Source organism: Microvirgula curvata, assembly GCF_054781615.1.
The window spans coordinates 1-49,137 of sequence record NZ_BAAGUB010000025.1 but is presented as its reverse complement, the minus strand read 5'-3'; the positions used below and the strand labels follow the sequence as shown (position 1 = coordinate 49,137).

The window sequence follows — 49,137 nt, the reverse complement described above, 5'->3', positions numbered from 1 at the left end:
TCCGTTCGCCGTTGACCGTGCGCCAGGCTTCGACGTAGCGCGGCTGGCCCTTGCGCGGCGAGAATGCATCGGCTTCCGGCATCACCGAGCGACAGTCCAGCCAGCGGCACATGTCGGCGTCGGTGCTCAGTTCGTGTGGCAGCGGTGCTTCGTAAGATGACGCCTGGGCACAGGCCATCAGGACCAGTGCCGCCAATCCCAGCAGACGGGCAATCATGCAGGTCCCTCGCAGCGGTAATTCAGATGGCCTCAGGGTAATGCACTTGCCATGTCTGAAGCTTTGACCCGCATCAGACAGCCTTAGGACGCCGATTTTTTCGCTCGGGATTCTGCTGAGAATGGAAACTGATAGCGCTTGCCGCCGACCTCGATCGTCATCAGCCAGGCGCTGGAGCCGCTGACGCACACCGGCAGACCGACCTGCGCCTGCCAGTGGCCATCGGCGCGCCGGGTCGGGGTGAAGCGGGCGACGCCCATGGCCATGTCGGCCATTTCGAACAGCAGTACCGGTTGCGACGGCGCAACGATATCGACCACGAACGGCTGGTTGGCGCTGGGGGCCGACAGGGTGGCGATGCGCATGCCGTCGACGGTACAGCCCTGGCGCAGGCTGGCGCAGGACACCAGCACGTCTTCAACGGCGGCCGCAGCCGGCTGGCGCAGCATCAGCCAGCCAAACCAGGCCAGCGCTGTCGCGGCGGCAGCGAGCAGGGCAAGGCGCAACGGGAGGGCAGAGATCTTCATGCCGCTAGACTAGGGCAAAAGGCACAGGGAGCGGTGGCTTCCTTGCATTTTCTTGATCTTACTTAGTTGATCTCCTGTCGCCTAGACGTAGGTAAAGTCGGCCACCCATCTCAGGTTCGGTGCACTGGCAGTAAAGTCGCGATTTAGCACATTGGCGGCAATGGCATGGGCTGACCTGGGTCCCGCGTCGGACGGATGGCGACGACACTTGGCCCTGGCAACGATGTTTGCGTGGCGCATGAGATGCGCTACGCGATGCCTGCCGCCGTGCTTGCCCCAAGCGCGCAGATCCCACCATACCCGAGGACGATCGTACGTCCGGTCGCTGGTCAGAAAGCTCTCGTGGATACTCACTCATTGGCCCGCTGACGACCGTTGAGTGAGCGACCATACCACTAATAGAGGCCACTGCGCGCCACGCCCAGCGCTCGGCATAGCTCGCTGACCGACCAGACAGCCCGATGTCGGGCGATGAACGGATACTTCATGTCTGGTCCTTGGCAAAGTATCCGACCGCTTTTTTTAGTATGTCCCACTCGGTCTTGACCTTGGCGCAACTGCGCGATCTCCTGCTGCTGCGCGCTCTTGAGTGGCTTGGCCTCCACACATTTGTCCCAGCCATCGCTGTAAAACGCCTAGGTCCAGGCCCAAGTCCTGCCCAGATGCGATACGTTGATGCCGCACTGCTCAACCAGCCACGCCGCCTCGCGCTTGAGTTCGTTCTGTTTCGTGTCATCGCTTCGCTCTCCAAGCATGATCATGCTATCAGATCTGTCCGGAGGGATGGGGCAAGCCCAAGGTTGACTTAGCGCTTACTTCCATATGACTAACAAAGATACTATATCTTCTTAGCCAAGGTGGTTTAATCGAAGAAAAGGCTGAGCGCATAAATGTCCTGCGATCGTATAAAAAATGCCTTTCACGAGGTTGTCTATGTCCGCACTAGCCAATATTCAGGACGACTCTTCCCATTAGTCATTCTTGAAAATGGCCAGCCCGGTTATGTGATTAACACTTATATCCATTATCTTTTGATGCAAGGTGAGCAAGAGTCCACCCTGCAACAGAAAATTCAGGCTGTATGCCAACTCTATGAGTTCTGTAGAAGAAAATATGGAGATCATGAGCTTACAGAGAAGCAAATCAGGGCCCTGATCTATGATTTTGGTTCTGCCAAATTGCATGGTACGATCCAATCTGATGGGGGCGATCCGTTAAATCTATGGTGGCGCCCAGTCTTACCCCGTACATTAAAAAACACTCTTCGGCATATTGAAGATTTTGACTCATTTCAGGCCACCTTCTTCAAGGCAACCAGACTCAACCCTGCTGAGGTCACGTTCCAGTCTGCCTTTGAAAGATACATCGAGTTTAAAGCCCGCTCAATGTACGATCCATTTATTCATCTATTCCCTTCGCGTTCATCCGAGCAGTCTGTACACGCTTATCAGGTTCGCGAACACCGCCGCCAATCATTCCGACGCAGGCCAGAAAAGGTATTTCCGGCAGATTTCATTATCGACCTGATCGAACACACGGAAGAACCTCGTGACAAGATGCTGCTTCTACTGATGGCCTTTGGAGGGCTACGACGCAGCGAACCCCTACATCTATTCCATCAGGATGTAGTCGGCAGGTTCCGGGATACCGGTTCAGCCTGGATCGTCCTTGCTGATCCGGTATGTGGTACCACGACCTGGGAGGGTAAAGACGGGAACCCACACGTAGGAAGTCGAAGCGACTTCCTACGGCAAGAGCATGCCAACCTGCATTTACCTGTTGGTCACCCCTTACGGAACCTTCAACCACGGTGCCTGTACGGAAGGGGAGACCGTGGTCTGTATGTTGGATTTAAGGGGATGACTTTTAGCGGTCATGATAAGAACAATTTTGTGCATTGGCTCCATGAAGCAGCGGGAGTCATGTTCTGGCGAGTCTATGAAGAGTACGTAGAGCGACATTTCTACAGCAAGCCAATGCACTGGCCTTACCACCCCTTCCTATTCATCCGCCTTGATGCCGATGGTTATGGCATGCCTTTGACCTTGCCGGCAATCGATAAAATGTTTGCTCGTGCTACTGAACGAGTCGGTATCAATGGATATAGCTCCCACTCTCTGCGACACTTTTACGGGTATTACCTAGCGAGCGTATTGCGTAGACCTATCGAGGAAGCACAAGCATGTCTTCATCATGCTTCGATTCAGTCTACACAAGTTTATTATCGAACAGCACCAGAGACTATCCGTAAGGAAATATTAATGGCTGCCTATAATGTCATGAAGAAACCCATCCCTCTCTCGATCAATGAAGAAGGAATTTCTCCCTTGACAATTCCGACATCCTGGAATTGCAGCCAACATGAATTATTACTCCTTTCAACTTTGGTAATTAAGAAACGCCAACAATGACCGTCGAAATAAAAAAACCGCGTTCCTACCAATATCCGCAGCGGAGATCCATGAAGGATTTTGGTCAAAATCAAAAATTTTAGTTAATATGTCGAACCTCCCTATCTGGACTGGAGATAAAAACACCGATCAACTTGCCCATATATTGCAGTTCGAGGCAAATAGCGCATTTGATGATTTTTTCACCTCGATGGCAACACTTCTACTATCTCAGGATAATAAAAAAAAGCATAGTGCTGCCGTTGGGCATTCGCTAAAATCATATGGGGTTCGGACAAAACCTTTAGCAGAGTGGGCTAATGCAATGGTACCCATGCACCTAAATCGGTACCCTGATTATGCAAGAGCTTTTGAGGCGCTCCAGCGCAAAGTTGGAACCAAAAAAGAAGCTGTCAGTATTATCACTGAAATTTATAGAGATGCACTGAATAGCAAAGGGCATCAAGCAGTCCTGACTAGCGAATTTAGTTGCAGGATGGATTCACCTAGCGCGATGGTCAGAGTTGACTGGCCAGCTTGGTTCCAAGCATCCACAATTGAGGATATCATCAGTTGCTTACGATCCATCGTGGAATTTTCAGAACCTCAGTTTGTTGCCGGCAAAAGTGTCGAGCTTAAAAGAAAAACCATTCATCAATTGAGCTCAATATGTGAGCCAATACCTGTGACGCAATTGGAGTTTTCTATCGATCATGGCAATAGCCTAAATGCTAATTATTGTAATATAAAAGGCCTCCGTATTGCCGCAAAATGGGCGCTCACAACTCTAATACGTGAAGGCTATTTATTGTATCCCGTCGCATGGTATTCGATCAATCACAGCCAAATTTTGTATGAGCGAAAATGGTGGGGGAGCTTGGCGAAGTACCTACCTTTCGATCACAGCTGGTCTCGCAAATTGTTTTTTAGATTAATTTGCTCATCCAGCATAAAAAGCCCAAGAGATTTTTCAATTTCATTATGCCGTCAGTACAGCCCAAGCACAACAAGGCTTTCTGGGTCGATGGTTAAGGGTTTCTCCATAGCCATTCAGCGCTATCAAACAGAGCACCCTAGTAGTGATGTGTTTCCTCTCGGTGAAATTAATAATCGCAGAAAGATTCACCTCAAAGAAGAGGCTGATTTATTGCGCACACCTGATAACCTTCGCCAGGAGGGCCTACCAGATTGGGCTTTCGCAATGGAGGTCTTCAGTAAACATGCGAAGCTAACCCGAAGTGGCATACGCGAAGCAACTAAGTACTTGTTTGACTGGGCCAAGGAACAGGGGTTTGCCAATCCATGGATTATCGAGACTCGTCACCTTATTAACCCACTCAATTCTGAAGACGAAACTACATTTCATGCATACGTGCAGAGGCAAACTGCGACTGGCAAGCGAACTGGTTGGAACGGTGCGGGCCGATTCTACAAGGTCGTGATTAATGCCCTCCGCCCTTTGCCAGAATTTGATATGGTTATTCAAAGCAATCCTTTTTTTGGCATCTCTAATCCTTTTCGAAATGTAAAGAGAAAGACACCACTTGGAAAAACATTTCGGCGGCTCATCCCGCCATATCTCCTGGCCTCGATGCTTGAAACTTTACTGGACTGCGATGAGCACGGTGTCCCACAGTACACTTGGGTAAAAGAGCGATTTCCAGTCGATACTGCTGAACGGTACAACTGCGCTACCAAGCAGTACGAGATGGTCTGGCACCCCGCCCGTGCAAGATGTATGGCTATTCTTCTTTTGATTCCTTTGCGAAGTAAGCAAGCTCGTTGGCTAGATCAAGGGCTAATGGATACCGAACGGTGGAATATTGCAATAAGCCAGTGGTGTGAAAACGATCATCCCCTTCGAGAATATCATTATGCCAACGGAAAAACTCATGCCCAGATGTACGGAAGACCCAGCGGGGTTTTACAGCCTCTAGATAGTTTGCTCGGAGGTAACTCCGATCACATTGGCTTATTTGTCAGCACAAATAAAACTCAGATATGGAACCCTGAGCAGAGAACGGGTTATGCCATTCCCTGGCCGGATGGTAAGGAACTCTTGCAGTCTTCCGATGAGCGGCTGCAAAAGCAGGGACGCCAGCTTGGGCTTGTGTACCAATTAATCAAGGAGCAAATCATATGGATGGAGGCCTATGACCCTAACCCGTTGCCAGTTAATTTTTCCGATGACGATGAAGATTTTGGCGAGGACACGATTAAAGCGTTACCGGTATTCTGCCCTATCTTTCGAGACCTAATATCACCAGCAACTCGCAATTACACCGAGTCGGTGTATGTGCCGATCTCAAAACAAAAGCTGTTTGCTTTGTTCCATGCCCTTGCCGCAGAAACCGAAGATCGGCTTATTGCCAGAGGTTATGACAAAGATAGCCTTGGTCTAACAACTCAAGTTCGAAATCGCGACAGTATGATTCAACTTGGTAGAGCCGAATCATTACGCAGATGTGTGTATGACATACATAGCTTACGTGTTGCCGGCATTACCAACTTGCTCGAAATGGGAGTACCTGCACACATTGTCAGTGAATTCATCGCGGGGCATATGGCTCTTGTAATGACGTTGCATTATGCTAAATTCCAGCCCTTGAAGCTTCGGCAGAAAATTTTAGACTGCTTTAGTGAACCAGGCGCAATCCAGAGATTTGAGCAAGTGCTGGAGAAACAGGGGCCAACAGTCACCGGGCTATTGGTGAAAAACCAGCGATTTGATCTGGACATGCAGGCCGATCAAGCGTTTTCCTTTGAATTTAAGGGTGCGTGGCGCTATGTGAACGGAGGGGTATGCCCCGGTGCACTTTGTTCTGAAGGAGGTATCAAGGTCATTGAAGAAGGCAAATGGACCAAACGTACAATTGTCGAAGTGCCTGGCGGCCCGGAATCCTGTGGTAATTGCCGGTTCTTTATGACTAGCCCAGCTTTTTTAGTCCCGCAAATGCTAGCCGCCAATTCTATTATGCTTCAGTTACGGGAGCTTGGTCGGCACCGGAAACGCCTGTGGGATGATCGCGCCGAATTGGAAATGAAGGTTTTTGAAGGCAAGGTAACTGGCTGTGACAAGCAGGAGCTTACTACGATCCAAGCTGAACTGGAGCGGATTGATCGGAAGATCGAACCTTTAGTCCTTGAATGGTACAACCGTTACGAAATGTTCCGAGAGTCCCAGGAGCTCATGCCAGTTTGGGATCGGCTGTCAGGTAAAGGCGGACATCGTTCACCACTAGCTCTGTATGGCTCAGACGATGCTGTGTCCATGTCTGCGGCACTTGACCCACATGGCTCGGAATATTCCTTGGTGAAAGAAATCATCAGCCAGTCTGAATTGCTGGGTGGTCGACGAGCTATTAGCGAGCTTGCCGAACACAAGTTGCGAGAGTTCGTTGATCGGTTGTTGGTTCACGAAAACGTAAAGGACTTACTGCTAACAATCCCTGATGCCAAACAACGCCGGAAAGCTGCTTTAATGTTGTCAGATGCTCTTGATGTATTGGCGGGAGGTGTTTCAGTTGTCGGTATGGCGCTTGAAGCAGGCGACGCGTTACATTTGGCGCCCGAGTCACAAGGCATTTTGCGAAACCTTGCGGCCAAGCTGGCCGAGGACAACTGGGCGGAGATCGATAAATACAAAGCCTCACAGTGGCTTCCTGAAGAGGGTTACACATCGGGTTCTAAGGGAGGGAAGTAAGAATGCAAGCAGAACCAACTGCAGATGCCCTGTTCGCGTCGCTTCGGGATGAAGCTGGAGCAAAATTTGTACAGGCATTAGAAAAAATCAAGGGCGCCTGCGATGCTATCGTCGCAGCTAACGGCACTCTGACATACAGTCAGGTTGGGAAAGTCGCTGTTCAACTGTATGGCGGCCCGAAGGTCCAAAGCATCCTCAACAATGCGAAGCACAAGGCCTACATTGATGCCAGAAAACGCGAGCTTTCATTTGCTTGGCGATTAGGACAAAGTGAACCAGCATCGAAACTTTCAGACACGAAACGCTACCCAGCAGACAGTCTAGACTACAAAACTCGCCGTTATATTGATGACCTGCGACAGCGCAACAGCTTACTTGAAGCTGCGATGCGCGAGTTAAAAAAACAAGTCCTGAAGGCAACAGAACGAAAACCATTGGACCTCTCTGCCATGCTAGCTGCACAGCCAAGCGTCGAAGGGTTAGTGGCGATAAAGAAGGCCGAAGAATTCACCGTTACAGAGGATGCTAAGGAGGCTATACGGATCCTCATTGAAGAATTGCCCAAGCTGTTTCCGGAGATCGAAGTATATCAAAGTAAAGCCTTGAGATTGCGAACAGGTGAATGGCTTTTGGCTCCCGCACAATATGCGGCACTGAAAGCGTTGCGCGGCTAGGCGTGGCAATGGCACCGATTATTGACTTTGCTGCATAAACCAGGGCTTGAGCCCGTCCGGTAGGATGACTGCATGAGCAAACTACTCCTTCCCAAGAACCAAACCATCAAATGTCTCTTTGGCCTGCCGCTACGCCAAAAGCATGGAGCGTCTGCCTGGACTGAACTCGGTCATCCCCAATTTCAGCATGCACTCCCGCCGCCAGAACGACCTGCAGGTACGTATTCCAGAGAAAAGAAAGCAGAATTGTCTGTATCTCCTAGTGGATAGCACCAGCATCAAGATGATGGGCGATGGCGAGTGAAGGTGAAAAGGTATGGAGCTGACTACCACCGCAATGGTGCAAGCTGCATCCGGGAGTGGATGCTCAGACGCTGGAAATTCGAGCAATGGAAGTTAATGACAAACGCATAAGTGATGCCACGATGTTGCCAAAATTGCTATCGCAAATTTAAAAAGTATATTAAGTATAATAAATTCGGATTAATACTTATTCTAGGCACCCGAATTATATTGCTAGGGTTCAATTAGTATGTGAGTTGGGTGGTATTCACGCAACGGCCGCAGCACCATCAGGAACAGCCCGGCGGCAAAGTTGGCCAGCAGGCCGGACCAGGCCACGCCAATGGCCAGGCCGGCCGCCGCCAGTACGGCCGCGAAGGTGGTGGTCGCGATGCCGAGCACCGACAGCACGGCAATGAACAGCAGCAGTTTCAGGAATACGTTGAAGGATGCTTCAAGATAACGCGCCAGCGTGGTGTCGATCTTCCGCACTGTCATCATCCGCGCAAAAGCCGCACGCAGTCCCCTGATGACGAAACCGCCAATCCACCACAGCAGCAGCGCCCCGATCAGCTTCCACGCAATCGGCAGCAGGTTGGCGATCACAACCGCCTGTATCGACGACAGGGACAACGTTTCCATGTGCCTCTCCCCCCGGATCCATCAAGTCAGATAGTTAATACTGCTTGTTGTAGGCAACCCGTTGGCAGGCGCAAGCCCGATTTGCCTGGCCGGTATGCACCTCAGGCAAACACGCGCATCAACCCGAGCAGTGCAGCCAGCAGCAGCGCCAGCCAGGTCAGCAGGATGCCCAGCACGCGCGGTGGATTCGGGGCCGGCATGGCAATGCCGAACGGGTGCAGTATGCGCCCGGCCAGCAGCATGGCGCCCACGGCATGCAGCCACGGCGCCGACACGCCCGCCGCTTCATCCAGTGCCAGCAGCAGCAGGGCCAGCGGCACGTATTCGGCAAAATTGCCATGTGCCCGCATCGCGGCACGCAGCGGCGGCTGGTCGCCGTCACCCAGACTGACGAGACAGCGGCGACGCTGTCGCGACACATTGCATGACAGCAGCAGATAGACCAGCGTCAGCAGGCAGGCGTAAGCAAGCGAAATCGTCATGGCAACCTTCCAGATGGAATACCCGGCAGCGAGCATGCCACAAGCAGGTCGCCGGCAACAGTTTCCGGAAACCTGCGGCCAGCGCAACACGGATCACAGATCCATCGTGTGCATGGCCAGTGTCACCTCGCGGCCGATGCGCTGCCGGAAGACGGTGCAGACCCGATCGAACCCGTCAAAGCTGGTGTGCGGCTGCAACGAGACGCCGGTGACCGGCAGATTTCCCCGGGCCATCACAGGGGCGCTGCCCGCGGCGCCCTGTCGCAGATCGAATATCTGCAGCGCGCCATCCTCATAGGCAATCGCCACCAGCCGGTTCAGCAGCGAGAATGCGATGCTCTCCGGCCGCATGGCCCCGCTCTGACCGGTCCGGGGAGGGATATCCCGCGGCAGCCTCGTTTCGCGCCCGTTGCCCAGGTCCTGCAGCACAATGTCATTGCAATCCCCCTCCCCGATGCACGAGCACGAACGCATCAGGAAGCGTTCATCGGGAGACAGCCGGAACAGGGCGTGATTGCCGCCCGCGAACGAATACAGCGTCACGTCTCCGTCCCGGCTGAATGCATAGCCCCGCGTATACGAGCCGACAAACAGGCGGCCGTCGTCCGCGACCGAGATCTGGAACAGATTGGCATCGCTGATGCGGGCATCCAGGCTGACCTGATCCCGTTCGCGGTCGTAGCATTGCAGGCGGGTTTCGCCCGGACCAGCCGTGTTGCTGGTCGCGATCGCCACGAAACGTCCGCTGCGCGACAAGTCCACCGTGTGCGGTGTAGTGGAGCGCGCCATCGGCAGACGGACCAGCTGCCTGCTGTCCGTGTGGTAATAGTGCAGTTCCCTGTCCGCATTCATCAACAGCCAGCAATCCGGCGGCGGCCGAAGAAAATGCTTGCTGCTGTTGATCCGGGGTATGGCGGCGGCGGTCCGAAAGCCGTCGGGCAGCGTCAGGGGCATTATCTGCCCGGCCCGGACCACATACTTCGCCACCAGAAGGCTCTGCACATCCTGTCCCCAGACGATGACCCGTCCGTCTCGCGTCAGCGCGCGAGTGGCCAGGTCCAGCATCCTGACCCGGGATTCGACGGGATGCTGCACCCTTTCGCCGGCCCGTCCGGCAACAGGCAGGCGGCCCGCATGATGCAGGCTGGCCAGGCAGGCGGCAGCGTGGAAGCCGCTGTCGGCCCATGGCTGCGCGGCAGGATGGCAGCGGAGGGTGCGCAGATCCCCGGCCGCCACTGACGGGTCCTCCTCCTGCCGGATCAGCGCCAGCGCCGCCCGTTCCATCATCCTCGGCGTAACGGCGTCAAGGAACACCGAGGACACCGATTGCACCCTCCCCAGGTCCGCCAGTGACAGGTATTGCGCCACCAGGGACCACTCGTCGGATCGCCGGGCCAGTGCCGGCAGGTTCAATGGCATATCGAGAGGTGGCATGATGGTTTCCTGTGCGGGAGTAAAACAAGCCGTGCGAAGCGAGGCCGGCCACTCAGTCCGGAGCAGCCAGGCCGAGATGGAGTGTGTGCCGCCCCAGCGACAGCCCCCGGTCCGACCGGTAGCCAAACACCGTATGGACCTGATCGAATCCGCTCATCCTGATGATCAGCCGCTCCAGCCGTTCAATACAGCACAACTCCGCCCGTGCCAGCCGGCGGGCGCCATGGGCATCCTCGTGGCGCAGGTCGAACACCAGGATCAGCCCGTCGTGATAGGCAACGGCCGCCAGCGCATTCAGCGCCGAGAACGCGATGCTGGCAGGCTTGCGGCATTGCTGCCCCGGCCTGACCGGCTCCATGCGCGGGAGAAAAACGTAATGCCCGCTACGCTGGTCGTCCAGCAGCAGACTCCCGCCATCCAGACCGGGCCGGATCAGGAAGCGCTCGTCCGGTGACAGGCGGAACACGGTCTCAGTCAGGCAGGACGGGTCCGGCACCAGTGGATACGGATAGGGCTGGGGCCGGGCCCCGGGGCCGGGGCCGGTGTCGATTGCATAGCCGCTCAGCGGCGAGCCCACAAAGATCCTGCCGCTTTCCGACACCGAAATCTGGGCCGGCCAGCAATCCGCGATCAGGGTGTCGGTGCTCAGGCAATCCCGCACCCGGTCGTAGCACTTGACCAGGCAGCCGCCGTCACTGCGCCAGGTCGCCATCGCAACGCACCGCCGGTGCGCAGACATGGCGGCCATGAAGAGGCGGCCTTCCCCCCCAGGCAACGACAACGGCAACGGCGTGAGCGTCTCCGTATCCAGGCAATAGAGGGACGGGACACACTGCAGGTCGCCGATCAGCAGGCCGGCAGGCCTGGGCGTCAGGAATGCCTTGGCCGCCCCGATGCCCCCGGCCCCGCAGGGATAGGGGGCATAGCCGTCGGGCAACGAGAGTGGCAGCTGCTGCGTGTCGCCAACCAGGTGCCGGGCGACGCGGTGCTGTTCCAGGTCGAAATGCCAGGCGATGGCGCGTCCGTCCTGGACCTGCGGCAACAGGTCGAACCGGTGCATGATGCCGGGCAGGGCAATGGACGCCTGCTGCATGGCCAGGCTGCCTTCGCCGGCCTCGCGACATACATGCCACAGGCTCGCCATGCATGCCGTCGCATACAGCCCCTTGTCCGCCCATTGCCGTGTCGCCGGGTGGAAGCGGAACTGACGCAGGTCGTCGCCCGACACGGCATTGCCTTCCTCGCGCCGGATCAGGTCCAGCGCTGCCCGTTCCATCATTGTCGGTGTCACCGCATCCCGGCACGCCGTGGAGACGGCACACAGACGCCCCAGATCGGCCAGCGACAGAAACTGCGCCACCGATGGCCACTCATCGGCCCGCCGGATCAGGCCGGGCAGTATCGACGGCACGCCAGTCAGCGGCATGACATCCCCCGCCACGAGTGGCAGGCCGCCACGGCACCCTTCATCAGGCTGCCCCGCCCTGCGCGAGTGACAGGGTATGCAGGCTCAGCCGGGCACCCTGCGCCGTCCGGTGGGAAAAAATCGTCTGCACCACATTGAATCCATCAAAGCGGACTGCCACCTCTCGCAGCGGCTGCTCGACCGGTATCCCTGCGGTTGCCAGCACCCTCGCCTCTTCCGCCATGTCCCGCCGCAGGTCGAAAACCTGGATCAGACCGTCCTCATACACGACGGCGACCAGCGCATTCAGGATCGAGAAGGCCAGGCGCAGCGCGTGCGCGCCAAACGGCGGCTCGGGGGCCGCTCCGCGAGGCAGCCGGATCTGCCGCTCGCCATCTTCCAGAATCAGGTCGCCAATGTTCCGCCCGACCCTCATGTCGGACCGGACCAGAAACTGTTCATCCGGCGAACACAGGTAGGTATTCCTGGTCGAGTCCACCAGCTCGACATGGCAATCGTGCCGGAAAGCCTCGACTTCTCCCGACGGCAGGATCAGGAAATCTCCCTGAAACCCGGCACCAAACACCCGGCCGTCACTGGCCACCGACAGCTGGTGCACCATGCAGTCGGCAAACCGGTAACTCGCATACATCCGGTCACGGTCACGGTCATAGCAATCCACGGTGCAACTGTTATCGGCGTCATGCTCGATCGCGGCCACGAAACGCCCGCTGGACGAGCAGGCAGCGATCAGGATGCCTGTCTGTTGTCCCCGCAACGGCAACGAGACCAGTTCTCCGGTATCCGCACGGTACAGGAAGAGCTCATGGTGCAGATTGCCAAGCACCCCCCAGCCTGCCTGCGGGACAAGGAACTGCCTTGCCGCCCCCATGCTGTTGAGCGAATTCCGGAAGGGCACCAGCCCAGCGGGAAGCTGCAATGGCGCCCATGGTCGGGAACTGACGATCAGTCGCTGTGACCGCTGGCTGTCGGGATCGATATACCAGGCGATGACCTGCCCGTCGCGGGCCTGCGGCATCAGGTCAAGGAGATGGGTGGAACCGGGCAGCTCGATCCGTTCCTCGCGGGTACCGGCATGGCCGGCCCGTGTTCCGGTGCGCACCAGGTGCAGACTCGCCACGCATGCCGTCGCATACCGCCCGGCCTCGACCCACTCACGGGTTGCCGGATGAAAGCGAAAGTCGCGCAGGTCTTCGGCCGATACCGTCGCGCCCTCCTCCAGGCGGATCAGGTCCATCGCAGCCCGCTCCATCATGCCCGGCGTGACCGCATCGCGGCATGTCGTCGACACGGCACGCAAGCGCCCCAGATCCGCCAGCGACAGATATTGCGCCACATACGGCCATTCGTACGGCCGCCGGGCCAGCGTCGACAGCATGGATGGCCATTCATCAAGCGGCATGCACCCTCCCCGGGATCAGTGAATTGTGCGGCAGGGTCAGCCGTGCTCATGCCGGCCAAGGAACAGGACATGCCTGCCCAGCCGGGGGCCGTGCTCCGTCCGGTAGGAGAAAATCGTGCTCACCTGACCGAACCCGTCAAACCGGATCGCCGCATCACCAAGCCGATGCCCGCACGACACGACCGCCGTTGCCCGCACGGGCGCCCCCTGCTCCGTCGCCTGCTGCAGGTCGAACACCTGGATCAGGCCGTCCTGGTACACCACGGCGGCAAATGCATTCAGCACCGAAAATGCAATGCCTATGGGGTAGATGCCAGACTGGTCGGGCAGGGGCGCCTCCCCGCGCGGCAGCGGGATCCATTGCCCGTCGTGCGTCAGGGAGAGGTCGCCAATGCCGCGCCCGACCCGCATGTCGGACTGGATCAGGAAATGCTCGTCTGCAGAAATCCGGTAGATCGTTCTGCCGACCTCCTCCGGCCCGACAGGGCGCTCATGCGGGCAGAACACCATTTCGCCGGACGGTTGCAGGCACAGGTTGCCCTGATGGCCGGCAATGAATACCTGTCCGTCACCGGCGACCGACACCTGGTGGTGGGGCAGGCTGCCGGCAAGCCGGATATTCACGAAAAATCGGTCTCCCTCGCGGTCGTAGCACTGCACCACCGTGTCTTCACCCTCGCTGCTGTACTCGACCATGGCCACGAAGCGGCCATTGCACGAGCAGGCGGCAAGCAGGCTGCTATCCGGCCTCCGCACCAGCGGCAGGGCGACCTGTGCTCCCGTTTCCGCCTGGTACAGATGAAGCTCGCGCGCAGGGTTCGTTACCACCCGCCAGTCCGCCAGCGGCACAAGAAACTGCCTGGTCGTGCTTATGCACCCCATGCTGTTCCAGTGCGGGATCAGCCCGCCGGGCAACGACAGCGGCTGCCACGGTTCATTGCTGACGATCATCCAGCGCGCCCGGAGACTGTCAGGGTCGGCGTACCAGACAATCACGCGTCCGTCGCGGGGCTGCGGTATCAGACCGAGGCCATGCAGGGTACCGGGCAGATCGATGGCTTCCTGGCGCACGCTGACCTGCCCGGCCTCCATCTCGGCACGCACGTGGTACAGGCTTGCCACGCATGCCGTCGCGTGCAGCCCGGCATCGACCCATGCCCGGGTCGCCGGATGGACACGGAACCCTTGCAGATTCCCCGCCGAGACGGCGCGGCCTTCTTCCTGCCGGATCCGCTCCAGTGCCGCCCGCTCCATCATGCCCGGCGTAACGGCATCCCGGAGCGTCGTCGACACCGAGCGCACGCGCCCCAGATCTGCCAGCGACAGATACTGCGCCAGATACGGCCACTCATCAGGGCGGCAGACAAAATCCGTCAATGTCAAAGGCATTGAAATGGACAGCATGATCACTCCTTATGAGTATTGTGGCATCAGCTGCCACGGGGCCATGTTCCGGTCAGACCGAACCGTGCTGGCCGAGATACAGGGTGTGCCTGCCCAGCGAGGACGCATCCGGACCCAGCAACGTCGTGCACACCCGGTCAAATCCGTCAAAACAGATCTGCGGCTGCATCAATCCGCCCGGCCAGGGAAAATCCGCTTCCGCCGCGACCTGGGCACCCCATGCATCCTTGCGCAGCAGATCGAACACCCTGATCACGCCATCGTAATAAACGACAGCCGCCAGGGCATTCAGGCTGGAGAACGCCATACCGGCCGGATAAGTCGAACAGCCATGCGGCCGGCATGGCGTCGCGCGGGGCAGAACGCACCGGGTGCCGTCTTTCATGTCTTCCAGGACGATGTCGCCACATTCACTGCTCTGACCCAGACCGGAGCGGATCAGGAAGCGCCCGTCCGGGGACAGCTGGAACAGGCTGTTCAACCGGTATCCGTACGGGAATGGCTCCGGTTCGTCACCGGCCCGGAACAGATAGCCGCGCTGCTGCGCGCCGGCAAATACGCAGCCATCGTCGCCCACCGAAAGCTGGCACAGCATGCGATCGGCAATCCGCCGGTCCACGCTGATGCTGTGCTGTTCGCGGTCAAAGCACGACACCCGCCCCTCCTGCCCGCATGACGCCACCGCCACGAAACGGCCGTTGGCGGAAAGGGCGGCCATGAACGGGGCGGCCACCGGCGGGAACGGAAGGGGAATCAGCTCCCTTGTTCCGGCATGAAAGAGATGGCACGCATTCAACCGGCTCGAGAGCACCCACCAGTCCGGCGGAGGCGAAAGAAAATGTCGCGACACATGAATCCCCCCCATGTTCAGGGTGCCGAAGCAGGGTTCGAGCCCGTCGGGCAGCTGCAGCGGCATCACCTGCCCCGGTCCGACGAGGTACCGGACCAGAGGCTGGCCGACAAGACCCGAATGGAGCGCGACGGCCCGCCCGTCCCGGGTCTGGCTCGTGCCGGCCAGCCGCAGCATGCCGCCCGGCAGCGCGATGGTGCTGTTCCGGGCATCGATCTTCCCGGCCTCCGTTTCCTTGACCACGTAGTGCAGACTGGCAACGCAGGCTGCCGCGTAGTGTCCGGCATCCGCCCATGTCCGCGCCGACGGATGGCAACGAAGATGATGCAGTTCCTCGACCGATACCCGCTCCCCCTCCTGCCGCCGGATAAAAGCCAGCGCCGCCTGGTCGATCAGGCCGGGCGTCACCAATTCGTTGAGTGACGCGGATACGGAACGCAGGCGCCCGAGATCCGCCAGTGACAGCAGGCGCAACACTGCCCGTCCCTCGTCCCGGCCGATCAGTTGTGAAAGAAAGGATGGTGACGGCACGCTGGAAAGAGCCTGCATGGTAGAACCTCCTGATGGGTGAACGGGGGGCCGCAGGGGCGGCAGTCCGCATGCCTGACGCCATTCAGTCCTGCCCCGGATGGCCCAGGTGCAGCGTATGGACGGCAAGCGTGCCGTCGAAATGCCGGAACACGGTGTGTATCCGGTTGAACCCGTCGAAATTGATGAGGGGCTGCATCTGCACCCGTGCATGGGGGAGTTCCGCATCCGGGCAAATGACGCAGGAAGACATTTCCCCTCGCCCCGGGTCGAAGACCTGTATCACTCCGTCGTGATAGGCAACGGCAATCAGCGCGTTCAGCGGCGAGAAGGCCATGCTGGCCGGCCGGGCGAACCACGCGGTCGACCGCGAAGGCCGTTGCCGCAACAGGACGATGTCCGTCCCGCGCAACCGGTCCTCCAGCGTGATGGTCCCGGTGCCATCCGTGGAATAAACGCCGGACCGGATCAGAAAGTTTTCGTCCGGAGACAGGCCGTACAGGCAACCGGGCAGATGAAGAAACGGGACGATTTTCAGCATGTCTTCGGTGCCGAACTGATATCCCTGTGCCTGCGACCCCACGAACAGGGCGCCATCACTGGCAACGGACAACTGGCACAGCTGGGGGTCGCTCACGACCCTGTCCACGCAGAGACGGTCCAGCTCGCGGTCATGGCATTTCAGGTGGCAATCACCGTTCCTCTCCTGCGCCGCCCATGCCACGAAGCGGCCATTGCCCGAAACGGCAGCCATCCGTATGCGTTCCGGACGCGGCTGCGGCAGGTCCGCCAGCTCCGCCGTGCCGGCTCGCCAGACACACAGCGTGTGGTCAGGTCTGGCGAGCACCCAGTAGTCCGGCCGCGGCACCAGAAACTGCCGTGCCGTGCCGATTCCACCCTGATGTGCCGTACGCGGCACGGCCATCGTCCCGTCAGGCAGGGCATACGGGCAAGCCTGCCCGGCACGGATCAGATACCGGACCGGCCGGTTGTCCTCCGCGCTGGAGTGCCAGCATACGATGCCCCCGTCCCGCGGCAGTGGCATCAGGTCGATGCTCGTCATCCGGCATGACGGCACCACCGGCGCCACCGTCGCCTGCAGGTTCCCGTCGGCAATGGCCTTGCGCGCAAGGTGCAGGCTCTGCAGGCAGGCTGTGGCCGGCAAGTTCCGGCACAGGTCGCGAGCGGCCGGATGAAAGCGAAAACGCTGCAGATCCTCGGCCGTTACCGCTTCCCGCTCCTGCCACCGGATCGCGTCCAGTGCGGCACGTTCCATCATCTTCGGCGTCGACGCCCCGGTGAAGTCCCTGGACACGCTGTTCAGGCGGCCAAGATCTTCCAGTGACAGATACTGTGCCAGGTAGGGCCAATGGTCCGCACTCCGGGCCAGGCCCTGCAAGGTGGGAGGCAATAAATACGGCGACATGACAATCCCTCCTGCCGGATGCAGAAAAAACCCGGCGATGCAGACAACTGAGGACCGGACCATCGACGACGGCCGCCTCCTCCTTTCGCAGCTTCAGATCCTCATGCCCTGGCGGGACGCTGCGGCTTCCCCGCCCACCATCTCCAGCGTGAACTTTGCCAGCCGGAACACCGGCCCCATCCGCTGCCAGAAGGCGACATGCACCCGGTCGAAACCCTCGAAGCAGATCACCGGTTGCGGCGATATCACGCCGGCCCAGGGCAGCACTGCTTCCGCCAGCACCCGCGCGCCATTGCCGTCGTTCTGCTGCAGGTCGAAGACCTGCAGCACCCCGTCGAGGTACATCACGGCCACCAGTGCATTCAGCGCAGAGAACGCAATGCCGCCAGGTCGCGACGACCAGAAACCGGGCCGGGTCGCCGTCAGTCGCGGCAGGAGGATTTCCTGCCCTTGCGACCGGCGTTCGAGCATGACGTAGCCCTCTCGTGCGCTCAGCCCGCCGGAATACACCGTGCGCATCAGGAAGTGCCCGTCCGCAGACAGCCGGAACAGGCAGTTGAATCCGTTCCGGTACGGACACACCGTCATGTCGCCATCGGGGGCAAAAACATAGCCTTGCCGATGAGCACCGAGAAACAGCGTGCCATCGTCGGAGACGGAAAGCTGGCACACATCACCGTCATCGATCGTGCCTTCCACGCAGAGCCGGTCACGCTCGCGGTCATAGCACCGGACCCGGCTGTCCTCCCCGTCTCCCCGCGTCACCATGCCGACAAAGCGTCCGTTGCACGACAGATCTGCCATCGTCTGTGCCGTTGCTCCCGATATCGGGAGCGGTATCGTTTCCGCGCGCGCCGGGCCGTACAGGTGGAGCCCGCCCGTCGTATCCGCCAGTACCCACCCGTCGCAGGGCGGCACCAGAAAGTGCTTGCCAATCGTGATCCTGGCCACATGCAGCGACGACGCCAGGGCCCTGAAGCCCGCCGGCAGTCTGAAGGTGCGGATTTCGTCCGTCCGGATATCGATGCTGTGCCAGCCCGGGTCGCTGCCACCTTCGTAAATGCCCGGCGCAGCCATGCGACCATCCCGGACGACCGGTCGATGATCCATCCCGTCCATGCCCGCCGGATGCCGCGGGAGCAGGCGCAGCATCCCGTACCCGCCCCGGGCCATGGCCTCCCGGCGCACATGATGCAGGCTTGCCAGGCAGGCGGCAGCGGGGCAGCGGGCCGCGGCAAGTTCCCCGGCGGCCGGATGAATCCGGAAAGCACCGAGGGTGCTCGCCGACACGCCATCCCCTTCCTCTCGGCGGATGAAGGCCAGGGCTGTCTGCTCCAGCATCTGCGGCGTAATCGCCACGGAAAATGACGCGGACACGCAACGCAAGCGCCCCAGATCAGCAAGCGACAGATAGTCAAGTACCCCCGCCCATTCGTCCCTGCCCGCCAGGTCAGGAATCAGGGCTGGCATGTGATGTGTCGGCGCCAGCGGCATGGATGCGGTCCTCCGTCAGTGCACGCCGGCAGCGGCAATATGCAGGGTCTGCATTTCCAGCACTACCCCGGACTCGGTCTGGACCTGGTACACCACATGGATCCGGTCGAACCCGTCGAATCCGATGTAGGGCTGGGTCGCGCTGCTGTCCGGAGACATGGGTACCGTGCCCAGCACGACGCTTTCGGCCTGCGCCTCGGCGCGGTGCAGATTGAACAGGTGAACAGCACCATCGTCATACAGAACCGCGGCCAGCATGTTCAGCACGGAGAAGGCCACGCTCATCGGCCTGATGCTCGCCCCCCACGGCAAATACCCGGCCAGGCGAGGCAGGATGACTTCGCGACTGTCCTGCAGGTCGAGCAGGACGAGGTCGCCATGCAGTGACGAATAGCGTGACCGGATCAGGAACCGCTCATCCGGAGACAGCATGAAGAGACTTTGCCGGCTGTCGGAGAATGCATGCATTTCGGCTTCGCCCTGTTCTCCTGTCACATGGCCCGACTGATGGGAGGCAACATAGGCCCGTCCCTGATCCGTTACGGCCGCCTGGCAGATGGGATAATCCCCGGAGGCGATCGTGGTCACCCGGGAGGCATCCTGCAGGCGGTCATGGCAGTGCAATGTGCTGATGCCTCCCTCGGGCGTGCTGACCGCGATGGCAAAACGCCCGCTGCGCGACATGGCCACGGTTGCGCCATGGTCCCATTCCATTGGCAGCGGTACGGCCTCTTCACTGGCCGCCGCATAGGCATACAGCCTGTTGCTGCCATCTTTCAGCAGCCAGTGTGCCGGGGTATCCAGCACATAATCCCGGGAAGTGTTCAGTTGCAGCGAACATTGCCGCGGTGGAAATTTCAGGCTTCCGGGAAATCTCAGTGGCGATGCCTGCCCCCCCGCAATGAAATAGTGCAGATCCTGGGCCATGCCGGACATACTGGTTGTGGACAGGGTCACGCTGATTCCGCCGCTGCGTGTCGACGCAGCGCTGGGCGCCAGCATGCCCATCAGCCACTGCACGGCAGTCGTGCTTGCCTGGCACCGGCCATGGCAGGCGTCCTTCCACACGTAATGCAGGCTGGCGATGCTGGCCGCCGCATAGTGTTCCGTGTCAACGAACCGCTGCGCCGCCGGATGAAAACGCAACCCGCACAGGTCACCGCCTGCAACGCCCCCGGTCTCCCTGCAACGGATCAGGTCCAGCGCCGCTCTGTCCAGCATCCCGGGTGTCACCGCCTCGCGGAGCGCCGGGCTGACCAGGCACAAGCGGCCCATATCCGCCAGCGACAGGCATTTCTGCACTCCGTCCCATTCGTGTCTGGCAGCCAGGGCAGACAGCAATGACATGGCAGGCGGTATCGGCATCGGTTTCTCCTGTGATCCGGCAGCACGGTGGTCGGTCAACAGGACGCCTCCCCCCCCAGATACAATGTCGTCCGTGCAAGGTAAACGTGGTCATCAAGACACTGTCTGAACAGGACGTGCAACCGGTCCAGCCCCTCGAAGCACAGGCGGGGCGGCAGCTGCTTGTCCGCCATCGGCAAATCGGTTTCCACCAGGACCCGGGCACCACGGCCCTCGGTCTGCTGCAGATCGAACACCTGCAGCCGCCCGTCCTGGTAAGCCACGGCCACCAGCAGGTTCAGCACGGAAAAAGCGATGCCACCGGGCCAGGGATCCAGATAGGACCGGGAATGCGATACGCGCGGCAGCACGATGCAGCCGCTGCCCCGCCGGCCTTCAAGAACGATATCGCCTTCCATGCCCAGTGCTTCTTCGGCCAGGCGGGGCCGGATCAGAAAGCCCCCGTCGGCAGACAGCCTGAACAGGCCGAATGACGTCTGCCGGTATGCATAGGTCGCCAGGGTGCAGGTATCGGCATTCATCCGGTAACCATGCTGCTCTCCGCCAACAAACAGCATGCCGTCGTCGGCAACCGACAGCTGTGAGGGAACGAAGGCCAGCCTGCTGGCCCGCAGTGAGCCCCGGCCCACCGTCCGGTCGTAGAAGGTCAGCAAGGACCCCGTATCAATGTCCATGTCGATGGAGATGAGCGCCACATAGCGTCCATTGCGTGACACATCAGCCAGAATGGCCCCGTCCTTCACCCGCACCGGCAGGGCGATGCGCTCCAGCCGTATTGCATCGCACAGGAAGACCCAGTTTCCCGCGGAGACCCACACCGACAGTTCCGCCGGAGCCCAGAGAAAATCCTTTGCACTGGCCACGTTTACCCTGACTCCGGCCGGTCCCACTTCCCTGTTGCCCCCCACCGGTATGTCAGGAAGCCCGATCGAATGCGCGCTGATGTCGAACAACTGAACGCGGTGTCTGGCTGGCAGCGCCTCATCGTTGCTGACAATGAACATCCGGCCGTCCCGCGCCTGCGGGCGAGGCTCGAAATGCGGCGAGAAGTCCGCGGCCGGCGGCCGGCTCCACAGTGGAATGGAAGCCAGCCATGGGCTAACGCTGCCTTGCGAACGAATGCGTTCGTAAACGTGGTGCGTACTGACCAGATACGCAATGGCGTGGTACCCCGCCGCTACCCACCCATGCGCAGCGGGGTGGACGCGGGCCTGGCGAAGCACATCGGCAGACACCTCAGCCCCTTCGGCATCACTGATTTTCGCCTGCGCCGCCTGGTCCAGCCGGACCAGGAGTGCGGTCTGTCCGACCGGCGAGCAGGCAAGGCATACGTCCGTCAGCCCCTGCAGCGTCCTGTCCTTCAGATCCGGCCAGGGCAGGCAGCCCAGCACCCGCTCATCGGCCGGCACCGGCAGGTACGAAGCGACAGGGATATGCACCATCAGCGGTGTGGTCAACGGCATTGGTCTGGCCCTTTCCCCGGCAATGTGTACACCAGCCAGTCATCACCCGCGACGGGCTGCCAGCAGGCCCCCTTCACTTCCAGTATTCGCGCCAGCCTGGCGCGAGCCCGGCTGAGCGCCGGGTCCGACGCCCGCTCCAGAAACAGCCCGCGAATCCGCTGCAGTTGCGGCACCCCTGCCGCCAGCATGCGGACCAGTTGCAGGAAAGCCCTGACCGCGCCACCCTGCACACCGGCGGCCAGATCGCAGACAATCAGTTCCCCGCCCTCCTGCCGGTACACCAGCACCAGCGCCGGCAGGCAGATGCGCCGGCCAATCACGACATCGCTCCGGCCAAGGCAGGCCGTGCCGGCGATGATGCCGTGCGCAGCCAGAAACGGCGTGACCGTATCGATGGGTGTCGTATTCATCGTCTGCCCGCTCAACCGTTTCTGACCGCAGCAGCCAGGTTCCTGTGCGCCTCGACCAGTCCGCGCTGCAGCTCGGCCATCCGGCGCGAGGCGGTGGCGGCCTCGTCGGCCAGCTCGTTCATCTGCCGTGTACGCTGATCGGCCACCATGCCGTACATGTCCCCCAGCAACTGCGCACCCTGTGCATCGCGCTGCTGGCCTGCCGCGTACACACCGGCGATGCCGTCCCCGGCCCGGCCCAGCCCCTGTACCGATGCCGAGGCAACCGGTCCCGCGGCAGCCGCTCCCGCTCCGAAAACCCCCGCCACGATGCCGGTCCAGCCCCTGGCCTGTTCCCCGCTGAACGTCGACTGGATCGCCTCCCGGCGCGCGCCGCGTGCCGCCTGCAGCCTGTCGAACTGCGCCACCTGCTGCTGCTCGAAATACCGGCGGCACACATCACGCAGGTCCTCGTTCAGCTTGCGCACGGCCAGGTAGGCTTCATTGAACAGGCTCATGCAGTCGTCGAGGCTGTGAAGCGGGAAAATCGCACCGGGCGAAACGGCAGCCGCCGTTCCCGGTGCGGAGGAGGCAATGAGGTTCATGTCGGTCTCCCTGTCAAAGTTTCAAACCATGCCGCTGGCAATGCGCACCTGCAGCGACGCCGCCCTGCCGGCCATCCCGTGCATGCCGTCCAGTACGGCGGCCTGGCGGCCGGCGAGGTCGCCCAGGCTGTCGTTCGCTACCCGCTTCGTCGTTTCATGAAACTGGATGCAGGTCTGCAACCATTGCTGATCGAGGATCAGGGCCTCGATGTCCTGTTGCAGCGCGGCGCGTTGCAGCGCAAGCACGCCGCCTGCCGCCTGCCGCGTCGACCGGGCGACGGTCCGTGTCACGTCGAGCACCGTCACCGAGGCCTTGAGCACCGCCCGCACGACATCGTCGGCAACCTGCCTGCCGATGGCGGTGGTCAGTTCTGCCGCACTCATGACACCCCCCTTCGCCATCGCGCGTTTTGCCACGCGCTCGACCGATCTGGCGACCAGCGCCTCAATGGCTTCCCGGGTAAACGCTTCGGCCACACGGTTGAACCCCGGGACCCCCAGCGCCCGCGACGCGCCCTCCGCACCTTCCCGGCATGCCTTGCCCACGGTCTGGCGTATCTGCGCGGCCACCTGTTCTGCCACATCCTGACCCACTGACCGGGCAATGCCGGTGATCGCGCCTTCGCTTCCTTCCCGGATGGCCGCCAGCAGGACAGGCGCCGCACCGTTTTCCAGCACGCTGATCGCTGTCTTGCCCATGGCCCGGGTCACCAGCAGGTTCCGCGCCGCACTGGTCACATCCACCGCTGCCCCCGCGATCTCGAACGACAGCTGAACCTTGCCCGCCTCGTCGGCCGCTGCCCGATGCTTTTCGGCATTGTCCGGGTCGACCAGCGCCAGGGTGTTGGCAGTCGCCTTGACCAGACCGGCCAGACCGGCCATCAGGTCCATCGCGCCGCCGGCCACGCTCAGCGGGTTGCCGGTCAGCGTGCCGGTCACCATTTTGAACAGGCCGGAGACGACTTCGGCCACGGCGATGATCCAGTCGAACACGACGCCGAGCACGCCGGCCTTTCTCGCCTTGTCGGCCTGCTCGACGGCACGATCCATTTGCTGCTGATACTGGAGCACCTGCTCCCGCCGCAGGCTGTCCTCGGCCTGCGTCGCGATTTCCAGCGCTTTCAGCGTGGCCTTTGCCGTATCGCCGAAGCTTCTGAGGCTCAATACCGTTGCGGTCATCGCCAGCGCCTCCATGTCGGCACGCTCGACATCCGGCAACGAGACGCGTGGGCCGGGCGCCCCGCCATCAAAGCGGGCCATGATCCGCTCCAGTGCCAGCGCGGCGTCACGCACGGAAACGCCCCGTTCATGCGCGGCCGGCGGCATGCCCGGGAGGGCATGCAGACGGGGCGGCGGATCAGCGGGCATCGCCGGCACGGGAACGGTCCTGACAGGACCGGCAGGACCGGCGATCGGGTCATGCCCCGGCCGATAGGCATGCAGTTCCGGCAGCAGGGTCATCATTCAGTCCTCCAGTGCGCTGAGTGATGCCACTGCGGCACGCCGCACCGGCTCGTGATCGGCATGCGATCCGCACCACCGGAGCGCGGCATGGAATGCCTTGCGTGCATACGCGACATTGCCCAGCACCTGATAGCAGAGGCCGGCGAAGAAGGCCGGACGCGGATCTTCCACCCGGATCATGCCGGCGCGGCAGAAGCTGAACAGTGCCTCTTCATTCTGCTGCAGCCGCTGGTAACTCAGGCCGAGCGCCAGCCAGTAATCGAAGTTCCAGTGGTCGATGCGGGCCAGCAGGTAATAGAAATTTCTGGCGGATTCGAATGCCTCCGCCTCGAACAGCTGTGTCGCATAGGCATAGATCCGGTCGAGATCGGCCTGTTCGATATCCTGCAGCATCCGGATGGATCCACCGCGCTGCAGAAAATGGCGCAGCACGTCGCCGGTACCGTTCTCCGTATTCATTTCCCACTCCCTGAGCCGGGTTATCAATGGATATTGCGAATAATGCTGTCGAGTGCATTCTTTTGCATGGCCAGGGTATTGGTCGCCATGGATAGCAGTAATTGATTGGTATTCGATAATTTCTGCAGGTCGAGATTGCTCTGTGCCGAAAAATCGCTGGCGCGCGACGACAGCGAATCCAGTGCAGCCTTGAGGGTGGCGAGTTCTCCCTTGTTCAGGGCAGCGGCATTCTTGCCCTGCAGCCACTCATCTATGGTTTTTGAACCGGTTTTGTCCGCAAGGGTCATGCGATTTTCCCGCAGATAGTCGACGACTTCCTTTGCCACCGCTCCTTTATCGGTATCTTTCCGCAGCGCGGCGATGGCTGAATCGACCATATTGGCCTTGCCTTTTGCCTCTGCGCTGATTTCCCGCTTCCGGTTGAGTTTTGCCAGCAGGTCGGCCGCATTGATACCCAGGTTATTCATGTCCTTGTAGAGATTGTCGAGCACATCGGACCAGATTCCTCCTCCGGCAAACCGGTGAATATCCGGGTCGGTGTGCGCCATGCTTTTTGACGAAAAAACGGGAGCAGTCTGGATGGACAATGTCATGATGGTCTCCGGGAAAACAGCTCGGGTACTACACGAACCGGCGCATGACGCTCGCGGCGGCAGCGGGCGGCGCCGCAGGCAGGGTGTATCCGGCCGTGACGGACAGCGCCGCCAGGCTTTCATCGATGGTCTGGAGATTCTTGCGAATCCTGCCGGCGAGATCCCGCTGACGATCCTGCCACGCCCGCCAGTCTTCCCCCCGGAGCAGCTGTTCCAGCCGCTGCCATTTTTTCAGCGCGGACACGCTGTGCCGGCTCTCGTGCCAGAGCCTGCCGATTTCTTCTTCGAGCGCCTTGCATTCATGCAGCTGTTTTTCAAGCGCGCACTTCTGCCCGTAAAGTGTTTTCATGATGCTCCCGACCGCCACCAGCGTATCCATGCTGTTCTCTCCGCCAATCACGGGATCCATACTAGGGGCGCACGCGCGGCGCTTTTCCGGAATTGGCCGGATTCTGTCGGATTCTGCGTCTCGTTTGCCGCCGGGGCCGGCGACGACAGCAGCAGCCCGGCCAGCTGGCCCAGCCGGGATGGCGGCGGCACCGGCTGGCCGCCGCGGTAGCGGGTCAGGACGCGCCGCACGTACTGCCGCGTTTCCGGGTATGGCGGGACCTGGCGGCCATGGCGATGCACCGCGCCTTCGCCGGCGTTGTAGGCCGCCACCGCCAGTGTCAGGTCGCCGTCGAAGTGGGCAAGCAGCCATTTCAGGTAGGTGGCCCCGGCCCGAAGGTTGACGTCGGGGTCCGCCAGGTCGGTAAATCCGAAGCGCCGCCCGGTGGCCGGCATGACCTGCATCAGGCCGATCGCCCCTTTCGGTGAAACGGCCAGCGCATCATGACCGGACTCGACGGCCACCATGGCCTGCAGCAGGCGCGCATCCAGCCCTGTGGCCCGGGCGGCGGCGAGGATCGATGCCGCATGACGCTCGCCGGCCTGCACCGGGGCCAGCATGGTCAGCGCCAGCAGGCCGGTCACCGCCATCCGGCGCCAGGCCCGTTCAGTCATCGGCACCGTCGGCATACTCCAGTTGCATGACCAGCCGCAGGATCTCCGCAACCGGCTCGAACAGTTCGGCCGGAATGCAGCCCCCCACCCCGGTCTGCGCCGCCAGACGACGCGCCACGTCGATGTTTTCCACCACCGGCACGCCCGCCCGTTCCGCCAGCCGGACGATGTGCAGTGCCACCTGGCCATGACCGACTTCAAGCAGCCTCGGCAGCGGCGTTTCCCCGCGGCGGTAGTACAGGCAGACCGCCAGATGGGACGGATTGCGCACCACCACGGTGGAACGGGCGACATTGGCGGCAAGGCTGCCGCTTTGCATTTCCTGCCGGGTCTCGCGCCGTTTCTGCTTGATGTCAGGATCACCCTCGGCTTCTTCATATTCCTTGCGGATGTCGTCGACCGACATCATCAGCTGCCGATTCAGGTCGTGGTGCTGGAACGCATAGTCCGCGACAGCAAACAGGGCCTGCATGCCGATCAGCACCGCCCACATCCAGTACAGCAGGCGCACGCTGACATCGACGCCGCAGGAAACCGGGCACAGTGGCAGGAACTGGATTGACGCGCCGTACTGGCGGACCAGGTAGTAGACCAGCAGGAACAGCAGCAACAGTTCGATACCCGACTTCGCCAGCGTGAACAGGCTGCGCAGTGACACGATCTGCTTCAGGTTGGCCAGCGGGCTGAGCCTTTCCAGTGAGGGCGCGGCCGCGGCCGGGGAAAACAGCAGCCCGGTCTGGACCTGGGTAGCGACGACCGTGGTCAGGATGACCAGCAGCGCAAGCGGCGCGCCAAAACGCCATACCAGGTCGAACACGGCGCCGAGCAATGCATGCAGCCCGGCCGGCCAGCCGAGACCGGTGGCCCGGATGGCGGCCTCGACCAGTCCGCCCAGCGCCTGCAACAGCTCTCCGCCAAGGAAGGCGAAGTAGCCGAGCAGCGCCAGCAGTTGCGCGCAGCCGGCGACCCCGGCGCTTTTCGCGACGCGCCCCTTGCCACGCGCCTCCCGCAGGCGCTGCGCGGTGGGTTGCCGGGTCTTTTCGCTCATGGCGCCACCAGCAGGGTGCGGACCCGGTGAGCGAACGACTGCGCCCGGTCCAGCGGGTCATCGAAGGCAAAGCCCAGCGACATGACCAGCATCAGCAGGGCAAACACGCTCTTGATCGGCATGGACAGGAAGAACACGTTCAGTTGCGGGGTCGAGTGGTTGGCAAATCCGAACGCCATGTCGATCAGCAGAAAGCCCACCAGCGCCGGCATCGAGAAGCGCAGGCACAGCTCGTACATCAGCTGCCATTCCGCCACGAGAAATGCCGTGACGCCCGGTGCGGCCGGGAACCCCTGGCCGGGCGGCAGGATGGCGTAGGACTGGTACAGGGCCGCAATCAGCACATTGAACCCGCCGCTCACCAGGAACAGCAGACCAAAGACCTGTGCCAGCAGTACCCCGAGATAGGACGACTGCTGTGCCAGCAGCGGATTGAACACGCTGGCCATCGACGAACCGCGCAGGGTGTCGATCAGGAAACCGGCCATGTCCAGCGCCCAGAACGGCAGGGCGGCGCAAAAGCCGATCAGCAGGCCGATACACAGCTCGCCGGCGGCCAGCAGCGCATAGCCCCACACCCCGTCCCCGGTGGCGAGCGTCCATGACGCGTGCAGCGGCAGCAGCGGCAGGGCCATCATCAGCACCAGGGCATTGCGCACCAGTGCGCCGCCGAGGTTGGCCGCATTGAAGATCGGGACCAGCAGCATCACGCCGAGAGGACGCAGCATGCATAGCGCCAGCACCGGCAACCAGTCGACCCAGCCGGTCACGTCAGCCATCCATGCGATCGATCTGCCCGAACGCCAGCCCGGCGTAGTTGAGCAGCACATCGCCCATCCAGCGGTAGCTCATGGCCAGCGTGACCGCCACCGCCACCAGCTTGACCAGGAACTGGATGGTCTGGTCCTGGATCTGCGTCAGGGCCTGCAGCAGACAGACCAGCACGCCCACCACCGAGGCCACCACCACCACCGGCAACGACAGCAGCAGCACGATCCACATCATCTGCATGGTGAGCTGGACAATGACGGCTTCGCTCATGGCCGGCCCGGTCAGGCAAACGACAGCAGCAGCTGTCCGAGCAGTTTTTCCCAGCCGTTCATCAGCACGAACAGCAACAGCTTCAGCGGCATCGCGATCGTCATCGGCGACACCATCATCATGCCCATTGCCAGCAGCACATTGGACACGACCAGATCGATGGCAACGAACGGCAGATAGAGCAGCAGTCCTATCCGGAACGCCTCCACCAGCTGGCTGACGGTAAAGGCCGGGATCAGCACCAGCAACGAATTGTCCGGAATCCGCCCCCGGTATTGTTCCGGCCAGGACCGATGGCCGATGTCGGCGAAGAAGCGCACCTGTTCGGACGCGGTGTTCCGCGCCAGGAATTCCCGGTACGGTGCGAAGATGCTTGCCTCGACCTGCTGGACGAAATCGGGCGAGTCCATCTGCACCGGCCGGAGAGCCAGGTTGTCCTGGATGGCCAGCCCGATGGGCGCCATGATGAACAGCGTCAGGATCAGGGCCAGTCCGTACAGGGCGATGTTCGGCGGGATCTGCTGGACGCCCAGCGCATTGCGCAGCAGGGAAAACACCACGACCAGTTTCAGGAACGAGGTGCCCAGCACGACGAACAGCGGCAGGATGGACAGGGCGAACAGCAACAGGATCAGTTGCAGCGGTTGGTCCGACAGGTCCATCTGGCAACTCCCGTGTGTGCGTCATTCGGCGGCATTGTTCCGTCCGCCGCCGCCGTCGCCCATCCGGCCGAAACCTGAGCTTGCCGTTCTCCGGCAGCCGGTCAGCCGAGTTGTTCGATGCGAACCGCCAGTCTGCCGCCGATATCGAGCAGCATGCCGCGTGCAATCGCCTGCCCGGCGATTTTCAGCGTGACCTGCGCATCCATGCATGCCGCTCCATCCAGCACGTCCCCGGGCCGGAGGCTGCCCAGCGTCACCAGCGGTACCTGCAGCGTGCCCAGTTCGGCCACCACGGTCAGCATCACGTCGTCGGGCGTCGGTACCGCCTCGACCCAGTTTTCGGTTTCCCCCATGCCGCCTCCCACCCGGTAATGTCCCGCCTCGTCGACGCACAGGCATGCGAGCGGCGCATCGGCAAACAGGCCGATCTCGCCGTCGGCGATGCGGTAGGCCCGGCCCAGCAGCAGGGCATCCCCGCATCCGAGATGCCGCAGCCCGGTCGCGGCGACCCGGGCCCAGCCGGCCACCAGGGCAACCGGCACCGGCCGGTCCGCAATCGTGCCGGCCTCGACCGGCTGCAGGCACGCCGCCAGCCGGTCTATCCATTCCAGTGGCAAGTCCAGCAGCCGGATATCGAGGCGGGCGCCGTGCCGTTCGAGGCACAGACACCAGTCAGGCGCCGGCGCCACATGCGCCTGTACCAGCCCCTGCCCGCGCGGCCATGCCATATCGTCCGGCGCCAGGCAGGCATCAGCCCCGGCCAGGGTCCATGCCGAAAGCATGGCGTGCAACCCCGGAGGCACGGCTGACCAGTCCGGCACCGGCAGCACCGGTTCGACCCAGCGGCACCATTGCGCTTCGTCCAGCCACAACCGCACCGGTTCCTCGTCCAGCCATGCCGACAGGACCAGCCCGTCGCCACCGGCCTGCCGGTAACGCAGCATCAGCCCGCCATCGGCGCTTCCCCGCTGTCGGCCATGGCCAATCTTGCGCAGCAGGCGCCCTGCCGCTTCACTCAGGCGCCGCATCCGTCACGTCCATTTCCACCTGCACGGCATGGCGGGCCAGCGCCAGGCCCAGCGACAAAGGGACAGGCCGGGGGACGGTCATGCGCAGCGACACCCCGTCCCCGCTCAGGCAGGCCTCGATTTCCAGCCCGGAAAACGGCCCCCGGCAGAGACGCACCCGCCACGCGGCCAGCCGGCACTGGCCGGGCCGGGGGCCGGGGTCCGCCAGCACCGGCCCGCAGGCCGCTCCTTGCAGCAGTGCGTCGAATCGCCGGCAGGCATCGTCCTGCGGGTCGCGGACAGGCCGGACCCCGTTCATGGCCGGGCTTGGGCCCGCTCGGAAACGGATCATGTCTCCTCCAGCAGAAGCTGCAGTTTGTGCTGCCCGCGCTGCGCCTTGCGCAACCGTGCCCGCAGTCCGGCTGCGGTGGCCTGCAGGCTTTGCATCCCGGTCTGCAGCGTCCCGAGCTGCCCGGCCAGCTCACGGTCGCGCAGGTCATAATCGGCCAGTTCCGCCCTGAACCGCTGCCAGGCGGCGCGATCCAGCACATCACCCACCACGCCATGATGACGCCAGGCACGCTGCAGCCGGCGCTGCGCCGCCAGCAGGTCCCGTTGTTGCCGCTGCATGTCCGCCAGCTGGCGGCATGCCGTCTGCAGCTGTGCGTGCAGACGCTGTTCGCGCAGCCGCCGGATGGCCAGCAAGCGCGTCAGCATGGCGCCGCCAGCAGTTGTTCCAGCTGCTGCAGCGTCCCGGGGAAATCGCTTTTCTCCTCCGTGCCCTGGCACAGATAGCGGCGGATCGCCGGCCGTCTGGCCAGGGCCTCGTCGGCATCGGCATCCTGTCCGGCCTGGTATTCGCCGATCCGCACCAGCAATTCGATTTCCTGATACGTCACCAGCAACTGTCGCAGACGGCCTGCCAGCCGGCGGTGCCGTTCATCGGTGACCAGCGCCATGACCCGGCTGGTACTGGCACCGATGTCGATCGCCGGATAATGACCGGCCTCCGCCAGCCGGCGCGACAGCACGATATGGCCGTCGAGCAGGGCACGCACCTCATCGGCGACCGGTTCATTCAGGTCATCCCCCTCCACCAGCACGGTATACAGGGCGGTGATCGAGCCGACGGCGGCCGGTCCGGCCCGTTCGAGCAGCCGGGGCAGGCCGGCCATGCCCCCCGGCCGGCCGTCGTCGACAACGCGGTCGATCTCCCGTGCCGCGCGTACGACGCGGGTCAGCGAATCCATCAGCAGCAGCACATGCCGGCCCTGATCGCGAAAGTGCTCGGCAATGGCAGTCGCCACCGAGGCAGCCTTCAGCCGTTCGAGCGCCGGGCGGTCGGCGGTCGCCACCACCACCACCGTGCGTTCGCGCGCGGCATCCGACAGGGTATGCCGCAGGAACTCGCCAACTTCACGGCCGCGCTCTCCGATCAGGGCAAGCACGATGATGTCGGCCAGGCTGCCATCGCAGATCATGCCGAGCAGTGTGCTCTTGCCGCCCCCGGCCGCCGCGAAGATGCCGACCCGCTGGCCCCGGCCGCAGGTCAGCAGACCATCGATTGCCCGCACGCCAAGCGGCAGCGGCGTATCGATCAGTGCTCGTTCGAGCGGATCCGGCACCCCCTCATCCAGGCTGCGCCATGTGCATGTCGTCGGGAGCGGCACGCCGTCGAGCGGTCGTCCCATGCCGTCGAACACCCGGCCGGGCATGAACGGACCCACCGCGATCCGGTGCGCCCGCCCCAGCGGCCGCACCAGGCTGCCGGCGATCACGCCCGTCGGGGTGGCAAACGGCGACAGCAGGGCAAAGCCACCCCGTATGGCGACGATTTCCGCCTCGATGCCGGACGGTTCCAGCCGGCACATTTCCCCGAGGCCGACGCCGGTCAGCGACGCCCGCACCACCGTGGGGCCGACATCGACCACGCGCCCGAAGCGGGTCTCGCCGGCGCAGTCGTGCTCCCGGTGCGCCACCAGCCGCGCCACCAGCAAGCTCTCGATCCGTGCAGGGTCCGGCTTGCGCATGTCAGGCCACCTCGCCGATCAGGTCGATATTGCCAAGGACCCGCAGTTCGGACTCGTCACCCAGTTCCTGGAACGACAGGACGGCCAGGCTGAAGAACTCGCGCTCGACGATCTTGCGCAGGAAGCGGCGCACGTCGATCGCCGTCATCAACACCGTCGAGCGCGGCGCTTCTGCCCCCACGCTCTCGCGGATGCAATCCACTATTGCCCTGTTGTGCTCCGGCCCCAGCGCCGAGTACGACCCCGCCGATGTCTGCCGGATCGACTCGCGGATCAGGCTCTCCATCCGGTCACCGATCATCCACCCGCTGATCCACGGCTGGCCGGCGCCATAGCGCGCGGTGATATGCCGGCGCAGCCCCATGCGCACGTACTCGGCCAGCATCACCGGGTCCTTTTCCCGCGGCGCCCATTCGATCAGCGCCTCGAACACGCTGCGCAGATCACGGATCGAGATGCCTTCCCCGACCAGCCGCTGCAGCACGTCGGCAATGCGGCCGATCGGCAGCTGGCGCTGCACTTCCCGGATCAGCTCGGCATACTGGCCTTCCATTGCATCCATCAGGAAGCGGGTTTCCTGCACGCCGAGCAATTCGGCCGCATGGCGGTCAACCAGTATCGACAGGCAGTGCATGATCCTGGCCTCGTCCCGGTACAGAATGACCCCCTGCAACGCCAGGGCGTCCTGCTGGCCGGCCTCGACCCACTGCAGCTGCAGTCCGCCAAACGGCAGGGCGGCGCATCGCGCAGCCTGCGGCAGTGGCGCCGAGGCGACATCCGCCAGCAGCAGGTCCGCCGGCACGTCCAGCGTCAGCACCGGCTCCTGGTACAGCAGGATGCACAGCGAGCCGGCCGCTGCCGCGCTGTCCTTCTGCAGCGGGATCTCCGGCAAGGGAATGCCCAGCTGATCGAATTTCCGCCGCCGCAACTCGTCGATCAGGCCAGGCAGCCGGCTGCCGCGCATCAGGTCGTCGGACAACCGCAGCATCAGCGGCACGGCGCCCGGTGTCATGACCAGCGCGCCGCCCCCGGCCTCGGTCCCGGGCGCGCCCGGTTCAGCCGGCGCCGCACCGCGCCGGCGTTTGCCGGTCCACCAGCCGCAGGCAGCAACCAGCCCCGCCAGCGCCACGAAGTGCAGCAGGGGAAAGCCCGGCACCAGCGCCAGCACCAGCAGCACCGCCGCGGCCAGCATCAGCACCTGCGGTTGCCGGCCGATCTGCCCGACCAGGTCATCAGCCAGGTTCTGCCGCTGCTCGCCGGGGACGCGGGTGACGATGATGCCGGCGGTGATCGAAATCAGCAGCGCGGGGATCTGGCTGATCAGGCCGTCGCCTATCGACAGGATGGCGTAGGTCGACATCGACTCGCTGGCACTCATCCCGTGCATGAACACGCCGACGGCAGTGCCTCCGAGAATGTTGACGATGATGATGATCATGCCGGCAATGGCGTCGCCCTTGACGAATTTCATCGCACCGTCCATGGCGCCGTACAGCTGGCTTTCCTTCTGGACCAGCCGGCGCTGGCGCCTCGCCTCGCCGGCATCGATGATGCCGGCGCGCAGGTCGCCGTCTATGCTCATCTGCTTGCCGGGCATGCCGTCGAGGGAAAAACGCGCGCCGACTTCCGCCACGCGCTCGGCCCCTTTGGTGATGACGATGAACTGGACGATCGTGATGATCATGAACACGATCAGGCCGACGCCAAGGTTGCCGCCGACGGCAAAACGGCCGAACGTGTCGATGATGCGTCCGGCATCGGCCTGCAGCAGGATCAGCCGGGTGGTGCCGATGGTCAGCGCCAGACGGAAAAGCGTAGTAATCAGAAGCAGCGACGGGAAAACAGAAAACTCCAGCGGCTCCTTGATGTGCAGTGCCATCATCAGCAGGACGATGGCCGTCGCCAGATTGATGGCGATCATCAGGTCGACCAGCCCGGTCGGCAGCGGGATGATCATGGTGAAAACGGCGACGAGCAATATGATGGCGAGTACGATGTCCTGCCGGCCGGCCGCCATCGCGAGCCACGGTGCAAGGCGGGTCACCACGTCGCTCCGGCGGCAGCATCCAGAAGCCGCCGCATCTCCTGATGGCAGGCCATCCAGTGGCCGGGCCCGCTGTCGCGGGCCGGCGAGCAACTGAGGAACGACTGGTCCTGCAGCAGGCACGCTCGCAGCGGAACGCCCGGCAAGCGCGTCGACAGGCATTGCCCGAGCAGCCGCTTCAGTACCTCGACACGGCAGGCAGCCGCAACCGGCCGGCCAAGCGACAGCAGTATTCGCCCATCCAGACACTCGATATAAAGCCGGCACGGCGGCATGATGAATTCCATGCACGGTTCGGTCCGCGCGGCGGACAGGCCGGACAGTTCCAGGAACTGCTCCATTCGCCGCTCCATTTGCAAATCCATCCGGTTCCCCCATGTCTGCATGCGATAGCGCGACATATCATCCATGACGGCGGGGGCTCGACCCCATCGGGTAAAGGCCTGAGTGATGGGCCTGGTACCACCGATAGCGCACGGGCCATCCCTTGTGGCCCCACTTCTGAAATTCACTATTTACTTTGCGTAAATTCCGGGACAAGACGCTCACAGGGCGCGCAGCACTCCTCCTGGGTTGTGTGCTGGGTGCATGCTGGCTGCAGGCTGAGTCGATAGGATTTTTCTATCGATACACGAAGACACGACAATTTCTCCTCGAGGAGCTCGCGAGGGAGCTGAACGTCGTGGTCGAACGGGAAAACCGCCGCTTCGGCCGGGCCAGACAGCAGGCACAATGGCTGAATCACCTGTGGACCACACTGCAGGACCAGCCCCTGTCCGGCACCGGCACACCATTGTCCCGGCGCACCGTATTCGTGCCGTTCGACGGTGCAGTGCCGAACCAGATCCAGGTGCGGCAGGCACGACGGGTCGTCGCGCTGTTCGGCGATGCGGATCCGCCTCACCGCGCCGGCGCCTTCCTGCTCCTGCCCGGCCAGGGCCTGGTGCTCTACGAGCCGGACCCGCTGTCGCCGGGCGGTGCGCCGTGCGACCGGCCGCCACCGCAACTGCAGCGGCAACCGTCCGCCACGGGTGTACCCCGCTGGAGCCAGCCGTTTCGCGATGCGCACGGGCGCCTGTGCCTGACGGTCGCGTACCGGCAGGCGGGTACCGGCATCCTGGCCGGGCAAAGTCTCGCGGTCGGCAGCCTGACCCCGGCCGACGGCACGCAGCACGGTCATCTTCTCGTTCTGCGCCGCGCGCAGGATGGCCCCGCCGTGGCCGACGGGCTGACCTCGGAAGCCCCCGCCCTGCTGCGCAACCAGTTGCCTCCGCGCTGCGAACGGACGTTCGCCGCACGGATCGGCGACTTCCGGGCCACATGCCGGACGCTGGCCAACCCTGACTGGGAGATTGTCGGCCTGTTCTCCGGTGCCACCCTCGCCCGGCAGACGCTGGCCCTGCTGGGGGGACCGGCGCTGCCCTTTGTCCTGATGGCCCAGCTGGCGTCGTTCATGCTGGCCGGTGTCACGCTGTGGCAGCTGTGGCGGCCCCACGCCACGCCACGCGACAGGCCTCCGCCCCCCCCGGGCGTTGCGCCCCGGCAGCCCGCGCCACGCAGCACGCCCCCTCGGACCCCGTCAGCCCTGAGCCGCGCCGACGGGCCGCCCCCCCTGGTGGTCAGCCCGTGGTCGCTCAGCGTGCTGCTGGTCGATGATGTCAGCCTCAATCGCGACATTGTCGCCAGGATGCTGTCCGGGCTCGGCCATCGCGCCGAAACCGTACCAACCGGAAGTGATGCCCTGGAACGCGGCCGCCAGCAGGTGTTCGATCTGGTGCTGATGGATGTGCACATGCCCGGCCTGGACGGGCTGGAAACCACGCGATGCTGGCGCGACCCGGCAGCCGGGCTGCTCGACCCGGATACGCCGGTCATCGCCCTGACGGCAGACGGAAGGCCGGTCGGACGCACCCTGGCCCTGCAGGCCGGCATGAACGGCTGCCTGACCAAGCCGGTCGGCCTGGCGCAGCTGTCCGGCGCGATAGACCTGGCGATTTCGCTGCAACTGGAACGCGGCATCGATCTGGCACCGAATCCGGCACTGCTGCGCCCGCTACTGGATGCCGCGGACCCGGCCGTCAGCCGTGGGCTGCTGGCGGGCTACGCGCGAATCAGGGTCGACTGGCGCTCGCAGGAGCGCCAGCGCCTGCTCGGCAGCCTGCACGCCCTGAAGGGATGCGCGGGCCAGACCGGCATGGCCCGGATCCAGGCCCGTGTCGAGCGGCTGGAGACGCGGGTGTGGCAAGGTGGCTGGCCAAGCCGGCGGGCGATCCGGGCGCTGGGCCGGGTGATCCGCTCAGTGAATGCCTAGCCGGCTGGCCCAGTCCGCCAGCGCGACCGCATTGTGTGCATCGAGCTTTCGCATCAGGTTCAGGCGGTGCGTTTCCACTGTCTTGATGGTAATGGTCAGGCTTTCGGCGATATCCCGGTTGCGCAGGCCCTCGGCAATCAGCTTCAGCACCTGCCGCTCGCGCGTGGTCAGGCGGGTCTGGCCCGCGGTGCCCTGCGGGCCGGCGACCTGCCCGGCATCGAGCGCGGGATCGAGAAACGCCTTGCCGGCCAGTGCGAGGTGCAGGGCGGCCAGCAGCGTCTGGCGCGGACTTTTCTTCAGCACATAGGCCTGTGCACCGGCGGCCAGTGCATCGCGCGCTCGATATTCGGCCGCATCGGCCGTGAGCACGACCACGATCAGGGCCGGCCAGCGCCGCTTCAGCTGGCGGATGACATCGATGCCGTCCATGCCGGGCAATCCCAGATCGAGCACCACGACGTCCGGCAGCAGTTGCTGGCAGGCCTGATAGACCTGCAGGCCGTCGCCGACTTCACCGACCACCAGGTAGGTCGGAACGGACGACAGCAGGCTCCTGATGCCATCGCTCAGCAAGGAATGGTCATCGACCACGAGTATCCGGCGCACGGAAGGTCCTGTTCTGTGGGAAACGGGAAAAAAGGACATGGCGGCGAGGGAAAGCGGGAGATTCAGGCCATCACCTGATTCATCTTACCGGCATCGCTTCCCAGAATACAAAAGTCTCCAGAACGGCTTTACCCCCGATGAAAATGCCTGATTCTTTAGCTGCTCTGACATGGATCACGACCCGGAAATCCGGTGCGGGGCACTGGTCACTGGACCTGGCCGGCATGCCGGGCTGGTGCCGGGTGCATGCGCAGGGAAGCTGCTTTGCCGTGGTCATCGGCGCGGTCCGCGACGACGGCTGGCTGATCCGGACCTGCCTGTGGCTGGCGTCGATGCGCGGCGGGCTGGACGACGGATTGTTGCTGGATGGAGACAGGCTGTGGCTGGTGCGCTGCCACGCGGCGGACATTGCGCCGGCCGAGCTGGAAGCGGCGCTGCTCCAGCAGTCGGCCATCGCCAGCCGCTTGCGCAGCGATGCCCCTCCGCCCGGTACCGCCATTACCGTCGATGCGCTGGGAAAGCGGGTATGAAGGCCGGGGGGTACGGGTGGGTCGCCGCCAGTATCGCCGGCCTGTCGTCGCCCGCCACGGCCGTCATCGCCTGGCAGGACAGCGCGCCCTATGTGCTGTCGACGCGCGGCAGCAAACTGGCCAGTGTCCTGAACGAGCTGGGCGCCAATCACGGCATCCCGGTGATTGTCAGCCCCCAGGTCGACGATGCCTTTGTCGGCACCCTGCGGCCAATGCCCCCCGGGCAGGCGCTCGACCTGCTGGCGAAGCAGTATCAGCTGGCCTGGTACCACGACGGACAGGCCATCCATGTTTACAAGGCGCGGGAAGTCGACACCCGGCTGGTGACGCCGGTCCACCTGCCGGTCGCCACGCTGCGCGAGCAGCTGCGCGCCACCGGGCTGCTGGACGCACAGCACTGCCGGGTGCGCACCGTCGCCGCCAGCAATGCCATCGAGGTTCTCGGTGTCCCCGCCTGTATCGAGCGGATCACCCGCTTTGCCAGGCGCATCGACGAGCAGCAGCGCCAGTACGAGGAGCACCAGATCATCATCCAGCTATTCCCGCTGAAATATGCGAATGCAGCCGATGCCGATTACAGCAGCCGCGGTCGGCAGATACGCATCCCCGGCGTGGTCTCGGTCCTGAAGGACATGGCGCGGACCGGCGGACCGGCCGTGGCGCCGACCGGCGGGCAGGCGGCGGCAGACCCGGGGCCGATACCGGTGTTCTCCGCCTATCCGCCACAGAATGCAGTAGTGGTGCGCGATCGCAAGGTCAATCTCCCGCTGTATGCCCGGCTGATCGAGCAGCTCGACCGCAGGCCGACGCTGATCGAGATCTCGGTCACCCTGATCGACGTCAACTCGGAAGATCTCGGGACGCTGGGCGTCGACTGGTCGGCCTCGGTGGGCATCGGCGGCGCCTCGGTGCATCTGAACGACAGCGGCCAGCCGGACGCCGGCAATTTCTCGACCGTCATCGCCGATACCGCGCGTTTCATGGTGCGGCTCAGCGCACTGGAACAGAATGCCAGGGCACAGATCCTGTCCCGTCCCTCGGTAGTCACGCTGGACAACAGCACGGCCGTACTCGACCGGAACATCACGTTCCACACCAAGCTGGTGGCCGACAAGTTCGCCCGTCTGGAGTCGATTTCGACCGGCTCGCTGCTGCGCGTGACGCCCCGCCTGATCCGCAGCGGGGCGCAGACGGAGGTCATGCTGGCGCTGCAGATCCAGGATGGCCGGCAGGCCGCGGCCGTCAGCCGGCAAGAGCCCCTGCCACAAACCCTGAATGCCGAAATTTCGACCCAGGCCCTGCTGAAAGCCGGCCAGAGCCTGTTGCTGGGCGGTTTTCAGCAGGACGAACACACGGAGGCCGAGCAAAAGATCCCGCTGCTGGGCGACATTCCCCTGCTCGGCAGGCTGTTCAGCTCCACCCGGAAGAACAATCGGCGCACCGTCAGGCTGTTCCTGATCAAGGCCGAGCCGTCAGTCCAGTCATGAGTCGTCGCCCATGGCCTTCCTGCTGAAACTGAAATGGCTGAACGGCCCGCTTGCCGGCCGCGAACTCTCCCTGCCGGCCGGCGACACCCGCCTTGGCGGCGCCGACCCGGACCTGGCCCTCCCGCTCGAACACGGCCAGGCCACCGTGCTGACGGTTACCGCGGCAGGGCTGACCCTGTCGCCGCCGCTGCCGGTCTGGGTATCCGGCCGGCCATGGGACGGCTCGCAGCCCCTGCCTCCCTGCGTCGTCATCGATCTGGCGGGTCTGGCCTTTGTGCTGGGTGCCCCCGACGCGACATTGCCCGCCCTGCCCGTGCCGCCGCGCCGCGCGGCAAGGCGTACCGGCCCCCGCCAGCGGGCGCTGTGGCTGGCGGCCGGCATCATGGTGACACTGGCCGGATTGCTGGGCTTCTGGCCGCAGCCGGCGACAGTCGGTCCGGCCCCCTTGCAGGCCGTCGACAGCCCCGACCCGGCGCCAGACGGGCTGCAGATCGAATACGACGCCCAGGGCGTGGCCACCCTCAGGGGAGCATGCGCGTCGTCCGACAGCGTCGAGAGGCTGCGTCGCCGCCTGCGCGAAAGGGGACTGCCGCTTCGCGACGAAAGCGCCTGCGCCGACAGGCTGCTCGACAGTGTCCGGCACGTACTGACGCTGAACGGTTATCTCGATGCCGAAGTCAGCCACGGTGACAGCCTCGATACGGTCGTCATTCACGGTGCCATCGTGGCCGACGATGGCTGGCGCCGCACGGTCAGGCAACTTGAAGCGATCAAGGCGCTGCGCGACTGGCGTGTCGAAAACGACCGGGCCTCGCGTTTCGACCAGCTGCTCGACCTGCTGGCGCAGCAGTCGATGCTGGAAGGCCTCAGCATTACCCTGTCCGGCAGGACATTATGGGTCAGCGGGCAGCTGGCACCCGCTCGCGAGGTCGCGCTGCTCGCCGCACTGTCCGCCTTCAACCGGCGCGAGCCGGCGCGGCTGCAGGCCCGGTTCCAGAATATCCCGCCCGGCCGGCCGGATATCTGCATGTTGCCCGCCGCGATCGTCAGTCTTGGCGGCAAGGCCGGGTCGCTGTACGTCGAACTGGCGAACGGCGTGCGCCTGCGCCAGGGCGCCACGCTGCCCAGCGGCTACACCATCTACATCCTGTCCCCTTCAGCCATGGCGCTGCTCAAGGGGCAGCGCCTGATGTCGCTGCCCCTCAAGCTGTAACCGATCCAGGAATCCATCATGACCCCGTGCCGACTGACCCGAATCGAACATGTACTGCATGCCGACCGCGACGGCACTGCCCGCGACCGGGCGCTGGAGAAACTGCTCGCGGCCGAACGACTGCTCCGGCAGTCCATGCGCCAGCCCGACAGCCGCGAGAATCATCAGGCCATGGCGGCGCAGCTCGATGCCTGCCGGAGCGCGGCACAGGTCATCGAACGACTCTGGCGACGCCACCACGGCGGTCAGCCGCCCTGGTCCGCCAGCCACTCCAGATAGCCGGCGCATGCCGTCTGCAGCGTTTCCCGCTGGTCGTCCGCGCCGAAACACTCGTCCGGCAGCAAGCGGACCAGCCCGGACAGCTGCCGGCCATAGCGCAGGCGCAGGCGGGCATCCCCGACCAGGCTGTCGACATGGCCGGCCACACCCTCTGCCCCGACCCAGGCCGACTGGAGCAGCGCCAGCACGCCCTGCATGACGCAATCGCCATCCAGGCCGGGAACGGCCAGGGCGTCCGCGATGCGCCGGCAATGGTCTTCCAGACCGAAGAACAGCAGGATGCGCTTGAGGTCGGCCATGACCGCCGCCAGGTGCGCGCCCATGACCGGTTCTTCGGCGGACAGCTCGAACGCCAGGGCCCGGATCAGCGTCCGCAGCTTGCGCTGGCGGTCGCGCAGGCGGCGAAAGCCGTCGAACCAGCCGACCAGACTGTCACGTCCCGCCGTCGCACACTGGTACAACTGCCGCAATTCGGCCAGATCCCTGCTTCCGGCCACCCCGAATTCCAGGTAGCTGAACAGCTGCAGGGTCCAGCCGTCCTCCTCCATTGCGGCGGTCTGGGCCTGTTCCAGCCGCGCACGCCGCGCCCCCGGTCCGGCCCTTGCCAGCTGCGCCGCCAGCAGCAGCGCGGCCTGGCCCGCATCCAGTCCCCGTTCCCGCAAGGCGGCGCCGGGGTCGGCCGCCGCCTCGAAACCGGCGCCGCGCCGGAACAGTTCGTCCAGGCGAACGGGCGTGACGGCAGAGGTCTTGTCAATCATCCGCTGCAGGATGGCCCCCGCCCGCCGGCGCTGCACCTGCCCGTCGTCCGCGGGGCGAAACTCGCGGAGCCGGGCCCCCAGCATCAGGCCGATGTTCTCGATCGTTTCCGCCAGTGCATCGGCCTTTACCGCCGCCGCGGAAAGCGGCGACGCGCCGAGCGCCTGCTGCGCCAGCGCCAGCATCGACTGTGCCGGCTGCACCTGCGTGCCGACCGGTCCGGACGGCGATGGCAGAGACAGCGGTCCGCCCGGCCTGACGGGTGTGACATCGATCCGGTCCGTCATGGCGGAGCCCGGTTTCCGTGCCGCAGTCGCGCGATGACGGCCTGCAGGTGGGCCTCAAGGTCGATGACCACGCGGGAAAACGGGGTATCCAGTACCGCCTGTCCTGCCTGCAGTCCATGGTCGGCCACGATGCGGACGAACGCCAGCCCGGCGCATGCCTGGCCGACGGCCTCCGACTGGCCCGGCGAAACGCGCAGAGTCAGCGGCTCGTCGGCCGGCAGTCCGGCCAGCCGCTGACGCAGGTGCTGCACGAGCAGCCCGGCAGGATCCTGCCCGTCGATCAGTGCTTCCAGTTCCGCGGCCAGCAGGGCCCGCAGCCGGGACTCGAGCCGGCCGGCCAGGACGACTTCCAGCTCGCGCTGCTCGACCAGCCATTCGACGGCCTCGTCGATGGCGGCGGTGCGCAATGCCGCAATATCGCGCTGCGCAGCCGCCACCCCGTCCCGGCGCGCTGCCTCGCGCACGCTGGCCGCATCACGTTCTGCCCGCCTCACCATCTCTCCGGCCTGCAGGCGGGCATCGGCAAGCAGCGCCGCCACCCCGGCCAGGCACTGCATTTCACTGGCGCGGACGATCGGGCCGACCGGAGCAGGCCCGGGCAGGCGGGGGATCGGGATCGTCCAGGCCGTCACAGGAAGCGCTCCACTCTCAACAGGCAGTCAGCCGCCGTCGCCATCGGTGGCGCCGGGCCGTCACCGGCAGGCAGAAGCAGGGCCAGCGCCATGCAGACCGGGCAACCTTGCCCGTCGCGAGACCACCAGTGTGCGCCGGCTGCTGCCGCGCCGGACACCAGTGCCGCCGTGGCCGGCAGGGTCCGCTCGCCGCGCCAGGGCCGGTGCAGTGCCAGCAACTGGTCGCAGGCCCGGCTGCCGAGGCAGACGGCCAGTGCGCGCCGGTACGCCCCCACCAGCAGATAGTCCGGGCAGTCGAGGGCAATCAGCCCCAGGGCGACGATCAGACCGGGCAGCCGCGGCACCAGCGTCAGCAGGGCGCTCTGCCGCCCGTCGAGCACCCCGGGCAACGGCCTGCCCGGAAAGCCCCTCCGCGCGACGATTTCCCGGTCGATGGCCGCACGGCACGCCGGGTGGCGCTGATAGTCGTGCCGCCAGCGCGCCAGCTCCAGCCGGTGCCACCAGTCGGCATGCATGTCCGCTCCCGGTTGCCAGGCCAGCCGGTGCAGGAGCCGGACCGGAGGGGGCACGCCCGTGACGCTCAGCGCCATGCCGGGTGACGCCTGAACCACAGGGCCAGCGCCCCCAGCGCCACGGCGAGCCCGGCCAGCAGCGCGATCAGGACAGGACGCCGGCTCGCCAGCCAGCCAGCCGCCCCGGGCGGCGGAGGCGAACGCGGCTGGTAGCGATAGGCCGTTGCCTGCAGGAGAAGGCTGATCTTTTCCGGCTGGAGATTCGGTATGCCGTTGAACACCAGATGGCGAATATCCGCCTCCCGGTTGGCCAGGTTCACTTCCGGGCTGTGCTTGATGAATACCGATGCCGACAGGGTTGGCGGCTCGCGCCGGTGCTGACTGGCGCTTTCGGCAATCGACACCTGGGCACTGACGACGCCCTCCATGCCACGCAGCATCTTTTCCAGCAGCTGTTCCTTCAGATAGAGGATCTTTGCCTGTTCCTGCGCCGGCGAGGTCACCAGCTGCCCGGACGGAAACAGGTCTTCCATGCTGTCGGTTTTCTTGCCGGGCAATCCGTGCTGGCGCAGGACTTCGACAGCATTGACGAATTGCGCCTTGTCGACCCGGATGGTGATGTCGCCCCCGCCGGTCACGTCCTTGTCGGCCTCGATGCCACGCAGCATCAGCAGGGCCAGCATCTGGTTTGCCTCGTCCTCGACCAGGCCGCTGTACAGGTCGACCTTGCATCCGCCCAGGCACAGCAGCAGGCACAGTCCTCCGGCCAGTCGGCGCGCGCGCGGGTTCATTGCATGTTCACCAGCCGGTTGATGCCCTGCGACAGGGACCCTGCCGTCTTGGCCATCAGGTCGACCTCGATCAGCGATTTGAGCAGCGCGGCCTGCACCATCAGCATATCGGCCGGGTGGCCCGGCATGCGGCCTTCCCCGCGGGCGGCGGCCAGGGCACCGTCAATCTCCTTCACCCTGGTCTGCAGCTGGTCTGTCATCGCCGCTTCCGGCAGCGTCCCGTCCGGCGGGCCGGACAGGGCCCGGGCAAAGCGGTCGACCTCGGCCGGATCGGGCGAGGCGGGCACAGCGTCCGGCCGGGATGGCAGCGGTGCCGTGAGAGTCTGGATTTCCATTTTCGTTCTCCGGGAAGGGGCGATTGCGTCCTCAGACGCGGGGCATGTCGGGCATGGCCTCACCGTGCACCAGCCGGCGCAGCACGGCGGCCTCGGCAGAAGCGTCGCCTTCCAGCAGGGCCATGGCCGCCTCCGGCTGGCCGAGGCCCACCAGCAGCGACGCCTCGAGAATCCGCCGGACCCCGCCGTCCCCGACCAGCCACGGCAGGGCGGCACGGATCGACTCGGCTTCCCGGTACAGGCCATGGTTGACGGCAGCCAGGCCGGCTTCGGCAATCAGGCGGCAGGTATCGCGCGGCGGTCGGGTCATATTTTCTGGATGATGCCGGACAGCATGTCCTTGAACGCCCTGATCAATGCGCTTTCATAGGCGACGAACACCGAGTACTGCTGGATCGCGAACTGGGCTTCCAGCATGCGGGCCGGATTGTCGAGATTGCTGGCGGTCATTTTGGCCTGGATGTCCTGCCCGGCCAGTTCCACCCGCCGGGACAGCTGGTGGGTAACGGTATTGATGTCCATGATTGATTTCCTGTCATCGGTAATCGGTGCACGGCTTGTTCGCAGCCCGCAGGCGGAACTGCCTGGGATTGCAATGAAAGCGGCGGCGGAAGCTGTCGGTAAAATGGGCGTGATTGGAAAAACCGCATTCGAGCGCGATATCGAGCACCCGCATCGGCGTCGACAGCAGCAGTCCGCGCGCATGCTGCAGGCGTTGTTCCAGCAGCCAGCGCTTGGCGGTCATGCCGTACATGTCCTGGAACAGGATGTTGAACTTGCGCAGCGGCATGTCGAACGCCTCGGCAAAGCGGACGACCGACCACTGGTTCAGGTAGTTGGCCTGGATAAAGTCGGAAAAAGCCTGGTCGCCGGAGATGCTGTGCCGCAGCAGGGCGGAAAAGTAATGCCGGTCAACGCCGAGGCAGTAGACGTAGGTGAAGCGCAGCAGCGTGACCGGCATGGATTCCGCCAGCAGCAGGACAACGCCGAGCACGTCGCGGTCCGCGCCGACGATGCGGACCGGTTCGCGCAGGAACCGTCCCTGCGGCACCTCGTCCAGCAGGCCCAGCACATCGGGATAGATGGCCCGGAAGTCAGCCGCCTGGACGTCGAAATACGGCATGCGTCCCCCCCGGACGTCCATGCCGACGGCGGCATCGTTGCCGGTCACTACCAGGCAGTCAGGCGGGTAGTCATGCTGCCGGCCCTGTATCCTCAACTGGCCACCGTGCCTGCTGACGATGAATCTCACTGCTTGCATCGCATTACCCTGGCTCGCTGTTTGGCCCGGGTGACATGATCGGGATTGCGGAGGGTCATTGTGTATCGGGTGTTGACCTGAAACCGTGCGCCGGCGGCGAACGGAATGGCAAGCTGCCGCCTGCAGGGCTAACGTGAAGGGTACCCAGACCGTTGTACCAGGAGGTCCCGTGCGCCCCCCATTCCGCCTTGGCATCCCCGTGCTGGCGGGGCTGTTTGCCACCGCCGCGCCGGCGCTGGAGTTCGCCTTGCCGACACAGGGCGACACCGTGGTCGGCGAAGCCTTCGTGGTCACGCCGACGCCGGACAATACGCTGTTCGACCTCGCGCGCTATTTCGATACCGGCGCGCTGGACATCACGCTGTCCAACCCCCGGCTCGACCCCTGGGTGCCGGGAGCGGGCCAGCGCGTGATCATTCCGACCGAGTACATCCTGCCACCAAAACCGTGGCGCGGCATTGTGGTCAACATTCCGCAGCGCCGGCTGTTCTACTTCCCGCCCAAAACGGCCAGGCGACCGGCCACGGTCATCACCTTTCCGGTCAGCATCGCCCGCGAGGGCTGGTCAACGCCGCTGGGAGACACCCGGGTCGTCGGCAAGTACAAGGATCCGGCATGGATCGTGCCGCGCAGCATCAAGGCCGAGCACGAGGCGGGCGGCGAGCCGTTTCCCGACTATTTTCCGCCCGGTGTCGACAATCCGATGGGCATGCTGGCGATCCAGACCGGCTTCAGGGGCATCTTCATCCATGGCACCAACAAGCCATGGGGGCTGGGACTGCGCCAGAGTCACGGCTGCCTGCATCTGTATCCTGAAGACGCGGTACAGCTGTTCGGACAGGTCGCGGCCGGCCTGCCGGTCCGCATCGAGAACCGCCCGCTGGTGGTCGGCATCCGCCACGGCGGCGTGGTGATGGCACGCTATCCGGGCGTAAGCGAATATCCGGCGGCCCCCGTCGGGCTGGACACGCTGCGTGCCCGCATTGCCGCGCTGCCTCCCCGCGCCGGCCCGCCCGAGGAGCTGGACTGGGCACGGGCAAAGACACTGCTCGGATCGGGCAGTGCGCTGCCGGTGCCGCTGGCTGTCGGCAGCCCGCTGCCGGCCCGGCGGCTGGCCGATGCGCCGGCACGGCCCTACACCCACCCGCCGTATGGCAGCGACGCCAATCAGGCCAGTCCGCCAGTCCGGCCCGGCAGCGCGGCGGGCACCGACTGAGCAGGGGCCGTTCGTCGTTGTCGACGCACACCGACGCCAGTCTGGCCGCCGGTGCGCCCCCGTGCCGCATGCAGCCTGCGGGACGGTTCGACATGTCCTACTTCATCATGCCCTTCTGCCCCATGCGCTGCAGTTGCTCGCGGGTCTGATTCGATGTCGACATCGCCTGATCCGCCTTGGCACTGGCATCGTTCGCCTGATTCAGTGCCTGATTGGCGGTGGACAGCGCCTGGTCAGCCGTCGCCTGCGCATGCTGGACTTCGGCCTTGGTCGCGCCGTCGGTCGCGCAGGCGGACAGGCCCAGCACCAGGCAGACCGACATCAGGCCGGTATAGGATTTCAGATCCATCGTATGTACTCCTTTTGTGAAGGAAAACAGGAGGCAGAAATACCCGATTCCGACTGGAAACCGGGTGTCCGCAGCAAGGCAGTACGGTGCCCGCCAGCGGCGTTATCGGGCACACCCCCTCACCCATTACTAACACTGGATTCGGAAAAGGCAAGCTTGTGCCGGCCCGCTTTTCATTCCGGCAGTTTGCCGGCAACGGCACGATTAATTCTTAAAGAATAAAAACAGGCCTTTTAACAACCAATTCAGCATAAAAATCATGATCTCAACCAGGAGATTTCCGGGTTTCCGGCGCCAATATCAGTTGTTGGCAGCGGCGGGTTTCAGCCCCTCCGCAGAGGCTCCGATACAGCGAAGCACCCTGTCCATCCGCTGTTCAGCATGCCGCATGCCGAGTCCGGGGGAGGGCCAGCACAAAAACCGCATGGGATCCGCAATGAACAGATTAAGTATCAGTCATAAACTGGCAATCGGCTTCGGGTTTACGCTATTACTGCTTGCCATCGTGCTGGCGACGGTAAATTCCGGATATTCCGTCCTGCTCGACGCGGCATCCAATACCTCGGAAAACCGCTTGCCCAAAGTCACCATCATCAATGCGGCGACTTCCAATCAGACTTTGCAGATATTTCGCCTGCAGGAATTGATTGCCGCGAGCAGCGATGAAGATAACAAAAGAATCAACGACGAATTGAACCGGCTGCAGCAAAAACTCGGCGACGGCATACAGGCGCTGTCCGAACTGTATTCCCGCTACCCGCCAAGCGCATCGACCACGCTGTTCCAGGATGTGCTGAAGACCAAGGCGCTGGTTGATCCGCTGCAGGCCAGGGTCCAGGCGCTGGCTACCCGGAACCAGGGCGAAGAAGCCATCGCACTGATGAAGGAACTGGCCCCGCTGAACGACAAGCTGTTCGACCAGCTCGACAAGCTGAACACCGAAACGCTGGGTCGCACCATGGAGCAGAGCCGGAGCGCGACCCGGGAAGGCCGGCAGGCGCAACTGCTGACCTGGATCATCAGCGCTGTCTGCACGCTGGTCACGGTCGCGATTGCGGTCCAGATCATCCGCTCCATCACCCGGCCGCTGGCCGCCGCGGTGCAGGTGGCGAAAATCGTGGCGGCAGGGGATCTGAGCCAGCCCCTCCTGCCCAGGGGCAACGACGAAATCGCCCAGTTGCTGCGTGCGCTGGCGGACATGCGCGATGCGCTGGTCACCTCGGTTCGCGCCATCAACAGCAGCGCCGGACAGGTTGACCAGGTAGCCAATGAATTGTCATCGTCGTCCGGACTGGTGCTGCAGGCATCACACCGGCAGAACCAGGCCGCCAGCTCGGTTGCCTCGTCGGTCGAGCAGTTGACCGTCAGCATCGGCGAAGTCGCCGCTGCCTCCGCCCAGCAACAGAGTCATGCGCAGGAAAGCCTGGCCACCACCCGGGAGGGCGCCGTGCAGCTGAACAACCTGATTGCGGAAGTGAAGAAGATCCAGCAGAACGTTGAGGAAGTCTCCGGTCACGTCAACGCGTTTTCCGACGACACGCACCGGATTTCCCTGATGACCAGCCAGGTGCGCGATCTCGCCGACCAGACCAATCTGCTGGCGCTGAACGCAACCATCGAGGCCGCACGGGCGGGTGAGGCCGGACGCGGCTTTGCCGTGGTCGCCGACGAAGTCAGACTGCTGGCGGAAAAGTCTGCGCTGTCAGCCAGCCAGATCAACGAAGTGACCAGCGTGCTGACCAGCCGCTCCGGCCAGTTGCAGATTGCCGTGCGCCAGAGCCAGGATTCGCTGCAGTCGAGCGAACACTGCATCGCCGTGGTCGAAGGCGCATTCCGTCGCAGCGAAACGGCCGTCGAATTGACCGTGCAGCGGTCCGGCTCCATCGCCAGCGCGGTCAAGGAGCAGCAACATTCCAGCGGCGACATCACCCGCCATATGGAACAGGTCGCGCAGATGGCGGAGGAAAACACCACCATCGTCGGCCAGATGTCGGACAACGCCAGCGCCATGACCCGCTTGTCGGCCGAGCTCGGCCAGGCGGTGAATGCGTTCCGGCTGCCGGACGCCTAGGCGAAGAACGGGGGCAGGGACCACGAAGGAGAGGACGGCACATGCCCGACTGCAGGTACGGGGTTACGGGGTGAACTTGCCTTCGAAGCTCTTGCCCCAGTTGTCGCCAGTCCCTCTCAGGTCGCCCTCTCCGGCATTCGCGACGGAGAGGCCGCCCAGGGCCAGCACGATGACAAGCACGCTGGCTCGCAATGACTTTTTCATGATTTGCCTCGATTGCCCATTCTGCATGAGTGGAAAATCGAGAATAGCACCGGGACATTCCGGCTCGTGTAACGGTGCCATGCTCAAAAGAACAAGGGCGCTGCAGCGCCCTTCCGGCCGGGCACGCGTTATCGATGCAGAACATTGAATGAATCATTAATTACATGTTTTATATAGAGTTTTTAAAACAATTTACTATTTTGTGTACCTAACCGTGTACCTAAAACAAGAAGTGCCTATGAAA

The 49,137-nt window shown here is 63.4% G+C and carries 53 protein-coding genes; 11 read left to right on the top strand and 42 right to left on the bottom strand.

Going from position 1 to position 49,137, the window contains the following annotated elements; genetic code table 11:
* From ACYVG8_RS10845 to ACYVG8_RS10835, 3 genes are all read right to left on the bottom strand, one after another.
* The coding region (locus ACYVG8_RS10845; RefSeq protein WP_460745789.1) for a hypothetical protein at window positions 1-217 on the bottom strand (217 nt) is incomplete at its 3' end.
* A gap of 83 nt (window positions 218-300) precedes the next feature.
* A complete protein-coding gene (locus ACYVG8_RS10840; RefSeq protein ID WP_159075960.1) occupies window positions 301-744 on the bottom strand; it encodes a hypothetical protein in 444 nt (147 codons plus the stop codon).
* An 81-nt stretch (window positions 745-825) separates the two neighbouring features.
* A complete protein-coding gene (locus ACYVG8_RS10835; protein ID WP_373280386.1) occupies window positions 826-1,098 on the bottom strand; it encodes an IS3 family transposase in 273 nt (90 codons plus the stop codon).
* Between the two features lie 536 nt (window positions 1,099-1,634).
* Between ACYVG8_RS10835 and ACYVG8_RS10830 the strand changes: the two genes are divergently transcribed.
* The 4 genes from ACYVG8_RS10830 to ACYVG8_RS10815 all read left to right on the top strand — a co-directional run bounded on the left by ACYVG8_RS10830 (window position 1,635) and on the right by ACYVG8_RS10815 (window position 7,815).
* Entirely contained in the window at window positions 1,635-3,155 is a 1,521-nt protein-coding gene (locus ACYVG8_RS10830) for a site-specific integrase (protein WP_107889039.1), read from the top strand.
* 88 nt (window positions 3,156-3,243) lie between these two features.
* Window positions 3,244-6,837: a VPA1269 family protein gene (locus ACYVG8_RS10825; protein WP_460745787.1), complete on the top strand. Its 3,594-nt coding sequence runs from the start codon at window positions 3,244-3,246 to the stop codon at window positions 6,835-6,837.
* A gap of 2 nt (window positions 6,838-6,839) precedes the next feature.
* Entirely contained in the window at window positions 6,840-7,511 is a 672-nt protein-coding gene (locus ACYVG8_RS10820) for a hypothetical protein (protein WP_159075959.1), read from the top strand.
* Window positions 7,512-7,653: 142 nt separating this feature from the next.
* The gene (locus ACYVG8_RS10815; protein ID WP_107889036.1) at window positions 7,654-7,815 is read left to right on the top strand and encodes a transposase; all 162 of its coding nucleotides are present in this window, start codon (window positions 7,654-7,656) and stop codon (window positions 7,813-7,815) included.
* A gap of 212 nt (window positions 7,816-8,027) precedes the next feature.
* Here the strand turns inward: ACYVG8_RS10815 and ACYVG8_RS10810 are convergent, their stop codons facing one another.
* The 28 genes from ACYVG8_RS10810 to ACYVG8_RS10675 form a co-directional block, all read right to left on the bottom strand.
* On the bottom strand, window positions 8,028-8,435 hold the full coding sequence (locus ACYVG8_RS10810; protein ID WP_460745785.1) for a hypothetical protein: 408 nt from the start codon (window positions 8,433-8,435) through the stop codon (window positions 8,028-8,030).
* A 101-nt stretch (window positions 8,436-8,536) separates the two neighbouring features.
* Complete coding sequence (locus ACYVG8_RS10805; RefSeq protein WP_107890301.1) at window positions 8,537-8,917, bottom strand: MAPEG family protein; 381 nt, start codon at window positions 8,915-8,917, stop codon at window positions 8,537-8,539.
* A gap of 93 nt (window positions 8,918-9,010) precedes the next feature.
* On the bottom strand, window positions 9,011-10,336 hold the full coding sequence (locus ACYVG8_RS10800; protein WP_460745784.1) for a WD40 repeat domain-containing protein: 1,326 nt from the start codon (window positions 10,334-10,336) through the stop codon (window positions 9,011-9,013).
* A gap of 67 nt (window positions 10,337-10,403) precedes the next feature.
* Window positions 10,404-11,777: a hypothetical protein gene (locus tag ACYVG8_RS10795; RefSeq protein ID WP_460745782.1), complete on the bottom strand. Its 1,374-nt coding sequence runs from the start codon at window positions 11,775-11,777 to the stop codon at window positions 10,404-10,406.
* A gap of 43 nt (window positions 11,778-11,820) precedes the next feature.
* The gene (locus ACYVG8_RS10790) at window positions 11,821-13,179 is read right to left on the bottom strand and encodes a hypothetical protein (RefSeq protein ID WP_460745781.1); all 1,359 of its coding nucleotides are present in this window, start codon (window positions 13,177-13,179) and stop codon (window positions 11,821-11,823) included.
* 36 nt (window positions 13,180-13,215) lie between these two features.
* Window positions 13,216-14,583 carry a hypothetical protein gene (locus ACYVG8_RS10785; protein ID WP_146745093.1) on the bottom strand — a complete coding sequence of 456 codons (1,368 nt, stop codon included), beginning with the start codon at window positions 14,581-14,583 and terminating at the stop codon, window positions 13,216-13,218.
* Between the two features lie 52 nt (window positions 14,584-14,635).
* Window positions 14,636-15,910, bottom strand: coding sequence for a WD40 repeat domain-containing protein (locus ACYVG8_RS10780; RefSeq protein WP_460745779.1), 1,275 nt, complete (start codon window positions 15,908-15,910; stop codon window positions 14,636-14,638).
* 136 nt (window positions 15,911-16,046) lie between these two features.
* Entirely contained in the window at window positions 16,047-17,387 is a 1,341-nt protein-coding gene (locus tag ACYVG8_RS10775; protein WP_146745095.1) for a WD40 repeat domain-containing protein, read from the bottom strand.
* A gap of 93 nt (window positions 17,388-17,480) precedes the next feature.
* The gene (locus ACYVG8_RS10770; protein ID WP_460745778.1) at window positions 17,481-18,881 is read right to left on the bottom strand and encodes a hypothetical protein; all 1,401 of its coding nucleotides are present in this window, start codon (window positions 18,879-18,881) and stop codon (window positions 17,481-17,483) included.
* 15 nt (window positions 18,882-18,896) lie between these two features.
* On the bottom strand, window positions 18,897-20,246 hold the full coding sequence (locus ACYVG8_RS10765) for a hypothetical protein (RefSeq protein WP_460745776.1): 1,350 nt from the start codon (window positions 20,244-20,246) through the stop codon (window positions 18,897-18,899).
* Window positions 20,247-20,281: 35 nt separating this feature from the next.
* Complete coding sequence (locus ACYVG8_RS10760; protein ID WP_460745775.1) at window positions 20,282-21,703, bottom strand: hypothetical protein; 1,422 nt, start codon at window positions 21,701-21,703, stop codon at window positions 20,282-20,284.
* Window positions 21,700-22,119, bottom strand: a complete 420-nt coding sequence (locus ACYVG8_RS10755) for a secretion protein (RefSeq protein WP_107889023.1) — start codon at window positions 22,117-22,119, stop codon at window positions 21,700-21,702. The genes ACYVG8_RS10760 and ACYVG8_RS10755 overlap by 4 nt, the downstream gene beginning before the upstream one ends.
* 11 nt (window positions 22,120-22,130) lie before the next feature.
* A complete protein-coding gene (locus tag ACYVG8_RS10750; protein WP_107889022.1) occupies window positions 22,131-22,703 on the bottom strand; it encodes a hypothetical protein in 573 nt (190 codons plus the stop codon).
* 21 nt (window positions 22,704-22,724) lie between these two features.
* Window positions 22,725-24,167, bottom strand: a complete 1,443-nt coding sequence (gene sctE / locus ACYVG8_RS10745) for a type III secretion system translocon subunit SctE (RefSeq protein ID WP_460745773.1) — start codon at window positions 24,165-24,167, stop codon at window positions 22,725-22,727.
* Window positions 24,168-24,626 (bottom strand): SycD/LcrH family type III secretion system chaperone, encoded by a 459-nt coding sequence (locus ACYVG8_RS10740; RefSeq protein WP_460745772.1) that lies wholly within the window; start codon window positions 24,624-24,626, stop codon window positions 24,168-24,170. It abuts the gene before it with no gap.
* A gap of 23 nt (window positions 24,627-24,649) precedes the next feature.
* Window positions 24,650-25,219, bottom strand: coding sequence for a hypothetical protein (locus tag ACYVG8_RS10735; RefSeq protein ID WP_460745770.1), 570 nt, complete (start codon window positions 25,217-25,219; stop codon window positions 24,650-24,652).
* 28 nt (window positions 25,220-25,247) lie between these two features.
* Entirely contained in the window at window positions 25,248-25,598 is a 351-nt protein-coding gene (locus ACYVG8_RS10730; RefSeq protein WP_146745097.1) for a hypothetical protein, read from the bottom strand.
* A gap of 17 nt (window positions 25,599-25,615) precedes the next feature.
* Complete coding sequence (locus tag ACYVG8_RS10725; protein ID WP_233495265.1) at window positions 25,616-26,221, bottom strand: lytic transglycosylase domain-containing protein; 606 nt, start codon at window positions 26,219-26,221, stop codon at window positions 25,616-25,618.
* Window positions 26,214-27,269, bottom strand: coding sequence for an EscU/YscU/HrcU family type III secretion system export apparatus switch protein (locus ACYVG8_RS10720; protein WP_460745767.1), 1,056 nt, complete (start codon window positions 27,267-27,269; stop codon window positions 26,214-26,216). The genes ACYVG8_RS10725 and ACYVG8_RS10720 overlap by 8 nt, the downstream gene beginning before the upstream one ends.
* Window positions 27,266-28,048: a type III secretion system export apparatus subunit SctT gene (gene sctT / locus ACYVG8_RS10715; protein ID WP_107889015.1), complete on the bottom strand. Its 783-nt coding sequence runs from the start codon at window positions 28,046-28,048 to the stop codon at window positions 27,266-27,268. Before sctT ends, ACYVG8_RS10720 begins: the two co-directional genes overlap by 4 nt.
* Complete coding sequence (gene sctS / locus ACYVG8_RS10710; RefSeq protein WP_107889014.1) at window positions 28,041-28,310, bottom strand: type III secretion system export apparatus subunit SctS; 270 nt, start codon at window positions 28,308-28,310, stop codon at window positions 28,041-28,043. Before sctS ends, sctT begins: the two co-directional genes overlap by 8 nt.
* An 11-nt stretch (window positions 28,311-28,321) precedes the next feature.
* Complete coding sequence (sctR, locus tag ACYVG8_RS10705) at window positions 28,322-28,972, bottom strand: type III secretion system export apparatus subunit SctR (protein WP_112692713.1); 651 nt, start codon at window positions 28,970-28,972, stop codon at window positions 28,322-28,324.
* 101 nt (window positions 28,973-29,073) lie between these two features.
* On the bottom strand, window positions 29,074-30,000 hold the full coding sequence (gene sctQ, locus ACYVG8_RS10700) for a type III secretion system cytoplasmic ring protein SctQ (RefSeq protein ID WP_460745764.1): 927 nt from the start codon (window positions 29,998-30,000) through the stop codon (window positions 29,074-29,076).
* A complete protein-coding gene (locus ACYVG8_RS10695) occupies window positions 29,984-30,331 on the bottom strand; it encodes a hypothetical protein (protein WP_460745763.1) in 348 nt (115 codons plus the stop codon). The genes sctQ and ACYVG8_RS10695 overlap by 17 nt, the downstream gene beginning before the upstream one ends.
* Window positions 30,328-30,696, bottom strand: coding sequence for a hypothetical protein (locus ACYVG8_RS10690; RefSeq protein WP_107889011.1), 369 nt, complete (start codon window positions 30,694-30,696; stop codon window positions 30,328-30,330). Before ACYVG8_RS10690 ends, ACYVG8_RS10695 begins: the two co-directional genes overlap by 4 nt.
* Complete coding sequence (locus tag ACYVG8_RS10685) at window positions 30,690-32,009, bottom strand: FliI/YscN family ATPase (protein ID WP_112692717.1); 1,320 nt, start codon at window positions 32,007-32,009, stop codon at window positions 30,690-30,692. Before ACYVG8_RS10685 ends, ACYVG8_RS10690 begins: the two co-directional genes overlap by 7 nt.
* 1 nt (window position 32,010) lies before the next feature.
* Window positions 32,011-34,053 carry an EscV/YscV/HrcV family type III secretion system export apparatus protein gene (locus ACYVG8_RS10680; protein ID WP_107890300.1) on the bottom strand — a complete coding sequence of 681 codons (2,043 nt, stop codon included), beginning with the start codon at window positions 34,051-34,053 and terminating at the stop codon, window positions 32,011-32,013.
* The gene (locus ACYVG8_RS10675; RefSeq protein ID WP_460745761.1) at window positions 34,050-34,394 is read right to left on the bottom strand and encodes a type III secretion chaperone SycN; all 345 of its coding nucleotides are present in this window, start codon (window positions 34,392-34,394) and stop codon (window positions 34,050-34,052) included. Before ACYVG8_RS10675 ends, ACYVG8_RS10680 begins: the two co-directional genes overlap by 4 nt.
* Before the next feature lie 341 nt (window positions 34,395-34,735).
* Between ACYVG8_RS10675 and ACYVG8_RS10670 the strand changes: the two genes are divergently transcribed.
* Window positions 34,736-36,364, top strand: coding sequence for a response regulator (locus ACYVG8_RS10670; RefSeq protein ID WP_460745760.1), 1,629 nt, complete (start codon window positions 34,736-34,738; stop codon window positions 36,362-36,364).
* Here the strand turns inward: ACYVG8_RS10670 and ACYVG8_RS10665 are convergent.
* Window positions 36,350-36,970: a two component system response regulator gene (locus ACYVG8_RS10665; protein WP_233495267.1), complete on the bottom strand. Its 621-nt coding sequence runs from the start codon at window positions 36,968-36,970 to the stop codon at window positions 36,350-36,352. The two genes, ACYVG8_RS10670 and ACYVG8_RS10665, sit on opposite strands and share 15 nt — an antisense overlap.
* A gap of 137 nt (window positions 36,971-37,107) precedes the next feature.
* On the opposite strand from ACYVG8_RS10665, the gene ACYVG8_RS10660 reads away from it, so the two are divergent.
* The 4 genes from ACYVG8_RS10660 to ACYVG8_RS10645 are packed head-to-tail and all read left to right on the top strand — an operon-like array spanning window position 37,108 to window position 40,479.
* Window positions 37,108-37,500: a hypothetical protein gene (locus ACYVG8_RS10660; RefSeq protein WP_460745757.1), complete on the top strand. Its 393-nt coding sequence runs from the start codon at window positions 37,108-37,110 to the stop codon at window positions 37,498-37,500.
* Window positions 37,497-38,987, top strand: a complete 1,491-nt coding sequence (locus ACYVG8_RS10655; protein ID WP_112692720.1) for an EscC/YscC/HrcC family type III secretion system outer membrane ring protein — start codon at window positions 37,497-37,499, stop codon at window positions 38,985-38,987. The genes ACYVG8_RS10660 and ACYVG8_RS10655 overlap by 4 nt, the downstream gene beginning before the upstream one ends.
* Window positions 38,988-38,997: 10 nt before the next feature.
* Window positions 38,998-40,200: a type III secretion system inner membrane ring subunit SctD gene (sctD, locus tag ACYVG8_RS10650; protein ID WP_460745755.1), complete on the top strand. Its 1,203-nt coding sequence runs from the start codon at window positions 38,998-39,000 to the stop codon at window positions 40,198-40,200.
* An 18-nt stretch (window positions 40,201-40,218) separates the two neighbouring features.
* On the top strand, window positions 40,219-40,479 hold the full coding sequence (locus ACYVG8_RS10645) for an EscE/YscE/SsaE family type III secretion system needle protein co-chaperone (RefSeq protein ID WP_107889004.1): 261 nt from the start codon (window positions 40,219-40,221) through the stop codon (window positions 40,477-40,479).
* Here ACYVG8_RS10645 and ACYVG8_RS10640 read toward each other — a convergent pair.
* From ACYVG8_RS10640 to ACYVG8_RS10605, 8 genes are read right to left on the bottom strand one after another with little or no spacing between them, the layout of a single operon-like run.
* Window positions 40,446-41,522, bottom strand: coding sequence for a TyeA family type III secretion system gatekeeper subunit (locus ACYVG8_RS10640; RefSeq protein ID WP_460745753.1), 1,077 nt, complete (start codon window positions 41,520-41,522; stop codon window positions 40,446-40,448). The two genes, ACYVG8_RS10645 and ACYVG8_RS10640, sit on opposite strands and share 34 nt — an antisense overlap.
* Complete coding sequence (locus ACYVG8_RS10635; protein WP_460745752.1) at window positions 41,519-42,154, bottom strand: hypothetical protein; 636 nt, start codon at window positions 42,152-42,154, stop codon at window positions 41,519-41,521. The genes ACYVG8_RS10640 and ACYVG8_RS10635 overlap by 4 nt, the downstream gene beginning before the upstream one ends.
* Complete coding sequence (locus ACYVG8_RS10630) at window positions 42,151-42,744, bottom strand: type III secretion system domain-containing protein (protein WP_107889001.1); 594 nt, start codon at window positions 42,742-42,744, stop codon at window positions 42,151-42,153. The genes ACYVG8_RS10635 and ACYVG8_RS10630 overlap by 4 nt, the downstream gene beginning before the upstream one ends.
* Window positions 42,735-43,457, bottom strand: coding sequence for a type III secretion system inner membrane ring lipoprotein SctJ (sctJ, locus tag ACYVG8_RS10625; protein WP_460745750.1), 723 nt, complete (start codon window positions 43,455-43,457; stop codon window positions 42,735-42,737). Before sctJ ends, ACYVG8_RS10630 begins: the two co-directional genes overlap by 10 nt.
* Window positions 43,454-43,792 carry a type III secretion system inner rod subunit SctI gene (sctI, locus tag ACYVG8_RS10620; protein ID WP_460745749.1) on the bottom strand — a complete coding sequence of 113 codons (339 nt, stop codon included), beginning with the start codon at window positions 43,790-43,792 and terminating at the stop codon, window positions 43,454-43,456. The genes sctJ and sctI overlap by 4 nt, the downstream gene beginning before the upstream one ends.
* 31 nt (window positions 43,793-43,823) lie before the next feature.
* Complete coding sequence (locus ACYVG8_RS10615; RefSeq protein ID WP_460745747.1) at window positions 43,824-44,102, bottom strand: EscG/YscG/SsaH family type III secretion system needle protein co-chaperone; 279 nt, start codon at window positions 44,100-44,102, stop codon at window positions 43,824-43,826.
* Window positions 44,099-44,314: a type III secretion system needle filament subunit SctF gene (gene sctF, locus ACYVG8_RS10610; RefSeq protein WP_028500351.1), complete on the bottom strand. Its 216-nt coding sequence runs from the start codon at window positions 44,312-44,314 to the stop codon at window positions 44,099-44,101. The genes ACYVG8_RS10615 and sctF overlap by 4 nt, the downstream gene beginning before the upstream one ends.
* Window positions 44,315-44,327: 13 nt before the next feature.
* Window positions 44,328-45,053 (bottom strand): helix-turn-helix transcriptional regulator, encoded by a 726-nt coding sequence (locus ACYVG8_RS10605; protein WP_036386854.1) that lies wholly within the window; start codon window positions 45,051-45,053, stop codon window positions 44,328-44,330.
* 169 nt (window positions 45,054-45,222) lie between these two features.
* Here ACYVG8_RS10605 and ACYVG8_RS10600 point away from each other — a divergent pair, with 169 nt between their 5' ends.
* Window positions 45,223-46,269, top strand: coding sequence for a L,D-transpeptidase family protein (locus ACYVG8_RS10600; protein WP_460745746.1), 1,047 nt, complete (start codon window positions 45,223-45,225; stop codon window positions 46,267-46,269).
* A 97-nt stretch (window positions 46,270-46,366) separates the two neighbouring features.
* Here the strand turns inward: ACYVG8_RS10600 and ACYVG8_RS10595 are convergent, their stop codons facing one another.
* Complete coding sequence (locus ACYVG8_RS10595) at window positions 46,367-46,618, bottom strand: alanine-zipper protein (protein ID WP_036386858.1); 252 nt, start codon at window positions 46,616-46,618, stop codon at window positions 46,367-46,369.
* Between the two features lie 436 nt (window positions 46,619-47,054).
* Between ACYVG8_RS10595 and ACYVG8_RS10590 the strand changes: the two genes are divergently transcribed.
* On the top strand, window positions 47,055-48,689 hold the full coding sequence (locus tag ACYVG8_RS10590; protein ID WP_158537465.1) for a methyl-accepting chemotaxis protein: 1,635 nt from the start codon (window positions 47,055-47,057) through the stop codon (window positions 48,687-48,689).
* A gap of 63 nt (window positions 48,690-48,752) precedes the next feature.
* Here the strand turns inward: ACYVG8_RS10590 and ACYVG8_RS10585 are convergent, their stop codons facing one another.
* The gene (locus tag ACYVG8_RS10585) at window positions 48,753-48,893 is read right to left on the bottom strand and encodes a hypothetical protein (RefSeq protein ID WP_460745744.1); all 141 of its coding nucleotides are present in this window, start codon (window positions 48,891-48,893) and stop codon (window positions 48,753-48,755) included.
* Between the last annotated feature and the right edge of the window lie 244 nt (window positions 48,894-49,137).

Bases quoted from the DNA above. Each gene is read 5' to 3' on its own strand.
- sctE (WP_460745773.1), bottom strand. From the start codon at position 24,167: ATGATGACCCTGCTGCCGGAACTGCATGCCTATCGGCCGGGGCATGAC.
- ACYVG8_RS10790 (WP_460745781.1), bottom strand. From the start codon at position 13,179: ATGCCGCTTGATGAATGGCCATCCATGCTGTCGACGCTGGCCCGGCGG.
- ACYVG8_RS10630 (WP_107889001.1), bottom strand. From the start codon at position 42,744: ATGGCGCTGAGCGTCACGGGCGTGCCCCCTCCGGTCCGGCTCCTGCAC.
- sctF (WP_028500351.1), bottom strand. From the start codon at position 44,314: ATGGACATCAATACCGTTACCCACCAGCTGTCCCGGCGGGTGGAACTG.
- sctD (WP_460745755.1), top strand. From the start codon at position 38,998: ATGGCCTTCCTGCTGAAACTGAAATGGCTGAACGGCCCGCTTGCCGGC.
- ACYVG8_RS10585 (WP_460745744.1), bottom strand. From the start codon at position 48,893: ATGAAAAAGTCATTGCGAGCCAGCGTGCTTGTCATCGTGCTGGCCCTG.
- ACYVG8_RS10605 (WP_036386854.1), bottom strand. From the start codon at position 45,053: ATGCAAGCAGTGAGATTCATCGTCAGCAGGCACGGTGGCCAGTTGAGG.
- ACYVG8_RS10775 (WP_146745095.1), bottom strand. From the start codon at position 17,387: ATGTCGCCGTATTTATTGCCTCCCACCTTGCAGGGCCTGGCCCGGAGT.
- ACYVG8_RS10755 (WP_107889023.1), bottom strand. From the start codon at position 22,119: ATGAATACGACACCCATCGATACGGTCACGCCGTTTCTGGCTGCGCAC.
- ACYVG8_RS10735 (WP_460745770.1), bottom strand. From the start codon at position 25,219: ATGACATTGTCCATCCAGACTGCTCCCGTTTTTTCGTCAAAAAGCATG.
- ACYVG8_RS10815 (WP_107889036.1), top strand. From the start codon at position 7,654: ATGGAGCGTCTGCCTGGACTGAACTCGGTCATCCCCAATTTCAGCATG.
- ACYVG8_RS10830 (WP_107889039.1), top strand. From the start codon at position 1,635: ATGTCCTGCGATCGTATAAAAAATGCCTTTCACGAGGTTGTCTATGTC.
- ACYVG8_RS10820 (WP_159075959.1), top strand. From the start codon at position 6,840: ATGCAAGCAGAACCAACTGCAGATGCCCTGTTCGCGTCGCTTCGGGAT.
- ACYVG8_RS10825 (WP_460745787.1), top strand. From the start codon at position 3,244: ATGTCGAACCTCCCTATCTGGACTGGAGATAAAAACACCGATCAACTT.
- sctI (WP_460745749.1), bottom strand. From the start codon at position 43,792: ATGGAAATCCAGACTCTCACGGCACCGCTGCCATCCCGGCCGGACGCT.
- ACYVG8_RS10660 (WP_460745757.1), top strand. From the start codon at position 37,108: ATGAAAATGCCTGATTCTTTAGCTGCTCTGACATGGATCACGACCCGG.
- ACYVG8_RS10695 (WP_460745763.1), bottom strand. From the start codon at position 30,331: ATGATCCGTTTCCGAGCGGGCCCAAGCCCGGCCATGAACGGGGTCCGG.
- ACYVG8_RS10805 (WP_107890301.1), bottom strand. From the start codon at position 8,917: ATGACGATTTCGCTTGCTTACGCCTGCCTGCTGACGCTGGTCTATCTG.
- ACYVG8_RS10765 (WP_460745776.1), bottom strand. From the start codon at position 20,246: ATGCCGATACCGCCTGCCATGTCATTGCTGTCTGCCCTGGCTGCCAGA.
- ACYVG8_RS10640 (WP_460745753.1), bottom strand. From the start codon at position 41,522: ATGACGGACCGGATCGATGTCACACCCGTCAGGCCGGGCGGACCGCTG.
- ACYVG8_RS10800 (WP_460745784.1), bottom strand. From the start codon at position 10,336: ATGCCATTGAACCTGCCGGCACTGGCCCGGCGATCCGACGAGTGGTCC.
- ACYVG8_RS10810 (WP_460745785.1), bottom strand. From the start codon at position 8,435: ATGGAAACGTTGTCCCTGTCGTCGATACAGGCGGTTGTGATCGCCAAC.
- ACYVG8_RS10675 (WP_460745761.1), bottom strand. From the start codon at position 34,394: ATGGAGCAGTTCCTGGAACTGTCCGGCCTGTCCGCCGCGCGGACCGAA.
- ACYVG8_RS10840 (WP_159075960.1), bottom strand. From the start codon at position 744: ATGAAGATCTCTGCCCTCCCGTTGCGCCTTGCCCTGCTCGCTGCCGCC.
- ACYVG8_RS10595 (WP_036386858.1), bottom strand. From the start codon at position 46,618: ATGGATCTGAAATCCTATACCGGCCTGATGTCGGTCTGCCTGGTGCTG.
- ACYVG8_RS10720 (WP_460745767.1), bottom strand. From the start codon at position 27,269: ATGAGCGAAAAGACCCGGCAACCCACCGCGCAGCGCCTGCGGGAGGCG.
- ACYVG8_RS10795 (WP_460745782.1), bottom strand. From the start codon at position 11,777: ATGCCGCTGACTGGCGTGCCGTCGATACTGCCCGGCCTGATCCGGCGG.
- ACYVG8_RS10645 (WP_107889004.1), top strand. From the start codon at position 40,219: ATGACCCCGTGCCGACTGACCCGAATCGAACATGTACTGCATGCCGAC.
- ACYVG8_RS10750 (WP_107889022.1), bottom strand. From the start codon at position 22,703: ATGAACCTCATTGCCTCCTCCGCACCGGGAACGGCGGCTGCCGTTTCG.
- ACYVG8_RS10685 (WP_112692717.1), bottom strand. From the start codon at position 32,009: ATGCGCAAGCCGGACCCTGCACGGATCGAGAGCTTGCTGGTGGCGCGG.
- ACYVG8_RS10690 (WP_107889011.1), bottom strand. From the start codon at position 30,696: ATGCTGACGCGCTTGCTGGCCATCCGGCGGCTGCGCGAACAGCGTCTG.
- ACYVG8_RS10615 (WP_460745747.1), bottom strand. From the start codon at position 44,102: ATGACCCGACCGCCGCGCGATACCTGCCGCCTGATTGCCGAAGCCGGC.
- ACYVG8_RS10725 (WP_233495265.1), bottom strand. From the start codon at position 26,221: ATGACTGAACGGGCCTGGCGCCGGATGGCGGTGACCGGCCTGCTGGCG.
- sctQ (WP_460745764.1), bottom strand. From the start codon at position 30,000: ATGCGGCGCCTGAGTGAAGCGGCAGGGCGCCTGCTGCGCAAGATTGGC.
- sctJ (WP_460745750.1), bottom strand. From the start codon at position 43,457: ATGAACCCGCGCGCGCGCCGACTGGCCGGAGGACTGTGCCTGCTGCTG.
- sctS (WP_107889014.1), bottom strand. From the start codon at position 28,310: ATGAGCGAAGCCGTCATTGTCCAGCTCACCATGCAGATGATGTGGATC.
- ACYVG8_RS10590 (WP_158537465.1), top strand. From the start codon at position 47,055: ATGAACAGATTAAGTATCAGTCATAAACTGGCAATCGGCTTCGGGTTT.
- sctT (WP_107889015.1), bottom strand. From the start codon at position 28,048: ATGGCTGACGTGACCGGCTGGGTCGACTGGTTGCCGGTGCTGGCGCTA.
- ACYVG8_RS10655 (WP_112692720.1), top strand. From the start codon at position 37,497: ATGAAGGCCGGGGGGTACGGGTGGGTCGCCGCCAGTATCGCCGGCCTG.
- ACYVG8_RS10785 (WP_146745093.1), bottom strand. From the start codon at position 14,583: ATGCTGTCCATTTCAATGCCTTTGACATTGACGGATTTTGTCTGCCGC.
- ACYVG8_RS10740 (WP_460745772.1), bottom strand. From the start codon at position 24,626: ATGAATACGGAGAACGGTACCGGCGACGTGCTGCGCCATTTTCTGCAG.
- sctR (WP_112692713.1), bottom strand. From the start codon at position 28,972: ATGGACCTGTCGGACCAACCGCTGCAACTGATCCTGTTGCTGTTCGCC.
- ACYVG8_RS10770 (WP_460745778.1), bottom strand. From the start codon at position 18,881: ATGCCGCTGGCGCCGACACATCACATGCCAGCCCTGATTCCTGACCTG.
- ACYVG8_RS10730 (WP_146745097.1), bottom strand. From the start codon at position 25,598: ATGGATACGCTGGTGGCGGTCGGGAGCATCATGAAAACACTTTACGGG.